Here is a 57,671-nt window from a genome sequence, read left to right as displayed (position 1 = left end):
GCACCCGCCAACTCCCGTGCGGCGGCGCGGGCGTCTCGCTCGTGCGGGCCGTCCGCCTTGTTGACGGCGAGCACGTCGGCCAGTTCCAGGACGCCCTTCTTGATGCCCTGGAGCTGGTCGCCCGTGCGGGCCAGCGTCAGCAGCAGGAAGGAGTCCACCATGTTCGCGACCGCGGTCTCCGACTGGCCGACGCCGACCGTCTCCACCAGGATCACGTCGTAGCCGGCCGCCTCCATCACCACGATCGACTCACGGGTGGCCTTGGCGACCCCGCCCAGCGTGCCGGCCGTGGGGGAGGGGCGGATGAAGGCCGCCGGGTCGACCGCCAGGCGCTCCATCCGCGTCTTGTCGCCCAGGATCGACCCGCCCGTCCGGCTGGACGAGGGGTCGACGGCCAGCACCGCGACCCGGTGCCCGAGCGCGGTCAGCATCGTGCCGAACGCGTCGATGAACGTCGACTTCCCGACCCCCGGCACCCCGCTCACGCCGATCCGCCGCGCCTTCCCGCTGTGCGGCAGCAGCTCGGTCAGCAACTGCTGTGCCAGCACCCGGTGCTGGGGCCGGGTGGACTCGACGAGCGTGATGGCGCGCGCGACGATCGCACGCTTCCCGTCGAGCACACCCTTCACATACGCGTCGAGATCGATCACAGCTCGTGCCCGAGATCGGCTCCCAGCCGCCGTACGAGGTCGTACGCGGCGTCCGGGATCACCGTCCCGGGCGGGAAGACGGCCGCCGCGCCCATCTCCAGCAGCGTCGGCACGTCCTGCGGCGGGATCACCCCGCCGACCACGATCATGATGTCCTCGCGGCCCTCCTCGGCCAGCGCCTCCTTGAGCGCCGGTACGAGTGTGAGGTGACCGGCGGCCAGCGACGACACCCCGACGATGTGCACGTCCGCCTCGACGGCCTGGCGGGCCACCTCGGCAGGTGTCTGGAACAGCGGGCCGACGTCGACGTCGAAGCCGAGGTCGGCGAAGGCGGTGGCGATCACCTTCTGGCCGCGGTCGTGGCCGTCCTGGCCCATCTTGGCGACCAGGATGCGCGGACGGCGGCCCTCGGCCTCCTCGAAGTCGGACACGAGGGTGCGGGTGCGGTCCACGGACGGGGACTCCCCGGCTTCGTTGCGGTACACGCCGGTGATCGTACGGATCTGGCTCGCGTGCCGGCCGTACACCTTCTCCAGGGCGTCCGAGATCTCCCCGACGGTGGCCTTCGCGCGGGCCGCGTTCACCGCCAGCTCCAGCAGGTTGCCCTCGCCCCCGGCGGCCCGGGTCAGCGCATCGAGCGCGTCCTGGCAGACCCGCTCGTCCCGCTCCGCCCGCAGCCGCCGCAACTTCTCGATCTGCTGGGCGCGCACGGAGGAGTTGTCGACCTTGAGGACGTCGATCTGCTCGTCGGTCTCGACGCGGTACTTGTTGACGCCGATGACGGGCTGGCGGCCGGAGTCGATGCGGGCCTGGGTGCGGGCCGCGGCCTCCTCGATGCGCAGCTTGGGGATGCCGGCGTCGATGGCCTTGGCCATACCCCCCGCGGCCTCGACCTCCTCGATGTGCTGCCAGGCCCGGCGTGCGAGGTCGTACGTCAGCTTCTCGACGTACGCGCTGCCGCCCCACGGGTCGATGACCCGGGTCGTGCCGGACTCCTGCTGGATCAGCAGCTGGGTGTTGCGCGCGATGCGGGCCGAGAAGTCGGTGGGCAGCGCGAGCGCCTCGTCCAGGGCGTTGGTGTGCAGCGACTGCGTGTGGCCCTGCGTCGCGGCCATCGCCTCGACGCACGTGCGCGTGACGTTGTTGAACACGTCCTGCGCGGTCAGCGACCAGCCCGAGGTCTGCGAATGGGTGCGCAGGGACAGCGACTTGGAGTTCTTCGGGTCGAACTGCTTCACCAGCTTCGCCCACAGCAGCCGTGCCGCCCGCAGCTTGGCGACCTCCATGAAGAAGTTCATGCCGATCGCCCAGAAGAACGACAGCCGGGGCGCGAACGCGTCCACGTCCAGGCCGGCCTCACGGCCCGCGCGGATGTACTCGACCCCGTCCGCGAGCGTGTACGCCAGCTCCAGGTCGGCCGTCGCACCCGCCTCCTGGATGTGATAGCCGGAGATGGAGATGGAGTTGTAGCGCGGCATCCGCTGCGAGGTGAAGGCGAAGATGTCGGAGATGATCCGCATCGACGGCTTCGGCGGATAGATGTAGGTGTTGCGGACCATGAACTCCTTGAGGATGTCGTTCTGGATGGTCCCGGCCAACTTCTCGGGCGGCACGCCCTGTTCCTCCGCCGCCACGATGTACAGCGCCAGCACCGGCAGCACGGCGCCGTTCATCGTCATCGACACGGTCATCCTGTCCAGCGGGATGCCGTCGAAGAGCTGACGCATGTCGTAGATCGAGTCGATGGCGACGCCCGCCATGCCGACATCGCCCGTCACGCGCGGGTGGTCGCTGTCGTAACCCCGGTGCGTGGGCAGGTCGAAGGCGACCGACAGGCCCTTCTGGCCGGCCGCCAGGTTGCGCCGGTAGAACGCGTTGGACTCCTCGGCGGTGGAGAAGCCCGCGTACTGGCGGATCGTCCAGGGCTGGTTGACGTACATCGTCGGGTACGGGCCGCGCAGATACGGCGCCATGCCCGGGTAGGTGCCCAGGAAGTCCAGGCCCTCCAGGTCACGGCCGGTGTACAGCGGCTTGACCGCGATGCCCTCGGGGGTCTCCCACAGCGGCTCGTCCCCGCCCGTGGCCTGCTTGACGGCCGTACGCCACTCGTCGGCGCCGCCGGCAGCGGTCGGGGTCCCCAGCTCGATCCCGGAGAAGTCGGGGATTCCCATCAGGACACTCCCATGCGGTCGAGGGTGGCGGACAGCACGGCGACGGCGTCACAGCCCGCGAAGACGTAACTGTCGACATCGGTGTACTGCCCGGGGCGGCCCGCGAGGAACACGTGCCTGGCGCCCGCCGACCTGAACTCGGCGGCCACTGCCTCGGCCTGCTCCGCGTAGAGCGCGTCACTGGAGCACAGGCACACCTCGGTGGCGCCGCTCTCGGCGAAGGTGCCCTCGGTGACGGGCTCGATGCCGCCCGCCTGGAACAGGTTCGACGCGAAGGTGAGCCGCGCGGTGTGGGCGGCGGCCGGGCCGAGCGCGGCCAGGTAGATCCGCGGCCGGGACCCGGTGGCGGCGAGGTGGGCGTCGGAACGGGCACGCAGCGCCTCGTACGCCTCGTCACGGCGGACGCGCGGAAGGCCGCCGGACCGGACCTCGGGAGCGGGCTCGCGCTCCACCGGCTTCTCGGCGAGGTTCGGGAACTCGCTGACGCCGGTGATCGGTTCGCGCCGCTTGACGAGCTTGCCGGTGCGCGCCGCCCAGGTCTCGGCCAGGTCCTGGCCGAGCCGTCCGGAGCGCAGGGCCTCGGCCTGGCCGCCCGCACCCTCGATGCGCTGGAAGAACTCCCAGCCCGCCTCGGCGAGTTCGTCCGTGAGCCGCTCCACGTACCAGGAGCCGCCCGCCGGGTCGATCACCCGGGCCAGGTGCGACTCCTCGATGAGGATGGTCGAGGTGTTGCGGGCGATGCGCCGCGCGAAGGCGTCCGGCAGGCCGAGCGCATGGTCGAAGGGCAGCACGGTCACGGAGTCGGCGCCGCCGACGCCGGCGGCCAGCGTGGCCACCGTCGTGCGCAGCATGTTCACCCAGGGGTCGCGGCGCGACATCATCACCGGCGAGGTGACGGCATGCTGCACCTGCGCGCTCGGCGCCCCGCACACCTCGCTCACCCGCGCCCACAGCCGGCGCGCGGCCCGCAGCTTGGCGATGGTCAGGAACTGGTCGGCGGTGGCCGCGTACCGGAACTCCAGCTGCGCACCGGCCTGTTCGACCGTCAGCCCGGCCTCGGTCAGCTCCCGCAGATAGGCGACACCGGTCGCCAGCGAGCAGCCCAGTTCCTGCGCGGCCGAGCCACCGGCCTCGTGGTACGGCAGCGCGTCCACGGTCAGCGCCCGCAGCCCCGGGTACTCCTCGGCGCACAGTCGCGCCAGCGTGGCGACGGCGGCGAACTCCGAGGACTTTCCGGTACGGGCCTCATGGCCGAGCGGGTCCGCGCCGAGGTTGCCGCGCGCCGCCTCCTTGGCGACGCCCCGCTCCTCGTACAGCCGCAGCAGCTCACGCGCGGCGGGCTCCACCTCGGTGCCCGCGTCGAGGACGACGGGGGCCAGGTCGAGGTAGACGCCCTCCAGGGCGCGGCCGAGTTCCGTCACCGGGATGCCGCCCTCGCCGAGGACCAGCCAGAGCGAGGTGACGCCGTTCTCCAGGTCCGCGAGCACCACGCTGTCCTTGAGCGCCGTGTGGCGCTGGCGCACATCCCAGCCGCCGGCCGTGTTGCCCTCGGCGCGGCCGCCACGGACGAAGGGGGCGAACCCGGGCAGACCCGTGTCGGGCGCGGCATCGCGCGCGGTGTACAGAGGGCGGGTGCGCAACCCGTCCTCCAGGGCAGTGGACAGGGCTTCTTCCGCGGCCGGGCCCGAGACGTCCTTGCCCGCCTTGCGCAGCACACCTTCCACCAGGTGTTGCCACTGCTCATGGGTTGCGTCAGGGAACTCGGCGGCCAGCGAGAGCCCGTCGTCAGGCAGGACCGTCATGCTCGGATGCTAGGTCAGATCATCAAAGGAGCAGCAGAGGGCACGGCTGTGACCTTGCCCTCTCCCACATTGTGACCTGGGTCTCCGCACCGAAACCGGCGGTCGGGGAACGTCCGTTCCGCGGCTTTCATCACAGGTAAAAGTTCGGTCAGGGCTGGGTCCCGGGAGCCGCCCGCCATTGGTCATGTCCTGGTCGAGCAGTACGGTCAGTGCGATATCGACGACGGCGAAGCGGAAGCCGGTGGGAATCCGGCACGGTCGCGCCACTGTATGCCGCCCCTTGGGAAGGGCGGCGAGTCAGACCCGTGGCCGTCGTCATGTGCACCACCGAGATGGGACGCGAACTCCCAGAGGAGGCCCTGCCATGGCGCAGCATGTCGCTCAGCCGACCGCCACCACCCCCGCTCTCCCCGCCAAACTGCCGATCGGCGCGATCGTCCCCTGGGCGGTCTTCTTCGGCATCCTGATGCTGGTCCTGCTGTACTTCGTCGGCGCCGAACAGGGCGCCACCTCCGTCGTCTCCGGCGAGGACGTCCACGAGTGGGTGCACGACGCCCGCCACCTCCTCGGCTTCCCCTGCCACTGACCCGAGGGACGCCGAACACTCATGAACTCCGCAACGGTAAGAAACCTGCTCGTACGGGGCATGCTCGCCGGCCTCGGCGCCGGTGTACTCGCCCTGGTCGTGGCCTACTTCCTCGGTGAGCCGAGCGTCGACAAGGCGATCGGATTCGAGGAGGCCCATGCCTCCGGGCACGAGCACGAGGTCGAACTCGTCTCCCGCAGCCTTCAGTCCACCGCGGGCCTCGCCACCGGTGTACTGATCTACGGGGTCGCCTTCGGCGGCATCGCCGCCCTCGCCTACTGCTTCGCCCTCGGCCGCGTCGGCCGCTTCAGCCCGCGGGCCACCGCGCTGCTGCTGTCCGGGGGCGCACTGCTCGCCGTCTACGTCGTGCCGTTCCTGAAGTACCCGGCCAACCCGCCCGCCGTCGGCGACCCCGACACCATCGGCAAGCGGACCACCCTGTACTTCCTGATGATGGTGCTCAGCGTCCTCCTCGCGGTGGCCGCGACCATCCTCGGCAAGCGCCTCGCCCCGAGGCTGGGCACCTGGTACGCCACCGTCGCCGCGGTGGCCGCGTTCGCCGTTGTGATCGGCCTGGCGTACGCGTTCCTGCCGGTCGTCAACGAGGTTCCCGCGGACTTCCCGGCCGCCGTGCTGTGGAGGTTCCGGATCTCGGCGCTGGCCATGCAGGCCACGCTCTGGGCAGGCTTCGGGCTGCTCTTCGGCGAGCTGGCCGAGCGACTGCTGAATCCCAGACCGGCCGCCGCGGCTTCGGCCCCGGCGGTGGCTGCCCCCAGCTGACCGGAATGCGATCACGTGAGAGGGCCCGCGGAACCTTCCGGGGGCCCTCTCACGTTCTGCGGACACCGAGTTGACGGGACGGGACATGGCACGGACGACCGGCCGATTACCCGACGACCCTGCGGGCGAGGAGCGGAGGAGCCGAGTGGCCAGACACCCACAGCCGCGCCGCATCACCCTCGGCGGCCACGAGGCGGTGGCGCTGACCGTGGAGGAGTACGAGCAACTGATGGCCAGCCGACGGCAGATCGGCGGCCAGAGCGCCCGGGTGCGCGTACTCGGCCAGCAGGTCAAGCGCACCGAGCAGCTGCTGCAGGACCTGGAGACGCTGGTCGCGGCGCCGCCCGCCCGCTGCCGGGAGCAGGCGGGGACGGCGTGCGCCGGCGATGCCGTGCCGCAGACGGACACCGACACGGGCTGTCTGCGCTGCGCCATCGCGGCACTGCTGCGTCGCCACCGTGACACGGCATCCTGAATCCCCCGGACGCTCGTCCCTAACCGGTGTGCGGCGCGGCAAGGGGCCGCCCCAGCCGCAGGTTCCAGCGCCCGGACCGTCCACTGAGCTCCGTCGCCGTCAGCGGGGCGACGTCAAGACGCCAGAAGGCCGCCACGGGCATGCCGAGCGCATGAACGACGGCGGCGCGAACGACCTCCGGCTCGACCACGGCGAGCGTACGGCCGTCCAGGTCCTGCGCGGCCGTCAGCCACCGGGCGACCCGGTCGCAGAAGTCCCGCACCGACTCACCCCCGTGCGGTGCGCAGCCCGGGTCCGTGAGCCAGCGGTTCACCGACTCCGGCTCGACGGCGGTCACCTCGTCGAGCGTGCGGCCCCGCCAGCGGTTCATCTCCAGCCCCGCCAGCTCCGGCACCGCAGATCCGCGCAGACCGAGCGCCTCGGCCGTCTCCCGGCAGCGCAGGCTCGGCGAAATGAGCACATCGGCGGCCGAGGGCAGGGTCCCGGCGGCCGCGCGGGCCTGGGCCGTGCCGCTGTCGTCGAGCGGGGTCCGGCCGTCGTCGAAGCGGGCTTGGCGCAGGCCCCCGTTCATCGCGGGTGAGATCAAGGTGACGCGGCTGGTCACGCGGTCGCTCCTCCTGCCGGGGTCATGACGTGCTCCTCGCTGCCCTGAGGCCCTCACCACGTGAGCGGTGAGGGCCCTTGGCCGGTCGGCCGGGTCAGGACACGGACAGCTCGCTCCGTACCGTACGGGCCGCTGCCACCAGGTTCTCCAGCGAGGCCCGGGTCTCCGGCCAGCCACGGGTCTTCAGACCGCAGTCGGGGTTGACCCACAGCCGTTCGGCGGGGATGGCCTTCAGGCCGGTGCGCAGCAGCTCGGCCGCCTCCTTCGCGCTCGGCACCCGCGGGGAGTGGATGTCGTAGACACCAGGCCCGGCCTCGCGCGGGTAGCCGTGGGCGGCGAGTTCACGGGCGACCTGCATGTGCGAGCGGGCGGCCTCCAGGCTGATGACGTCCGCGTCGAGGTCGTCGATGGCCTGGACGATGTCGCCGAACTCGGCGTAGCACATGTGCGTGTGGATCTGGGTGTCCGGCCGGACCCCGGCCGTGGTGAGCCGGAACGCCTCCGTGGCCCAGGCGAGATACGCGTCGCGGTCCGCGGCGCGCAGCGGCAGGGTCTCCCGCAGGGCGGGCTCGTCGACCTGGATGACGGACGTCCCGCCCGCCTCAAGGTCGTTCACCTCGTCGCGCAGGGCGAGGGCGACCTGTCGGGCCGTCTCGCCGAGCGGCTGGTCGTCGCGGACGAAGGACCAGGCGAGCATGGTGACCGGGCCGGTGAGCATGCCCTTGACCGGGCGGTCGGTGAGGGACTGGGCGTACGTCGTCCAGGGCACCGTCATCGGTTCGGGCCGCGAGATGTCGCCGGCCAGGATCGGCGGGCGGACGTGGCGGGTGCCGTAGGACTGCACCCAGCCGTGCTGTGTGGCGAGGTAGCCGGTGAGCTGCTCGGCGAAGTACTGGACCATGTCGTTGCGCTCCGGCTCACCGTGCACCAGGACGTCGATGCCGGTCTTCTCCTGGAAGGAGATGACCTCCTGGATCTCGGCCTTGACGCGCTCCTCGTAGCCCGCCGTGTCGATCCGGCCCGCGCGCAGGTCGGCGCGCGCGGTGCGCAGTTCGCCGGTCTGCGGGAAGGAGCCGATCGTGGTGGTCGGCAGCAACGGCAGCCTGAGGTGCGCGCGTTGGGCGGCGGTCCGCTCGGCGTACGGCTGCGAGCGGCGGGCGTCCGCCTCGGTGACGGCCCCCGCACGGGACCGGACGGTCGCGTCGCGGGTGATCGGGGAGCCCGCGCGGGAGGCCAGGTCGGCCCGGTTGGCGGCCAGCTCGGCGGTGATCGTGCCGGTGCCCTGGGCGAGCCCCTTGGCCAGGGTGACGATCTCGGCGGTCTTCTGCCTGGCGAAGGCCAGCCAGCGCAGGATCTGCGGCTCGATGTCCCGCTCGGCCGACGCGTCGAGCGGCACATGCAGCAGGGAGCAGGAGGCCGAGACGTCGACCTGGTCCGCCAGTCCCAACAGGGTGCCCAGCGTGGTGAGCGACGCCGACAGGTCGTTGACCCAGACATTGCGGCCGTTGACGACGCCGGCGACCAGCCGCTTGCCGGGCAGCCCGCCGGCGGCGGCGAGCGCGTCCAGGTTGGCGGCCGCGGACTCCGTGAAGTCCAGCGCCAGCCCTTCGACGGGTGCCTTGGCCAGCACCGGCAGCGCCTCGCCGAGCCGGTCGAAGTACGAGGCGAGAAGCAGCTTCGGACGGTCGGTGCGGCCGCCGAGGTCGCGGTAGGCACGCCCGGTGGCGTTCAGCTCGGCCGGGGTGCGGTCCTGGACGAGGGCGGGCTCGTCCAGCTGGACCCACTCGGCCCCGGCCGCGCGCAGGTCGGCCAGGATCTGCGCATACACGGGAAGCAGCCGGTCCAGGAGGGTGAGCGGCTCGAAGTCCGCGGCGACTCCGGGCGCCGGCTTGGCGAGCAGGAGGTACGTGATCGGGCCGACCAGGACCGGCCGGGCGGCGAGCCCCAGGGCCAGGGCCTCCTTCAGCTCGGCGACCTGCTTGGTCGAGTCCGCCGTGAAGACCGTGTCCGGCCCCAACTCGGGCACGAGATAGTGGTAGTTGGTGTCGAACCACTTGGTCATCTCCAGCGGCGCGACGTCCTGCGTGCCACGGGCCATGGCGAAGTAGCCGTCCAGGGCGTCGGATTCGACGGCGCCGCGATGGCGCTCGGGGATGGCGCCGAGTGCGACGGTGGTGTCCAGGACGTGGTCGTAGTACGAGAAGTCGCCGGTCGGCACCTCGTGGATGCCGGCGTCGGCGAGCTGCCGCCAGTTGGCCCGGCGCAGTTCGGCGGCGGTGGAGCGCAGCGCGTCGGCGGTGACGCGGCCCTTCCAGTAGCCCTCGATCGCCTTCTTCAGTTCCCGGTTCGGGCCCTGGCGGGGGTAGCCGTACACGGTGGCCCGTGCTGCCGCGGCTGCGGGCTTGGTGGTCACGGAGATCTCCTTCGCGAGATGAATCCCTGAGATCCCGGGGACGGGACGAGAGCGCGAAGGGGTGACGTACCGAAGGGCAGCGACCGTACGGCCGTCCGCTCGGTTGTGTACGCCGACCCGCCCTCGAGGTCACCGGGATGTCCGCGCACGAGTGCTTCGTACGGGGGCAGTTGGCAGGTCTTCGGACTCGCGGGCACGTCCTCACTCCGTGAGGACACCTACTGGCCGTCGCTTCCCAGGGCCGGTACGTCGGACCCAGTGCGTATGACGGCGGTCGTTCCCGCTCACCGCTGCGGGGCAGTCCCGGATTCCCACCGGGTTCCCTCTTGCGACGCATCCCGCCTGGCGGACGGGGCGAACCAGCTGCGTCGGCCAGCCTACAGCTCAGGCCCGGCCGTACACGTGGAACCCCTGCCCGGACTTGCGGCCCAGCAGCCCCGCCTCGACCATCCGCTGGAGCAGCGGGGGAGGGGCGTAGAGGGGCTCCTTGAACTCGTCGTAGAGGGACTCGGCGATCGAGGCGACGGTGTCCAGGCCGATCAGGTCCGCGAGCCTGAGCGGGCCCATGGGGTGGGCGCAGCCCAGTTCCATGCCGGTGTCGATGTCGGCGGCGGTGGCGAAGCCGGACTCCGCCATCCGGATCGCGGACAACAGGTACGGGACGAGGAGCGCGTTGACGACGAAGCCCGCCCGGTCCCGGGAGCGGATCACGGTCCTGCCGAGCGCGCCGGCGGCGAAGTCCTCGACGACGGCGATCGTCTCGGCCGAGGTGTGCAGGGAGGGCACGACCTCCACCAGCGGCAGCACGGGTACCGGGTTGAAGAAGTGCAGGCCCACGACCCGGTCCGCGCGGCCGGTCGCCATGCCGAGCCGCATGACCGGCAGCGAGGAGGTGTTGGTGGCCAGCACGGCCGCCGGATCCTCGACGATCTTGTCGAGCGCGGCGAACACCTCGGTCTTGGCGTCCGGGTTCTCCACCACCGCTTCGACCACGAGCTGCCGGTCGGCCAGGTCCTCCAGGCCGCCGGTGAACACCAGACGGGCGAGCGCGTCCCGCGCGGCGGCCTGCTCCAGCTTGCCGCGTCGCACACGGCGGTCCAGCGACGCCGTCACCCGTTCCCGGGCGGCGCGGGCCGCGACCGCGTCCACCTCGCACACCACGGTGTCGAGCCCGGCCAGCGCGCACACCTCGGCGAACGGCCGCACCAGATCGACCGTACGCGCGACGACGTGGAGGTCACCGCCGGCGACCTGCTGTCGGTGCGCCGGATCAGCGGCCCGCCGACCTCCGAGGGGGTGCGCACCAACATCGCTGTCGCCCTCAGGTACTTCGCGGCCTGGCTGCGCGGTCAGGGTGCGGGCCTACGACTGCCGACGGCTGCGTCAGTGGCTCGCCGGGGACGCCAGAGCGGACGGGGTCAGCCGGCGCCGGCTGCTCACCCTGCTCGCCGCCACGGCAGCCGCGACCGCACTCCCCGCGCCCGGCCCCGCCCGCGCCGCGGACACCCCGATCGTCAAGCCGCTGCCGCCCGAGTGGTTCATCCAGCGCGGCACCAACGCCGAGACCCGCTGGGAGGCCCTGCGCGGAACGGGCCACCACACGCCCAACGAGCTGTTCTTCGTCCGCAACCACACCACAACCCCCGTCCTGGACGCCGCCGACTGGCGACTGCGGCTGTGGGGCAGCGGGCTGCGCGGCGCCCCTGGCGAGGACAAGCCGGTGGAGTTCGGATACGACGATCTGCGCGCCCTGCCCGCCGTCACACGGACCGCGTTCGTCGAGTGCGCCGGAAACGGCCGTAGCCACTACACGACCCAGCAGGGCGAGACGGTCACCGGCACCGCCTGGACGCTGGGCGCGATCGGCGTCGCCCGCTGGCGCGGGGTGCGCCTGGCCGACGTCCTGCGCAGGGCGGGACTGTCCCCGTACGCCGTGGACGTGCAGCCGCGTGGCCTGGACGCCGAGTACGTCAGCGGCGGGGAGAGCCTCGGCCGGGTGCGGCGTCCACTGCCGCTGGCCAAGGCGCTGGACGACGTGCTGCTCGCGTACGAGATGAACGGCGAGCCGCTGCCGTACGACCATGGGTATCCGGTGCGGGTGCTGGTGCCCTCGTGGGTGGGGATCTCGTCGATCAAGTGGGTCGGCGACATCGAGGTGTCCGCGCGGCCGCTGTTCTCACCGTGGAACACCACCTTCTACCGGCTGTACGGCCCCTCCTACCCGCAGGAGGGCAGCGCCCCGCTGACCCGGCAGACGCTCAAGAGCGCCTTCGAGCTGGCGAGCGGCGCCACGTTCCCGGTGGGGGAGGGCCAGGTGCTGCACGGCCGGTCCTGGTCGGGCGGGGGAGGGATCGCCCGGGTCGACGTCAGCACCGACGGCGGAACGAGCTGGCACCGGGCCCGGCTGCACGACCGGCCCCGCGCCGACACCTGGACCCGTTGGTCCATCCCCTGGAAGCCCGAGACACCGGGTGCCACCCACCTCCTCGCCCGCGCCACCGACACCGCCGGTCGCCGCCAGCCGGATGTCGCCGTACCCAACACACAGGGCTATCTGTTCGACGCCGTGGTCCGGCATCCGGTGACCGTGACCTGACCGGGCCGCCTCACGAAGAGCCCTCATACGCACGGGCGTTGCGCACGAACAGCTCGTGCAGATCCCGGACGGCCCGGGGCACGGAACCGGAATGGCGGCGTTGCAGGACCAGCAGTACCTCGGTGGCGTCGCCCGCGAGCGGCCGGACGGTGATCGCGCCCCGCCGCTCCAACGGGTCGCCGATCACACTGAAGTCGGGCAGCACCGTCGCCCCCAGCCCCTCCGCGACCATCAGCTTGCCCATCTCCGCGCCGTCGGTGGAGTAGGAGAACGACGGCGTACGGCCGTCGAGCAGCCGGTGCAGGAAGCGGTGCATGACATAGCCGGACCGCATCACCACCAGCGGCTCCGTCAGGAGGCTGTCCGCGTCCACCGTCTCCAGGGCGGCCAGCGGACTGTCCGGCCGGACGCACACCACCGGCCGGCCGCGCAGCAGTTCGGTGGTCTCGAAGCCGGGCGGCAGGTCGTCGCCCCCGAGGTAGTTCACCAGCCCCAGATCGAACGCGCCCTCCAGCAGCCCACGATGGATCTCCGACTGCTGGGCGCCGACCAGCTCGACCTGGGTGAGCGGGTGCGTGCCCCGGAACTCCCGCACCGTCGGGATGACCAGCGGGACGGTGGCCGTGTTGACCGTGCCGAGCCGGACCATCCGGCTGATGCGGTGCTGGTCGCCGGCCGCGCCCCGCAGCCGGTCGACCGCGTCCAGCACGCTCATGATGTGCGGCAGCAGCTCCCGCCCCTCGTCACTGATCTTCGCCCCGGACCGCTTGCGCTCCAGCAGATCCACGCCGAGCTCGCGCTCCAGATTGCGCACGGTCTCGCTCAGCGCCGGCTGGGAAAGGTGCAGTTCCTCGGCGGCGCGCCGCAGCGACCCCGAACGCGTGACGGCGGCGATGTATTCGAGCTGTTCGATACGCACGACAAGGACCCTGCCGTCCGCCGCTCACCGTGTTCAAGGGAATCCCTGTCACAACCTCGTGAATACCTGCTCTCAGCATGTGGAATCAACACCGGACATTCTTGACCGTCCCGACTTCCCGCTGCTTTGATCGATGGCATGAAGCGACAGGACCTCACGCGGCGACGCCACGTCGACCTCGCGCGTGTCTCCAGTTCCTGCTGTCGCTGTCGGATCTGAGCGCACCCGAGGGAAACCCTCGCACTCGCGCCGTTCTCCCTTCGCGAATTCCACTGCCGGCCGTTTTCCACGGTGATTTCGGCTTTCCCGGGAACGTCGTCCCCGCACGTCCGAATCCCGATCACTGAACACGTTTCCCTGTCACGCACGCGCCCTTTCTGTGCGTGCGCAGTCCTGCCAGGAGTTCCCCATGCCCGTACCGCCCGGATCCGACCCCGTCCGCTTCGCCTACTGGGTGCCGAACGTCAGCGGCGGCCTCGTCACCAGCACCGTCGAGCAGCGCACCGACTGGGGCTACGACTACAACCGCGAACTGGCCGTCCTCGCCGAGAACAACGGCTTCGACTACGCCCTCAGCCAGGTCCGCTACATGGCCGGCTACGGCGCCGAGTTCCAGCACGAGTCGACCAGCTTCAGCCTCGCCCTGCTCCTCGCCACCCAGCGGCTCAAGGTCATCGCCGCCGTCCACCCCGGCCTGTGGCACCCCGGCGTCCTCGCCAAACTCGGCGCCACCGCCGACCACCTGTCGAACGGCCGCTTCGCCGTCAACGTCGTCAGCGGCTGGTTCAAGGGGGAGTTCACCGCACTCGGCGAGCCCTGGCTGGAGCACGACGAGCGCTACCGCCGCGCGGAGGAGTTCATCCAGGCCCTGCGGCAGATCTGGACCGAGGACCACACCGAACTCGCCGGTGACTTCTACCGGTTGCGCGACTTCTCCCTCAAGCCCAAGCCGCTGAACACCCCCGAGCGACCGCACCCGGAGATCTTCCAGGGCGGCAACTCCACCGCCGCCCGCGCCATGGCCGGCCGCGTCTCCGACTGGTACTTCAGCAACGGCAAGGACTTCGACGGCGTGACCGAGCAGATCGACGACGTCCGCTCCTCCGCCGCCCAAGCGGGCCGCAGCGCACCGAAGTTCGGCCTCAACGCCTTCCTCATCGCCCGCGACACCGAGGCCGAGGCCCGCGACACGCTCCGCGAGATCGTCGCCAAGGCCGACACACCGGCCGTCCACGGCTTCCGCGACGCCGTCCAGCAGGCCGGGCAGTCCACCGCCGACGGCAAGGGCATGTGGCAGGACTCCAGCTTCGACGACCTGGTCCAGTACAACGACGGCTTCCGCACCGGCCTGATCGGCACCCCGGAGCAGATCGCCGAGCGGATCGTCGCCTACAAGCGCCTCGGCGTCGACCTCTTCCTCCTCGGCTTCCTGCACTACCTGGAGGAGGTCGAGTACTTCGGCAAGCGGGTGCTGCCGCTCGTCCGCGAACTGGAGGCCCAGGCAGCCGAGTCCGAGCCGATCGCCGCCCGAGCCTGACTCAGGCCCAGCCACCCGCATCCGACACGCCCCGAAAGGTCCTCACCATGGCCACCGTCCTCTCCGTCTCCGGAAGTCCCTCCGCCACCTCCCGCACCGCCCGGCTGCTGCGCCACCTGGACGACCGGCTCGCCGCCCAGGGCCACGACGTGATCCCCTTCGACGTCCGCACGCTCCCGTCCGAGGCCCTGCTCCACGCGGACTTCGGCCACCCGGCGATCGTCGAGGCCACCGCCCTGGTCGAACGCGCCGACGGAATCGTGATCGGCACACCCGTCTACAAGGCCGCCTACTCCGGCCTGCTGAAGTCGCTGCTGGACCTGCTCCCGCAGTACGCGCTCGCGGGCAAGACCGTCCTGCCGCTGGCCACCGGCGGCACCACCGCCCACGTGCTGGCCATCGACTACGCCCTGCGCCCGGTGCTGAACTCCATGGGCCCCGCCCACATCACGCCGGGCTGGTTCACCCTCGACAAGGACATCAGCGTGGGCGACGACGGCACCCTCACCGTCGCACCGGCCGCCGCCGAGGCCCTGGCCCATGTCACCGACCAGTTCTCGATCGCCCTCGGGGGGCGCCCGACCCTGCTGGCGGCCACCGGATGAGCGCCGCGACGGTGATCGCCGACGACGCCGAGGCCCTCGCCGTCGCCACCGAACTGGCCGCCGAGTTCCGCAAGGACGCCGCCGAGCGGGACGCGCACCGCAGACTGCCGCACGCGGAACTCCAGCGGCTGTCCGCCTCCGGGCTGCTCGGGGTGACGGTACCGGCGCAGTTCGGCGGCGCGGACGTCCGTACGGAGACCCTCGCCGAGATCTTCCGGCTGCTGGCCTCGGCCGACGCCAGCCTCGCCCAGATTCCACAGAGCCACTTCGTGTACGTGGGCGTGCTGCGCCGACAAGGGACGTGGGAGCAGCGGGAGTTCTTCTTCGGCGAGGTGCTCGCGGGCAAGCGGTTCGGCAACGCCCAGTCGGAGGCCGGGACCAGCCACGTCCAGGACATCCGGACGCGGCTCGCGCGGCGCCCGGACGGGTCGTACGTCCTGAACGGCGTCAAGCACTACTCGACCGGCGCCCTGTTCGCCGACTGGATCCCCGTCCTCGCCCGCGCCGACGACGACAACCTGCATGTGGCGTACGTGCCGCGCGAAGCGCCCGGCGTCACGGTCGTGGACGACTGGGGCGGCATGGGGCAGCGCACCACCGCCAGCGGAACCGTCCGCCTGGAGTCGGTGCCCGTGCCCGCCGACCGGGTGGTGCCGCACCACCTCACCTTCCAGGGGCCTCAACTCCACGGCTCCGTCGCCCAGTTGCTGCACGCCGCCATCGACGCGGGGATCGCGGCCGGTGCGCTCGCCGAGGCCGTGGAGTTCGTCCGCACCAAGAGCCGGCCCTGGTTCGAGAGCGTCGGCGAGGGGCACGCCACGGCCGCCGAGGATCCCTTGCTGATCCAGCGGTTCGGCGAGCTCGCGATCCGGGTACGGGCCGCCGACGCCCTGCTCGCCGCCGCGGCGCGGTCCGTCGACGCCGCCCGCGCCGACCTGACCGACGACTCGGCTGCCGAGGCCTCGATCGCGGTCGCTGCCGCCAAGGTGACGGCGGCGGACGCGGCCGTGGAGGTCGGCAGCGCCCTCTTCGAGGTCGCGGGCACCCGGTCGGCGCTCGACTCCCTGGGCCTGCACCGCCATTGGCGCGACGCCCGCACCCACACCCTGCACGACCCGGCGCGCTGGAAGGTCCAGCACATCGGCCGCTACGTGCTGCGCGGCGTCAAGCCGCCCCGGCACGGACTGCTGTGACCGACGACCCCGAACGGAGACCCCCCATGTCCCTCACCTTCCACTGGTTCCTGCCCACCAACGGCGACAGCCGCCATGTCGTCGGCGGCGGTCACGGCACCCCCGCCACGGTGTCCGGCCGCGACCGGCCGCCGACGGTCGCCTACCTCAGCCAGATCGCCCGTGCCGCCGAGGACCTGGGCTTCGTCGGCGCGCTCACTCCGACGGGCGCCTGGTGCGAGGACGCGTGGCTGACCACGGCCATGGTCGCCCAGCACACCGAGCGGCTGAAGTTCCTGGTCGCCTTCCGGCCCGGCTTCGTCTCGCCGACGCTCGCCGCGCAGATGGCGTCCACCTTCCAGCGGCAGACCGGCGGACGGCTGCTGCTGAACGTGGTCACGGGCGGGGAGGGCCACGAGCAGCGCGCCTACGGCGACTTCCTCGACAAGGACGACCGTTACCGCCGTACCGGTGAATTCCTCCAGATCGTGCGGGGGCTGTGGGAGGGCAGGACCGTCGACCTGGTCGGCGAGCACCTGCAGGTCGAGGACGCGAAGCTGGCCCGGGTGCCCGACCCGGTCCCCGAGGTGTACTTCGGCGGCTCCTCGCCCATCGCCGGGGAGATCGCCGCCCGCCATGTCGACGTCTATCTCACCTGGGGCGAGCCGCCGGCCGCCGTGGCGGAGAAGATCGCCCGGATCCGGGCACTGGCCGAGAAGGAGGGCCGCAGCGTCCGCTTCGGCATCCGGCTGCACGTCATCACCCGGGACACGGCCGAGCATGCCTGGGCGGAGGCCCGCCGGCTGCTGGCCGGGTTCGACACGGAGACCGTACGGGCCGTACAGGAAGGGCTCGCCCGCAGCGAGTCCGAGGGGCAGCAGCGCATGCTCGCGCTGCACGGCGGCAGCTCCGACGACCTGGAGATCCACCCGAACCTGTGGGCCGGCATCGGGCTGGTGCGGGGCGGCGCGGGCACGGCGCTGGTCGGCAGTCACGACGAGGTCGCCGATCGGATCGCCGAGTACCACCGGCTGGGGATCGACGAGTTCGTGCTCTCCGGGTACCCGCACCTGGAGGAGGCGTACTGGTTCGGCGAGGGCGTGCTGCCGCGGTTGGAGGCGCGTGGGCTGTGGACGCATCCGTTCCGCGGCGCGGCGGCCGCACCGGCCGTGGCCCAGATTCCCTTCGCGGGGGCCGGCAGCCGGGGGTGACTTCACCTGCGCCCGCCCGTGTCCGGCCTCGCGAACAGGCCGGTCGGGAGCGGGAATCGGCCACACCGCACACGCATTCCCTAGATTTCCTATCGAATTACTAGGGAAGTGTTGACCCCCGTCGGTGGAGCGAGTGAGGATGACGCCATGACGATCGCCCCACCGGCCCCGGCCGCTCCGTTCGGTGACTCCGACCGGGGCGCACCCGTGACGTCGGCGGACGGGGCGACAGAGTGGGGAACTCCACGGGAGGACTGGCCGCACATCGCCCGTGAGCTCGCGGACGACCTCGCCACAGACGCGGTCGAGCGCGAGCAGGCCGGCAAGCTCCCGCTCGACGAGGTCGCGCGGCTGCGCGAGTCGGGGCTGCTGTCCCTGCTCGTCCCGGCCGAACGCGGCGGCGGCGGTGCCGACTGGCGCACCGCCCACACCGTCCTACGGACCGTCGCCGCGGCCGACGGAGCCGTCGGGCACTTGCTGGGCAGCCACTACTTCCTGTCCTACTGCGCCCGGTTCTTCGCCGGCCCCGACCGTGCCGCGCGCATCGAGCGCACCTTCGCGGCGGGGCAGTGGTACTGGGGCGGCGGCATCGCCTCCCAGGAACCGCCGCTCATCCTGACCCCCACCGCGAACGGCTATCTGCTGGACGGCCACCAGCGATACGGCTCCGGAGTCGGCGTCGCCGACCGGCTGCTGGTCCGCGCCGCCGTGCCCGGCACCGGCGAGCCCGTCGCCGTCCTCGTCGACACCGCCCAGCCGGGCGTGGTGAGCGGCGGTGGCGGCGACACCTTCGGGCAGCGGCTGGCCGCCGCGGGCGGCGTGTCGTTCGACTCCGTGCCGGTCACGCGCGACGACGTGCTCGGCTCCCTCTCCTCCGACGACGGCGCCCTGTCCCCCTTCACCGGCCTCGCCGCGCCGACCGCTCGGCTGGTCTCCGCCCAGTTCTGTCTCGGCGTCGCCGAGGGGCTGCTCGGTGAAGTCCGCGAGCACGGCCGGACGGTTGCGTCACCCTGGCACCCCTTCTCACCCCAGCCCTGGTCGGGCGGCCCGCCGCAGGATCCGTACGTGCTCACCGCCTACGGCGAACTCGCCGTCGCCGCCCGCGCCGCGTCCGCCCTCGCCGACCAGGCGGGGGACGCTCTCACCCGTGGTCTTGAGCGGGGGGAGGACCTCGACGACGAGGAGGGCGCGGAGATCGCCGTCCTCGCGAGCGCGGCCGAGGCCGCCGCGGCGCGGGCCGCGCAGGAGATCACCACCCGCGCGCTGGAGGCCGTCGGCGCGACCGCCGCCTTCGCCCGGCACGGCCTGGACCGCTTCTGGCGCGACACGCGCACGCACACCCTGCGGGAGCCGGTCGCCCACCGGCTGCGCGAGGTCGGGGACTACTTCCTCAACGGCGCGCATCCTCCGTTCAGCCTTCCCGCCTGACCGAGGGGTCGTCCGTGAGGACCGGGACTGCGGTGAGGGATAATCGCGGCATGCGGATCTCGGCCAGAGCGGACTATGCGGTGCGGGCGGCTTTGGAGCTGGCCGCGGCAGGCGAAGACACCTCACTGAAGGCCGAGGCCATCGCCGAGGCACAGGGCATTCCGCACAAGTTCCTGGAGGGCATCCTCGGCGACCTGCGCCGGGGCGGCCTCGTCGTCAGCCAGCGCGGCGGCAAGGGCGGCTATCGGCTCGCCCGACCGGCGGACACCATCGCCATCGCCGAGGTGATCCGGGTGGCGGACGGCCCCCTCGTCTCGGTGCGCGGCGTACGCCCGCCCGACCTCTCCTACATCGGCCCCGCCGAGTCCCTGCTGCCGCTGTGGATCGCCGTGCGCGCCAACGTTCGCAAGATCCTCGGCGAGGTCACCCTGGCCCACGTGGCCGCGGCCAAGCTGCCCGACGACGTACTGAGCCTCGCGGACGACCCCGACGCGTGGACGAACCCCTGACCGGCGCCCCGCCGGCCGGCGGCCCTCAGCCGGCCGGCTTCTCCCACACCGACACGTGCTTGCCGCTCTCACTGGTGAACGGCTCGCGCGTCCAGCTCTCCCACCTCTCGCGCAGCCGCAGACCGGCGAGCCGGGCCATCAGATCCAGCTCGGCCGGCCACACGTACCGGAACGGGATGGACCAGTGCTCGGCGCGGCCGTCGACGATGGTGACGTAGTGGGAGCTCATCGCCTGGGTGGCGACGTCGTAGGTGTCGAACGCCCACTGGGTGTCGCTGATGTGGAACGGTACGGCGCTCTGCCCGGGAGGCAGCCGGCGCAGATCGGGCACGCCCACCTCGACCACGAAGCAACCACCGGGCCGCAGATGGGCGGCGGCGTTGCGGAAGCAGTCGACCTGGGCGTCCTGGGTGGTCAGATTGTCGATCGTGTTGAACACCAGGTAGGCGAGCGAGAAGTCGCCCGCCACCCGCGTCGTCGCGAAGTCCCCGATCGTCACCTCGACGGCGTCACCGCCGGGCTTGGTACGCAGCCGGTCCACCATGGCGCGGGACATGTCGATGCCGTGCACCGGGACGCCCCGGCCGGACAGCGGCAGCGCGATCCGGCCGGTGCCGATGCCGAGTTCGAGCGCCGCGCCGTCGCCGGCGAGTTCGGCCAGCAGGTCGACCGCCGGGTCCACCACGTCAGGGCTGAACATGTCCGCGGCCGAATCGTCGTAGCCGGCAGCGATCTTCTCTCCGAAATAGCCGTCGTCATCGATCACGCCGGGACCGTACTGCGGCCGCCGCACCGAGGCACGTGAATTTCGCGGGCGGTCGATTCGGGTGGACCTGTACTCCGGCACCGGAGGCGCCCCGGCCGCCGCCGACGGCGCGTTCATCAACTACCCGGACACCGACCTGGCCGATCCCGCCCGGAACACCGGTGCTCCGTGGCAGACCCTGTACTTCGGCGACAACTACCGCCGCCTCCAGCGCGCGAAGGCGAAGTGGGACCCCCGCGACGTCTTCCACCATGCCCTGTCGGTACGCCCGGCCTGAACGGCGGTGGGCGTGGGAGCCCGGCACCGTCGCTCCCACGCCCCGCCGCGCCGTCCCCGGAGATCGGGCCGCCGAGGTGAGCGCCCGTGCCCTGATCGAGGCGGTGTGGTGAGCGGGTGGTGAACCGGCGGGCCTCCACCCCGCCGACCACGAGGTGCCGGACGCCGCTCAATCCGCGGACGCCGTCTTGACGTGGGCCGCGTACGGACCGACACTCTCATCAAGTTTCCTAGTGAATTGGTAGGGAAGCATGGGGCGTCTTGAGTCGGTCACCGGTCGAGTGAGCCGTACGCCCCTTCTCACGTCCCGCCGTCACATCGATCTGCTCCGCGTCTGCAGCGCGATCTGACCCCCTGAGCCGAGCCTTCACGTCGCTTCCGTACGCGTACGTCCACACGCCTGCCCCGGGGAGAGTCATGTCCGTCACACCGCTGGCCGCCCACCCGTCCGCACCGACCGCTCCCGCCTTCCGGGGCCGGATCGGCCGGGACGCGCGCAGCGGCCACTACGCCGTGCCGCGCCGCTACCGCCTCCACCTGACGACCGCATGTCCGGACGGCCTGCGCATCGCCGTCGCCCACAGCCTGCTGGGCCTCGACTCCATCTGCCCGACGACGTTCCTGCCCCCGATCCCCGACTGCCCCGACGGTGGGCACGCCGTGCTGCGCCCGCTGTACGACGCCAGCGCCCACCGGTACGCCGGACCGGCCCTCGCGCCGGTTCTCAGCGACGACTGGTCCGGGCGCATCGTGAGCACGCACGCACCCGACATCACCCGCGACCTGGCCCGGCGCTTCGGCGGCTGTCGGCTGGAGCTGTACCCGTGCGGCGCGGAGTCGGAGATCGAGGCCGTCGAGCGGATGTGCGCGCAGGACATCGAGGAGGCCGCGCAGGGCGCGGGGGCAGCCGGCGCCGAGCGGGCGGAGCGGGACGAGGCGCTCGGGACACTGCTGGATGCGCTGGGCGCCCTGGACCGGTGGCTGGACGGGCGCGAGTACCTGATTCGCGATCAAATCACCGCCGCCGACGTCGAGTTGTGGGTCACCCTCGTCCAACTCGACACCGTCCACCGGCACCACCTGGACGCCGCCGCGGTGCAACGCGTCGCCGCGCACGCCACCCTGTGGGCCTACGCCCGCCGGCTCGCCGCGCACCCGGCCTTCGGCGCGCATCTCGACCTGGACGCCATCTCCCGCCGCCACCACGCCCGTTGCCGGGGCCTGGAGGACGCCGGAGCGGCCGTCCAGATCCTGGACTGGGCGGCCCACGCGGCGGCCGGAACCGGGGCGCGAGCGCAGGTCGAGCGGCCATGAGCCGGTCCGCACCGTGGACCGGCGTTGACATTCGTTCGGGCAACTGTCTTACTTACGGCCCAGAACGGTCATGAGCGTCAGCGACAAGCCCTGGCTCGCTGACCGGCAACCCTCGCATCGCGGTGGGGTGCCCCAGGTGACGACCGGACCGGATGACTTCGGTAAGCGCGAAGGCCCCAAAGGGGCCGGAAGAGTGAGTGACACCATGGACGCAGCTCCCAGGACGGCCGTACGCCGCCCCCAGAGCCGCGCCCTGGCGTACGCGACCCTGTTCGTCGCCGACCGGGCCGTCGATCTGCTCCGCGTCAACAGCGCACTGTGTACCGCACCGGGCTGTGCCCGCAGCCGCGGCTGACTTCTCCCGTCCGCTGCCCCGCACTCCCTGACGAACACCGCCTCGGCGGTGTGCTGTCGTCCGCCCACCCCCCGGTGACCGTGCGTCCTCCCGCGTCCTGACGAGCCGCAGCCGCAGTGCGGCTTGTCGTCGCCGCGCCGTGCGCCGCGTTCCGGGGACATCCGACTCCTGCCGGAGCCCTCCATGAGTGAACCCCCAGGCGCCGTCGTCTCCCTCGCCGAGGCACCGCCGCCCGCCGACGCCCCGCCGAAACAGCTCGCGGCCCAGCACGTGCTGCCACTGAGGCGGCCAGGCCGCTGGATCGCCACCGCGGTGGTCCTGGTCCTGGCGGCCCAGTTCGTCCACGGCCTGGTGACCAACCCCTTCTACCAGTGGGACCGTTTCGGCTACTGGTTCCTGCGGCCCACCATCCTCGACGGACTCCTCATCACCCTCGAAGTCACCGCCTACAGCGCGGTGTTGGGCCTCCTCGGCGGCGTCCTGCTGGCACTGGCCCGGCTCTCGAAGAGCCCGGTGCTGCGCGCGATCAGCTGGGTCTACGTCTGGGCGTTCCGCTCCGTCCCGCTGATCGTGGTGCTGCTGTTCCTCTACAACTTCAGCGCCCTGTACAAGACGCTGAGCGTGGGCATCCCCTTCGGACCCGCCTTCTTCTCCTTCGACGAGTCGAAGCTCGCCACCGACATGGTCATCGCCGTCGTAGGCATCAGCCTGCACGAGTCCGCGTACGCCGCCGAGGTCGTCCGCGGCGGCGTCCTCTCCGTCGACCAGGGCCAGCACGAGGCGTCCGCCGCGCTCGGCCTGCCCAAGGGCTACCAGTTCCGCAGAATCGTGTTCCCGCAGGCGCTGCGCTCCATCGTGCCGAACTACGTCAACCAGCTCATCGGCCTGATCAAGGGCACCTCGCTGGTCTTCTACGTCTCCCTGCTCGACCTGTTCGGCTCCGCGCAGTCCATGGGGTCCACCTATCCCGGCGACATCGTGCCGCTGCTGATGGTCGCCACCGTCTGGTACCTGATCCTCACCAGCGTCGTCTCCGTCGTCCAGTTCTACGTCGAGCGGTACTACGCCCGGGGCGCCACGCGCTCCCTGCCGCCGACCCCGTTGCAGAGGCTGCGGACCGGTCTCACCGACCTCAGGGCCCACATCCGCAGGGAGGCCGCCGTATGACCGCCGAGACCCAGACCCTCCTCGACAACGCGCCCGCCACCGTGGAGGTGCACGACGTGCACAAGTGGTACGGCGCCCACCGGGTGCTGAACGGCGTCGACCTGACCGTGCGGCCGGGCGAGGTCACCGTGATCATCGGCCCCTCCGGCTCCGGCAAGTCCACCCTGCTCAGGGTCATCAACCACCTGGAGAAGCCCGAGATCGGCCACGTCAGCCTCAACGGCGAGCTCATCGGCGTACGCCGGCAGGGCGACCGGCTCAAGGAGCTGAGCGAGCGGGCCATCCTCACGCAGCGCGGCAGGATCGGCTTCGTCTTCCAGAACTTCAACCTCTTCCCGCATCTGACGGTCCTCGACAACGTGGCCGCCGCCCCGGTGGCGACCGGCAAGCTCGCCAAGGCCGAGGCCCTGGAGCTCGCCCGCGACCTCCTCGGCCGGGTCGGACTCGCCGACAAGGCCGCCGCCTACCCACGGCAGTTGTCGGGCGGCCAGCAGCAGCGCGTGGCCATCGCCCGCGCCCTCGCCCTGCGCCCCGGCGTCATCCTCTTCGACGAGCCGACCTCCGCGCTCGACCCTGAGCTCGTCGGCGAAGTCCTGTCCGTCATCAAGGACTTGGCGACCAGCGGCACCACCCTCGTCATCGTCACCCACGAGATCGGCTTCGCCCGCGAGATCGCCGACCGGGTCGTCTTCATCGACGGCGGCAGGATCGTCGAGCAGGGCCCGCCCTCCGAGGTCCTCGACAAGCCGCGCCACGAGCGGACCAGGGACTTTCTCAGCAAGGTCCTCTGAGCGCACCGCTCCCCACGAACTCCCCCCACGCGTCACCCTCACCACCCTCCCGAACACCAAGGACGGCCATGCCCACCCACATCTCCCGACGCAGCCTGATACGCGGCATCACCGCGGCGACCGCGGTCGCCACCCTCGCCACCGGGCTCGCCGCCTGCGGTGGGAGCAGCGACGCCGCCACCAGGACGAACGACAGCGGGGGCACCGTCACCGTCGGCCAACTGTCCAACGGTGCCGCCAAGGAGACCACCCTGAAGGTGTCCGAGGTGAAGTCCATCAGCGCGAAGCTGCCCGACGCCCTCAAGAAGAGCGGCAAGCTGGTCATCGGCTCCGGCACCCTGCCCTCCGGGGCCCCGCCGCTGGGCTTCGTGGGCAGCGACCAGAAGACCCTCACCGGCTCCGAGATCGACCTGGCCCGGCTGGTCGCGGCCGTCCTCGGCCTGGAGCCCGAGGTCAAGCGGTTCACCTGGGAGAACCTCTTCGTCGGCATCGACAGCGGCAAGGTGAACGTCGGCTTCTCGAACATCACCGACACCGAGGAGCGCAAGCAGAAGTACGAGTTCGCCTCCTACCGCAAGGACGACCTCGCCTTCGAGGCGCTCAAGGACTCGAAGTTCAGCTTCGACGGCGACTACAAGGCCCTCGCCGGCAAGACCGTGTCCGTCGGTGCGGGCACCAACCAGGAGCGGATCCTGCTGGAGTGGAAGGACAGGCTGGAGAAGGAGGGCAAGAAGCTGACGGTCAAGTACTTCCAGGACAACAACAGCACCTACCTGGCCCTCAACAGCGGCAAGATCGACGCCTACTTCGGCCCCAGCCCCAACCTCTCCTACCACGTCACCCAGACGAAGAGCACGCCCAGCCCGACCAGGATCGCGGGCCAGTTCTCCGGCGCCGGGGCGACGCTCCAGGGCCTGATCGCCGCGACCGCCAAGAAGGACAGCGGCCTCGCCGAGCCCCTCGCCGCCGCGATCAACCACCTGATCGAGAACGGCCAGTACGCGAAGTGGCTCGCCGCCTGGAACCTGTCCAACGAGGCCGTGTCCAAGTCGGAGGTCAACCCGCCCGGGCTGCCGCTGGACAATTCCTGACAGCTCGTCACATGACTGCCCGCCATGCACGCTGACCCGAGGAAGGAATCCGCCTCCGTGGCCGCGGGCCGACCCGGCCGCGGGGGCCGACCTGCGCACCTGCCTGGTGCGCACACCGGGAACAGCCCACCAGGCCGGGGCGTTGTGACTCACGACGAGATGTGCGAGGCGCCGAAGCGCGCGATGCGACGGACGGAGGTGGCGGACGTGACGCACCTGTTCCACGCCGTCCACCTCCACTCCCGGCCCCACATCGACCTCCAGCGCGTGTCCGCCGCGCTCTGTTGTTCCTGACGTTCCCTCACCCGCCGTGCCCCCTTGAGCGAGGGCCGGCGTTCTCGTACGGACTTCCAGGAAGGCACCGACCCGTGTCCTCAGCATCCTCTTCCTCCCTGCACCTCGCCGTCGCCCTGGACGGCACGGGCTGGCATCCCGCCTCCTGGCGTGAGCCGGTGGCCCGCCCCCGGGACCTGTTCACCGCCGCCTACTGGGCCGACCTGGTCACCGAGGCCGAGCGCGGGCTGCTCGACTTCGTGACCATCGAGGACGGCCTCGGCCCGCAGTCCTCCCACTTCCTGGACCCGGACGAGCGCACCGACCAGGTCCGCGGCCGCCTCGACGCCGTCCTCATCGCCTCCCGCGTGGCCCCGTTGACCAGCCACATAGGTCTGGTGCCGACGGTGGTGTCCACCCACACGGAGCCGTTCCACATCTCCAAGGCCATCGCCACCCTCGACTACGTCAGCTCCGGCCGCGCAGGACTGCGGGTACAGATCACCGCCCGCCCGAACGAGGCCGCGCACTTCGGCCGCCGCACCATCGCGCGCATCGAGGCCTACGACAGCCCGGCCGCCCGCGAGGTGGTGACCGACCTCTTCGACGAGGCCGCCGACTACGTCGAGGTGGTGCGGCGCCTCTGGGACAGCTGGGAGGACGGCGCCGAGATCCGGGACACCGCCACCGGGCGCTTCATCGACCGCGAGAAGCTGCACTACATCGACTTCGAGGGCAGCCACTTCAGCGTCAAGGGCCCCTCCATCACACCCCGCCCGCCGCAGGGCCAGCCGCTCGTCACCGCCCTCGCCCACGACACCGTCCCCTACCGGCTCGTGGCCCGCGCCGCCGACGTCGGCTATGTCACCCCGTACGACGCCGACGAGGCCCGCGCCGTCGTCGCGCAGATCCGCGCCGAGCAGAGCGCGGCAGGGAGGGCGGCCGAACCCCTGCACGTCTTCGGCGACCTGGTGGTCTTCCTGGACGACGACCCGGCCGCCGCGACCGCACGCCGGGAACGGCTCGACGCGCTCGCGGGACAGCCGTACACGAGTGACGCCCTGGTCTTCACCGGCACTCCCTCCCAACTGGCCGACCTGCTCCGGGAGTTGCACGGCGCCGGACTGTCCGGCTTCCGGCTGCGCCCCGCCGTTCTCGGCCACGACCTTCCGGCGATCACCCGGGGACTGGTCCCCGAACTCCAGCGTCGCGGCGTCTTCCGCCACGCCTACGAGGCCGACACCCTGCGCGGCCTACTGGGTCTCGACCGCCCCGCCAACCGCTACGCAGCCGCCTGAGCCGGAAGGACCGCACCGACATGACCAAGCCGSTGAAGCAGATCCACCTGGCCGCCCACTTCCCCGGCGTCAACAACACGACCGTGTGGAGCGACCCGCAGGCCGGCAGCCACATCGAGTTCAGCTCCTTCGCCCACTTCGCGCGGACCGCGGAACGGGCCAAGTTCGACTTCCTGTTCCTCGCCGAGGGGCTCAGGCTCCGCGAACAGGGCGGGAAGATCTACGACCTGGACGTCGTCGGCCGCCCCGACACCTTCACGATCCTTGCCGCGCTCGCCGCCGTCACCGAGCACCTCGGGCTGACCGGCACCATCAACTCCACCTTCAACGAGCCCTACGAGGTCGCCCGCCAGTTCGCCGGCCTCGACCACCTCTCCGGCGGCCGCGCCGCCTGGAACGTCGTCACCTCCTGGGACGCCTTCACCGGCGAGAACTTCCGCCGCGGCGGCTTCCTGCCGCAGGAGGAGCGCTACTCCCGGGCCAAGGAGTTCCTCGCCACGGCGAACGAGCTCTTCGACTCCTGGCACGGCGACGAGATCCTCGCCGACCAGGAGACCGGCACGTTCCTGCGGGACGCCAAGGCCGGCGCCTTCGTGCACACCGGGCAGCACTTCGACATCCACGGGCAGTTCAACGTCCCGCGTTCGCCCCAGGGCCGCCCCGTCATCTTCCAGGCCGGTGACTCCGAAGAGGGCCGCGAGTTCGCCGCCGCCGAGGCGGACGCCATCTTCAGCCGCTACGGCACCCTGGAGGGCGGCCGCTCCTTCTACACCGACGTGAAGTCCCGGCTGGCCAAGTACGGCCGCCGCCCCGACCAGTTGCTCATCCTGCCCGCCGCGACCTTCGCCCTCGCCGACWCSGACGCCGAGGCCGAGGAACTCGCCCGCGAGGTGCGCCGCCAGCAGGTCAGCGGAGCCACCGCACTCAAGCACCTGGAGTTCGTCTGGAACCGGGACCTCTCGGCGTACGACCCGGAAGGCCCCCTCCCCGACATCGACCCGGACGTCAGCGACAACCACATCTCCAAGGGCCGCGCCCAGGTCCGTATGTACCGGGACCCGCTGGCCACCGCACGCGAGTGGCGCGAGCTGGCCGAGGCAAACAAGTGGTCCATCCGCGACCTGGTCATCAACACCGGCAACCGGCAGAACTTCGTCGGCTCCCCGGCCACCCTCGCCAAGACCATCAACGACTTCGTGCAGGCCGACGCCGGCGACGGCTTCATCCTCGTCCCGCACATCACTCCGACCGGCCTCGACGAGTTCGCCGACAAGGTGGTGCCGCTGCTCCAGGAACAGGGCGTGTTCCGCACCGAGTACGAGGGCACGACCCTGCGCGACCACCTCGGGCTGGCCCACCCCGACGACGCCCGGGTCCGCGACGAGCGGGCGGCGTCGTGAAGTTCCTCGCCATCACCTTGATCGTGCACCGCCCGGACCCCGTCACCGGGGTCCTCAAGCCGACGCACGACCGGTTCCGCGAGGTCCTCGACAACGCCCTGCTCGCCGAGGAGCTGGGCTTCGACGGGTTCGGCGTGGGGGAGCGGCACGAGCGGCCGTTCATCTCCTCGTCCCCGACGGTCGTCCTCAGCCATGTCGCCGCCCTGACGAGGCGGATACGGCTCTTCACGGCCGTGACGACGCTCAGTCTGCTCGACCCGGTGCGCGCCTACGAGGACTACGCCACCCTCGACCACCTCTCCGAGGGGCGCCTCGACCTGATCATCGGCAAGGGCAACGGCGCCGCCCAGCGCGAGCTGTTCCAGGTCACGCCGGAGGACCAGTGGGACCGCAACGCCGAGAGCTACGAGGTCTTCCGGCGGATCTGGCGGCAGGACAAGGTGAGCGCGGCGACCCGCTTCCGCCCGCCGCTCACGGACGCCGAGGTGTGGCCGCGCCCCTACCAGCAGCCTGTCCGCGTCTGGCACGGCAGCGCCACCAGCAAGGAGTCGGTCGACCTGGCCGCCCGCTACGGCGACCCGCTGTTCTCCGCCAACGTCACCCATCCCATCGAGCCGTACGCCGAGTTGATCCGCCACTACCGCGAGCGCTGGGAGCACTACGGCCACGACCCGGCCGACCTTGCGATCGGGGCCGGCTCGGCGGGCATCCACGTGGCCCCGACGTCCCAGCAGGCGCTGGCCGCCTACCGACCGGTCTTCGAGGCCAACCTGGCCTTCTACCGCCAGGTGGGACTGCCCGTCGTGTTCGAGACCCTGGAGGACTTCGTCGAGCGCAGCTCCGCCCTGATCGGCAGCCCGCAGCAGGTCATCGACAAGGTGCACCGCTACCACGAGCAGTTCGGCCACACGGCCCTCCACCTGCACGCGGACGCGAGCGGCCTGACCGACACCCAGCACCGAGACTCACTGGAGCTGTTCCAGTCGGCGGTGGCACCCGTGCTGCGCAAGGACATCCCGGACCCGCCCTTCGCATGGGCCCCGGTGTCTCCGGCAGCACCGACCGAGCAGGAGCGAGTCCATGCCTGACATCCCCCTCGGCGTCCTGGACCTGGTACCGATCTCCTCCGGCTCGACGGCAGCGGACGCCCTGCGGAACTCCATCGATCTCGCCCGGCAGACCGAACGCTTCGGCTACGCCCGCTACTGGTTCGCCGAACACCATCTCAACCCGGGCGTGGCGGGCACGTCTCCCGCGGTCGTCCTGGCCCTGACCGCCGCGGCCACCTCCACCATCCGCCTCGGCTCCGGGGCCGTACAGCTCGGTCACCGGACCGCGCTGTCCACGGTCGAGGAGTTCGGCCTGATCGACGCCCTGCACCCCGGCCGCCTCGACCTGGGCCTCGGCCGCTCGGGCGGCCGCCCACCGGGGGAGAAGGCGACGACTGCGACGGCGACCCCGATCGTCGACGGCCGCGCCCCCAACGGACTGCTGATCCCGCCCCGCTTCTCCTTCGAGCACCTGCTCGGCTCACCCCGCGTCGCCCTGCAACGCAAGCTGCTCCTGCTGCCGGACGCCGAGCCACAGGACTACGCCGAGCAGATCGACGACATCCTCGCCCTGCTGGCCGGCACCTACCGCTCTCCCGAGGGCATCGAGGCGCACGTCGTGCCGGGCGAGGGCGCCGAGGTCGAGGTGTGGATCCTGGGCAGCAGCGGCGGCCAGAGCGCCGAGACTGCGGGCGCCCGGGGCCTGCGCTTCGCGGCGAACTACCACGTCAGCCCCGCCACGGTGCTGGAAGCGGTCGAGGGCTACCGGTCCTTCTTCCAGCCCTCCGAATCCCTCGACAAGCCGTACGTCACCGTCTCCGCCGACGTGGTCGTCGCCGAGGACGACGCGACAGCCCGTGAACTCGCCACCGGCTACGGCCTGTGGGTCCGCAGCATCCGCACCGCCGAGGGCGCCATCCCCTACCCCACACCGGAGGAGGCCCGCACCCACGCCTGGCACGACAAGGACCGAGCGCTGGTCCAGGACCGCCTCGACACCCAGTTCGTGGGATCACCGAGCCGGGTCGCCGACCAACTCGAACAGCTCCAGGAGGCCACGGGCGCCGACGAGTTGCTGATCACCACCATCACCCACGCCCACGAGGACCGGGTGCGCTCGTACGAACTCCTGGCGCAGGAGTGGCAACGCAGGTCCTAGCGGCGGAGAGCTGTGGGCGTCGGCGTGGGCGGGACGTCACCCTCCCCCGAAGGTGGCGTCCCGCCCACTTTCCCCGGCGCCGGACAGTGGACTGTTGCGCCCGTGCGCGTCAGCGGATTCGTGCCGTCACCAGCACATGACCGCTGTCTCCCCCGATCCCCAGTTGGCATAGAGGCGCACCCGGACGAAGTAGCGACGGCCCTTGACGAGGCGGGCCTTGAGCGTGGCGTTGTGCGGGGTGCCGCCGTCGTCCTGGGCGGTGAGGTAGCGGGGTTCCCCGTCTCGTTCCTCGAAGACCACGACCACGGTGTCGCTGTCGCCGAAGGTGCCCAGCGTGTACTCGCGCGTCTCCGGCGGCTCGACGACGAAGTCGGCCTGCTCGGCCGGGCCGAGCCGCAGCGGCACGGAACGGAAGGGCACCAGCTCGCGCGGCCCCGGCGTCTCGGCCGGCGGATACCAGCGGCGCACGAACTCCTGGTCCGCCCCGGACAGCACGCCCGGCGGGTTCAGGCCCGCGCGGAACTGCTCCGGCTCCAGGATCAGCCCGGCCGTGAAGGGGTACTCCATGATCGACTGCGGGTCCCAGGCGGAACCGTTGACCTCGTTCGCGTCGAGCTTGCGCAGGATGTTGAAGAACGTCTTGTCCCGGCTCCAGAAGTTCGGCGGGCCGGCCAGATCGGCGTACACGGCCTCGTCGTCCCAGTGGATCCCGGCGAACGGGCTCTGGTGCTCGTGGAGCATGCCGAGCGCGTGCCCGATCTCGTGCAGCGCCGTCCCGCGCTCCCCGGCCACGGTCAGGTCCCAGCCGAAGTTCATGGTGCGCTCGTTCAGGCCGAGCTGGAGCGCGTCCTTGCCCACCGTCGACCAGGAGCCGTCGCCGAGCTGGAACCCGATCCGCAGTTCGGCCTCCGACCGGTCGTCCACCTCCACGAACGACAGCCCGATGCCGAGCCCCTGCCACTCCTGGAAGCACTCGCGTACGACGTCCCGCTGCTCCTTGCTGCCGACCCACGAGACGTGCCGGGTCTCGCCGGTCTCCGGGTCCGGGATCGCGGATCCGTCGGAGTCCCGGTCGAAGAAGTGGTAGTGCAGCACCGTGCCGTTGACCCACATCCGGTGTCCGCCGATGAGCGCACTGAGCCGCTCGGCGGCCAGCCCCGGTGCGAAGGCGGGCGCCGACTGCTGCGCGAGGGAGCAGTAGCGAGCGGTCATGCGGACAGCCTGCCGTGGGCCTGCCGTCGGCGCCTGAGTCGGGGGCTACTCAAGTACCCGTGTATCAGAGGTGAGTCACCGCGCTCCTATTGCCGTGACGACCTACGTACGCGACGCGAAGACCCTGGAACTGCCCTGGCCGTTCACCGGCCGGGAGGACGAACTGGAACTGGTCCGCGGGGCCTTGACCGCCGGCCGGCACGGCATCGTGGTCACCGGCCCGGCAGGCAGCGGCAAGACCCGGCTCGTCACCGAGGCGGCCCGCGGCACCGAGTTCGCCCGGGTGGCCGGCACCCCCGAGACCCGCCGTATCCGCTTCGCCGCGTTCGCGCACCTCGTCCCCGAGACGGCCTCCCTGCACGGCGCGTTCCAGCATCTGTCGGCCGTACGGCTGCTCCTGGTCGACGACGCCCACCTCCTCGACGACGCCTCGGCCGCCCTCGTCCACCAGCTCGCCGTGCACGGCCGCACCCGCCTCCTGGTCGTCACCACCGACAGCGCCCCGGCCCCCGGCGCGATCTCCCGGCTGTGGACCGGCGAACTCCTGCCCCGCCTCACCCTGGAGCCGCTGCCCCGCGAGGACACGGCCCGGCTGCTGGCCGCCGAAGCGGCGGGCGCCGGCCTCGAACCGCTCACCGTCAACCGGCTGCACCGCCTGTGCCAGGGCGACCTGCGGCTGATGCGCGACCTGGCGGGCGCGGCGCGTGAGAGCGGCCTGCTCACCCGCGTCCCGGAGACGGACGAGTGGGCGTGGCGCGGCCCGGTCCCGATGACCACGACCGTGCGCGAGCGCACCGCCCACGTCCTGGACCGCACCAGCACCGAACAGCGCGAGATCCTCGAACGCCTCGCCTTCGCCGAGCCGTTGCCGCTGGACCTGGAGGCGGACCGGCTCGATCTGCGCGCCCTGGAACACCTGGAGGCCGACGCGCTGGTCCACGTCGACGACCAGGGCGCCGTCCGCCTCGCCCGCCCCCTGCACGGCCCGGTGCTGCGGGCCGCGGCCGGCCGGCTGCGGGCGAGGCGGCTGTCCCGTACGCCCGAACAGTGCGGCCCCGCCCTCGACGCCGAGCGGGCCGCGCTGAGCCGCCGTATCGAGCGGGCGGACGTACGGGCCGCGTCGGCGCCCGTGGGGGAGTGGCTGGTCGCGGAGGGCGCGCCGGTGCCGGCCGGATACGCGGCCGTACGCGCCCGGTTCACGCGACTGCGCGGTGAGCTGCGGGAGGCGGCCGCGTGGGCGCGGGAGGGGCTGCGGGGCGTCGGTGACGATCCGGCCTGCCGTCGCGAACTCGCCCTCGCCGCAGCGCAGTCGGGCGACGCGACGGCCGCGCACGAGATCCTGGGTGGCCGCCCTCACGGGGGTGGGGCGGTCACCCGGCCGACGGCGGCCCGCGGCGCCGACGGGTCGGCCGAGGCGATCGGCGGCGACGCGTACGACGCCGTCCGCCTCGGCGACCCCGAGCGCGCCGCGGGCCGCCTGAGCGGCGTCTTCGCCGAGCACGCCGACGCGCTCGCCCGCTCCGACGGCCCCGCGCTGGACCAGGTGGCCGAACAGCTCCGGGAGCGCGGCTTCCTGCTCTATGCGGCCGAGGCGCACGCCCAGGCCGTACGGGCCCACCGCGACCCGCGTGCCGTGCGCACCTCACGCACGCGTGCCGTCGCCCTGGCCCGCCGCTGCCAGGGCGCCCGCACCCCGGCCCTGTCCGGGCTGGTCCTCGGCGAACTGACCGCCCGGCAACGGCAGATCGTCACCCTGGCCGCAACGGGCCTGAGCAACCGCCAGATCGCCGAGAAACTCACCCTGTCCGTCCGCACGGTGGGCAACCACCTCTACAGCGCGTACGCCCGCCTGGGCGCCAGCGACCGCGGCGCACTGCCGTGGCTGGTGGAACTGCCGGACGCGCAGCCGGCGTAAGCAAGTCGACCGCGTGCCGCCGATGAAAGCCTCAGGCAGCCCCGAACGCCGAGAACGCCCAACCGGTCGCCCGATGCAGCGCATCCCCCGGCAGCGCCGCCCGCGCGTCCCGCAGCGCCTCCGCCAGGGAGAGCCCCTCACTGAGCCCCTTGTGCAGCGCGAGCATCAGCGGCACCACCGCGGCGTCGTTGACGGGCGCCGTGCAGGCCACCACCCCGGCCGTGCCCAGCGGCAGCAACGCGGTGACCAGGCCCAGCAGTTCGTCGGCGCCGACGGAGGCGAACCGGGCGGTGTCGCAGCAGGACAGGATGATCCGGTACGGGCTGCGGTCCAGTCGCTCGAAGTCGTGCACGATCAGCGGCCCGTCGGCCATCCGCAACGACGAGAACAGGGGGCCGTCCGCGCGGAACGTGCCATGGGCGGCGATATGAGCCAGCGCGGCTCCGTCGAGCTCCTCCAGCACGCGCGGCACCCGCGCGTCGGCGTGCTCCAGGACGACGGCGCCGCCGTACCGGCCGGCCAGATGCGGCACCTCCGCGCCACCGGTCGCGAGGCCGGGCCCGCGCACCAGCACCTGACGGCCGCCCGGCGGCGGCTCGGTCTCCCGGGCGCGCAGCCAGCCGCTCGCCGACGGCGACACGCTGAGCACCCGCTCCCGCAGCGACGGCAACAGCGCCCACGGCACCCGGTGCAGCCGGGCCGGCGGCACGACCACCACGGGGCCGTCACCGAGATGCGCCGCCGCCGGACCGAGCAGCAGCTCCTCCAGCCGCCGTCCCGCGGCCTCCACCACCGGCAGCCGCCCCTCCGCGCCCGGATGGGCCAGCCGCCGCAGCCCGGCCTGCACATGCTCGGCCTCGGTCTCCGCCTCGGCCAGCAGCCCGGCCTCGTACCGACGCACCCGCCCCTGCCCGCACAGCAGCACCTGAACCCGCCCGTCCAGCACGGCGAGTTCGACCAGTCGTACGTCGTCGCCCAGCCGGTCCAGCAGCCGGCCCGGGGCGAAGCGGTCGCCGTCGCCGGGCGTGTCGCCGCGCAGGTGCAGCGTCCGGGACCGGATCTCCCGCTCCAGGCGCCGCTGTTCGCGCTCCAGCGCCGGAACCGGACGGGCGTCGCGGCGCGCCTCCTCGGCACGCGCCGCGATCTCCCGGAACGCGGTCAGGTCGCTCAGCAGCTCCGGGTCGGCCGGCGGCCGGGTCGGCGGCGTCGACAGCGCCGTGGCCCGCCAGCGCTCGCTCCACACCAGCAGCCGGCGCGGACTGCCGGAGTCGAGGCTGGCCTGCTGGGCCAGCGCGGCGAGTTCGGCGCCCTGCGCGGTGGCGCGGGCCCTGAGCTCCGAGGCGCCCAGCGTCATCCGGTGGGCGTCGAGCACGTCCAGTCCGCGTCGGCACGCTTCCAGGACGCCGCGCCCGGACCCGGCCGCCTGGGCCCGCAGCGCCTGCGCCGCCCAGCCCGTCATCCGCGCCAGTGGCGGCCCGCTGCGCCTGCTGCGGGCGGCGACGCCCAGATGCCGCTCGGCGTCGGCCCGCCAGCCCAGCCCGAGCGCGATCCGGCCCGCGAGCAGCGAGGCCTCCGGCGCGGCCGGCGCGCCGAAGGAGGCCAGCCGGTCCGCGACCGCCGCCGTGTCGGCCACCAGCCGCCCCGAACTGCGCCCGGCGGTCACCCGCGCCTCGATCAGCACCAGCCGCGCATGCGTCTCCCACCAGCTGCGCCGCTGCCCCGCGAACAGCCGTACGGCCATGTCGGCGCGAGCTATCGCGGTGTGCGCGTCGCCCGCCAGCCGGGCGGCCCGCGCGGCGACCAGCAGCAGCTCCGCCTTGCGGGTGGACTGGCCGCCGATGCCGTCGAGCACGGCGATCGCCGCATCGGCCTCGGCCAGCGCCTCCGGAGCCAGCCCGGCCGCCATCAGCACCTCGCAGCGGCGGATGTTCAGCATGAACGTCGGCGTGCCGAGCTTGGAGTAGCGCTCCTCGGCCTCGTCGAGCAGCCGCAGCGCCGCCGGGATGTCGCCCGACCGGAACGCCGCGAGGCCCCGGCTCTCCACCGCGTCGGCCTTGTCGTGCTCCTGGCCCGTGGTGTCCCACAGCGCCTCGGCCGCGGTGAAGTCGGCGTCCGCCCGGTCCACGGCGCCGAGCGCCAGATGCACGGTCGCGCGCAGCGTCAGCGCCCGGGCCGTCCAGATGACGTCGTCCACCTGCCGCAGCACGGGAATCGCCCGGCGCACGTCCTCCAGCGCTTCCCGATGGTGGCCGAGCACCCAGCGGGCGTAGGCGCGGCGGAACAGCACCCGGGCGCGGGTGTGTCCGCTGCCGCGCTCGATCCCGCGCTCCAGCGCGGCCAGCCCCTGCTGAGTGCGCCCTGCGTGCACCAACGCGACCCCGAGCGCCGCCAGGACGTCCGCCTCCCGGTCGGCGGAATCCGCGCGTGCCGCGAGATCCCGGGCGCGCCGCAGGTGTTGGAGGGCGATGCGCATGTCGCCCCAGTCCCGCTGCCAGATGCCGATCACCTGGTGGGCGACGGAGGCGTGCAAGGGCGAGGGATCGGCGTCGAGCAGCCCCTCCGCCCTCGCCAGCGCGTCGTTCGGGGCGGCGAACACCATCGGCAGCAGTTCGAGAACCGATTCGCTTCCCGCGGTCACTCCACGGATGGTAGTTGCCCCGGAACCGTGCCACACGGGTTTGGCGCTGTATCAATCAGCGACCCGGTGGCTCAAATTGACGACCGTCGCCTCAGTGGGAGGACACGCCATGGCACCACAGCGATTCCACGAGCAGTTCGAGCAGATCCAGCGCTCCATGCCCGACGTCCCCCTCGCGATGGGACCGGACGACTCCGCCGAGTTCATCTACGAGAAGGGCTACGTGCTGGTCCGTGACGGCGAGGACGCCCGCGTCGTCGAGGACACCGTGCGCGCCCACTTCACCGCCGAGCCCGACCTGGTGCAGGACCACGTGCGCCGCGCGGGCCCGCAGACCAACCGTTCGGGCATCACCCGCATCCAGGTCGGCGACCCCGGCGAGGGCGACCGCAGCGGCGACCGTCCCGTCGCGCACGCCCTGCGCGCCCTGCGGGAGTCGGAGGGCCGGGCCGGCCGCCGGCTGGTGAGCCGCAACCACCTGGTGTCGATCGCCGTCAACTCCTGTCCCGGCGACGAACCCGGGCCCGTCACGCAGGCCGAGGGACTCAACCCCGCGCTCGCCGAAGGCACTTACGACGCGGACAGCGCCATCGGCGTCCTGGTCGTCGACACCGGGCTCATGGGCGACTTCCGGTCCTCCCCGCTGCTGGCCCACACCGACGGCGACGCGCAGATCAAGGAGTGCGACGACGACGGCGTCCTCCAGCAGTACGTCGGCCACGGCACGTTCATCGCCGGTCTCGTCGCCGCCGTCGCGCCCAACACGGACGTCGTCGTGCGCAACTCCCTCAACGACGCGGGCGCCATCCTGGAGTCCGAGTTCGGCGAGAAGCTCTTCGAGGCCGTCGACGCGGGCGGCTGGCCCGACATCCTCAGCCTCTCCGCCGGCACCTCCAACGGCCGCACCGACGGCCTGCTCGGCGTCGAGGCCTTCATGCGGGAACTGCGCGAACAGCGCACGCTGCTCGTCGCGGCGGCCGGCAACAACGGCAGCGCCACGCCGTTCTGGCCCGCCGCCTACGCCGACCTGCCCGACTACCAGGACGTCGTGCTGTCGGTCGGCGCCCTGCGTGGCGACGGCGAGTTCGGCGCCTGCTTCAGCAACCACGGCCCCTGGGTGAAGGTGTACGCGCCCGGCGAGCGCCTCACGAGCGTCCTCACCGGCTTCGACGCGCCCGTGCCGTACATCTACCAGCACTCCACCTACGACGCCTGCCGGTACGGCTTCGGCTACGCCTGCACCTGTGTGTCCCCGCGCCACACCGGCGTGTTGAGCGAGGCGGGCACCAGCAGCGGCACCAAGCCCGACCAGGTGATGTTCGAGGGGCTCGCGCACTGGAGCGGCACCTCGTTCGCAACCCCCCTCGTCGCGGGCCTGATCGCCTCCCACATGAGCGGGCAGCAGGAGTCCGACCCGCGAGTCGCGCGGTACAAGATGCTCGCCGCGAACTCCGGCTACGCGGAGGTGCGGGGGGCGCACGTACCGGCGCTGCGCCCCTCGACCTGGCGTCCTGTGCCCGTTCTGCCGCCGGCTCCTCGCTCATGAGGGTCGGAACCCTCCCCTCCGCGGCGTACGATGACTTGCCGTACACGAGGGGTGGGGCTGTGGACCGTGCAGATGTCGGCGCCTTGGTCCAGTCCGCCGTCGACGGTGACGCGGCGGCCTGGAAGGCGCTGGTGGAAGGGCTGAGCCCACTGGTGTGGTCGGTAGTGCGCGCCCACCGGCTGAGTGACGCCGACGCCCATGAGGTGTACCAGACCGTCTGGTTCCGTTTCGCCCAGCACCTGGGGCGCATCCGTGAACCCGACAAGGCCGGGTCATGGCTCGCGAGCACCGCGCGGCACGAGTGCCTGAAGGTGCTCAAGAGCTTACGGCGACTGACCGTGACGAGCGATCCGCAGCTGCTCGACCGGGTCAGCGAGGACCGTACGCCCGAACAGTCGGTCCTGGACTCGGAGGAGGCCGCCGCCGAGTCCGAACGCATCCGCTGGATGTGGCAGGAGTTCGAGGAACTCGGCGACCGCTGCCGCCAGTTGCTGCGGGTGCTGATGGCCTCGCCGCCGCCCAGCTACCAGGAGGTGTCCGCCGCACTGGGCATCGCCGTGGGCAGCATCGGTCCGCTGCGGCAGCGCTGTCTGCGCCGGCTCAGGGCCCGACTCGACGCGCGGGGGGCGCAGTGAACGACGACATGCACGACGACGTGACGGGCGAAGGGGCCCCCGGCGCCGACGGTTTCGACATCGAGCTGCTGGAGGAGGAACTCCGCCAGGCCGCCGCCATCCTGGACCCCGTACCGGCCCAGCTGCGCCAGCTCGCCGTCGAGGCGTTCGCGCTGCACGACCTCGACGCCCGGATCGCCGAGTTGACCTTCGACTCGGTGGAAGACGCCATTGCGGTCAGGGGGGCGACGGATGTGCCGCGGATGCTGACCTTCCGCGCGGGCGAGGTGACCGTCGACGTGGAGGTGACGGCACAGGGCCTGATGGGGCAGGTGCTGCCGCCGCAGCAGGCGCGGATCGAGGTGCTCGGCGGCCCGCAGACGGCCACGCCGGTTGTCGCCGACGACATGGGCCGCTTCACCAGCGACGCCCCGCCCTCCGGCCCGTTCGCCCTGCGACTGCGGACCGGCGGGGAGGTCGTGGTCACGGAGTGGCTGCGGGCCTGAGGCACGGCCTCAGCGCGAGGCGGCGTCCACCAGCGCCGCCAACGCCCGCGTGAGCCGGGTGAGTCCGGGACCGGCCGGACCGCCCGGCTCCGCCATGTACGTGTCCCTGCGGATCTCGACCATCAGCGCGGCGACCCGGGCCTCGACGCCGTAGAACTCCAGCGGTACGTACGTGCCGCTGAAGGGACTGTCCAGCCCCGCCTCCCCGCACGGCGCGAACGCCTCCCGCGCCGCGGCGAGCAGCTCGGGCGGCGTGTGGAAGGAGTCGGTGCCCAGACAGACCGGCGGCCGCGGGCCCTCGCCGTGCAGCTCGTAGGGGAGCCGGGCGGTCGGGTAGGAGTGGACGTCGATGATCACCGCCCGTCCCGTGGCGGCGAGCCGGTCGGCCACGGCGTGCGTCATGGCCTTCGCGTACGGCCGGAAGTACCGCTCGACGAGCGGCTCCGGGTCGGTGTCGGCGGGCCGCAGCTCCGCGAGGTGCGTCGTCCGGGTGTAGACGGCCCCCATGCCCACGGCGAGCATCTCCTCCCGCTCGTCCGGGAACCGCTCCGGGTCGACGACCAGCCGGGAGAGCTGGTTCACGAACCGCCAGGGGGTGACGCCGGCCGACGATGCCGCCGCCTCGGCGAGCTCCGCGGTGTGCGCGTCGACGATGTGGTCCAGCTCCCGCTCCAGCGCGCGGTCGTCCAGCGTGATCCCCGCCCGCACCTCGGGCGGTATCTCTCGCGCCGAGTGCGGCACATGCAGGATCACCGGCGATCCCTCGGCACCGGGCAACAGGTCGAAAGAGGGCATCCGGCTGCTCCCGTGGCGTTGTCAGTGGTGTCGTGCACCATCAGAGCATGGACATCAGCAACCAGCAGGTGAGCGCACACCCGTTCCTCAAGGCGCTCTACGGGGACGACTACTACCCCGAAGAGGCGGTGGACCGGGGCAAGGAGATCCTGCTGCGCCTGTGCGCGCGCATCGAGGCCGAGCGGCCCGCGGACGTGGCCGCGCTGTACGTGCTGACCCACGCGGCCACCGACGAGTTCAACGACCTGCAGGACGACGACTTTGACATCGAGACCGTCGCCCGCGAGGAGATAGCCGAGGCGTTCTGGTTCGTCTCCCAGGCCTACGGCTTCGCGGACGCCGACATGGAAGAGCTGATCGCCACCCGGGACTGGTGACACCGATGACCGTCCACGAGCTCTCCCGGGCCGACGCCCGACGGATCGCGGTGCGCGCACAGCTGCTGGAGGGCGCTCACCGGCCGGACGGGCTGCTGGATGTCGTACGGCGGCTGACCCTGCTCCAGATCGACCCCACCGCCGCCGTCGCGCCCAGTGCCGACCTCGTGGCGTGGAGCCGGCTCGGCTCCTCGGGGTACTCACCGGCCGACCTGACCGACGCCCTGGCGGACCGGACACTGCTGGAGCTGCGGGCCATGATCCGGCCTGCCGAGGATCTCGCGCTGTACCGCGCCGAGATGGCCGAGTGGCCGCAGCGGGGTACGCCGTCGTCCTGGCGGGACTACCACGGCATGTGGGTGGCCGCCAACGACGCCTGCCGCCGGGACATCCTCGACCGGCTCGGTGCGGCGGGGCCGCTGCCGTCCCGTGAACTGCCCGACACCTGCGCGCTGCCGTGGCGGTCGAGCGGGTGGAGCAACAACCGCAACGTGACCAAGCTGCTGGAGCTCATGGTGCAGCGCGGCGAGGTCGCCGTGGCGGGGCGCGGCGGCGGCGACCGGCTGTGGGACCTGGCCGATCGGGTCTACCCCGACACGCCCGCGGTCCCCGTGGCGCAGGCGCTGCGCATCCGGGACGAGCGCCGGCTGCGGGCCCTGGGCATCGCCCGCGCGCGGGGTCCGGAGTGCCAGGTCGAGCCGGCGGACGTGGGGGAGGCGGGTGAGCCGGCCGTCGTCGAGGGTGTGCGGGGCAGATGGCGGGTGGACCCGGCCCAGCTGGGGCAGCCCTTCACCGGGCGTGCCGCCCTGCTCTCGCCCTTCGACCGGCTGATCCACGACCGCAGGCGGACCACCGAGCTGTTCGGCTTCGACTACCAGCTGGAGATGTACAAGCCTGCCGCCAAGCGCCGCTGGGGGTACTTCGCGCTGCCGATCCTGTACGGCGACCGCCTGGTGGGCAAGCTCGACGCCACGGCGGATCGCAAGGCCGGGGTGCTGCGGGTCGACGCGATCCACGAAGACGAACCGTTCGGCACGACGGTGACCGCGGAGGTCGGCCGCGAGGTCGAGGACCTGGCGCACCGGCTCGGGTTGGAACTGGTCCTGCCCCGGTAGGCGCGTTCCCGGGAATGCCGCGTTCGCAGGTGCCGCCACGTGGCGCCGGGCGTCCGCGCCGCCGCACAGGCCGGCCCGCACACGGCTCCGCCCCGACCGGTTGCGTACCGGTCGGGGCGGGTGCTCACACGGTGGCCCGGTCAGGGCTCGCGCGTCAGCTCAGGGACGCGAGCGCCTCGTTCCAGGTGGCCGACGGGCGCATCACCGCGGCGGCCTTGGCCGGGTCGGGCTGGTAGTAGCCGCCGATCTCGGCCGGCTTGCCCTGGACGGCGTTCAGCTCGTCGACGATCTTCTGCTCGTTCGTCGCGAGCGTCTCGGCGAACGGGGCGAAGGCCTTCGCCAGCTCGGCGTCGTCGGTCTGCTTGGCCAGCTCCTGCGCCCAGTACAGGGACAGGAAGAAGTGGCTGCCGCGGTTGTCGATGCCGCCGACGCGACGGGTCGGGGACTTGTCCTCGTTGAGGAAGGTCGCCGTGGCGCGGTCCAGCGTGTCCGCGAGGACCTTCGCGCGGGTGTTGCCGGTGGCGGTCGCGTACTGCTCCAGGGAGGGCACCAGAGCGAAGAACTCACCGAGGGAGTCCCAGCGCAGGTAGTTCTCCTTGACCAGCTGCTGGACGTGCTTCGGCGCGGAACCGCCGGCGCCCGTCTCGAACAGGCCGCCGCCCGCCATCAGCGGGACGACCGACAGCATCTTGGCGCTGGTGCCCAGCTCCAGGATCGGGAAGAGGTCGGTCAGGTAGTCACGCAGCACGTTGCCGGTCACCGAGATGGTGTTCTCGCCGCGGCGGATGCGCTCCACCGACAGCTTGGTGGCGTCGACCGGGGCGAGGATACGGATGTCCAGGCCCTCGGTGTCGTGCTCCGGCAGGTAGGCGTTGATCTTGGCGATCAGGTTGGCGTCGTGCGCGCGGGTCTCGTCCAGCCAGAAGACGGCCGGGTCGCCGGTGGCGCGGGCGCGGGTGACGGCCAGCTTCACCCAGTCCTTGATCGGCGCGTCCTTGGTCTGGCAGGCGCGGAAGATGTCGCCCTCGGCGACCGGCTGCTCGATGACCACGTTGCCGGCCCCGTCGACCAGGCGGACCGTGCCGGCCGCCTTGATCTCGAAGGTCTTGTCGTGGGAGCCGTACTCCTCGGCCTTCTGCGCCATGAGGCCGACGTTCGGGACAGAGCCCATCGTCGACGGGTCGTAGGCGCCGTTGGCGCGGCAGTCCTCGATCACGGCCTGGTAGACGCCCGCGTAGGAGGAGTCCGGCAGCACCGCGAGGGTGTCGGCCTCCTGGCCGTCCGGGCCCCACATGTGGCCGGAGGTGCGGATCATGGCCGGCATCGAGGCGTCGACGATCACGTCGGACGGCACGTGCAGGTTGGTGATGCCCTTGTCGGAGTCGACCATGGCCAGCGCCGGGCCCTCGGCGAGCTCCGCGTCGAAGGACGCCTTGATCTCGGCGCCGTTCGCCAGCGCCTCCAGGCCCTTGAGGATGCCGCCCAGACCGTCGTTCGGGGACAGGCCGGCGGCGGCGAGGGCCGCGCCGTACTGCTCGAAGGTCTTCGGGAAGAAGGCGCGCACCACGTGGCCGAAGACGATCGGGTCGGAGACCTTCATCATCGTGGCCTTGAGGTGCACGGAGAACAGCACGTCCTCGGCCTTGGCCTTGGCGATCTGCGCGGTGAGGAACTCGCGCAGGTTGGCCACGTGCATCACGGAGGCGTCGACGACCTCACCGGCGAGGACCGGTACGGACTCGCGCAGCACGGTGGTGGAGCCGTCCTCGGCGACCAGCTCGATCTTCAGCGAGTCGGCCTCGGAGATCACGACGGACTTCTCGGTGGAGCGGAAGTCGTTCTCGCCCATGGTCGCCACGTTCGTCTTGGACTCGGAGGTCCAGGCGCCCATGCGGTGCGGGTGGGTCTTGGCGTAGTTCTTGACCGAGGCGGGGGCGCGGCGGTCGGAGTTACCCTCACGCAGGACCGGGTTCACGGCGGAACCCTTGATCTTGTCGTAGCGGGCCTGGATGTCCCGCTCCTCGTCGGTCTTCGGGTCGTCCGGGTAGTTCGGCAGCGCGTAGCCCTGGCCCTGGAGCTCGGCGACGGCGGCCTTGAGCTGCGGGATCGACGCCGAGACGTTCGGCAGCTTGATGATGTTGGCCTCGGGCGTCTTCGCGAGCTCACCGAGCTCGGCCAGGGCGTCCGGGATGCGCTGGTCCTCGGTCAGGTACTCCGGGAACACCGCGATGATGCGGCCCGCCAGCGAGATGTCCCGCGTCTCCACGGCGACACCCGCCTGCGAGGCGTACGCCTGGACCACCGGCAGGAAGGAATACGTTGCCAGGGCCGGGGCCTCGTCAGTGTGCGTATAGATGATGGTCGAGTCAGTCACCGGGTGCTCCGCTCCACGTCTGCAACATTGCTCGACATCAAGATATCTCGTGATCGACCCGTACTCGACAGGGGTCCGCACACCGGCGCGGGACGCGTGCCGAGATCTCGAATCCGCGCAAACGGATCCACCACCTCCGTGCAACCGGATCAGTTGATCCCACAGTCATGAAGGGAGATCACCGATCCGGCGGCCGGTCCTGACCACCCGGCCGCCTCAGCGAAGGCGGACCATGAGATATCGCACCAGAGTGACGGCCCCCGCGGCCGCCCTGATCGGCACCGCGGCGGCCCTGACCGTCGCCCCCTCCGCCCAGGCGGCACCGACGCACACGGGGACGTCGGCCGCGAAGACCTCCGGCACCCCGGGCCCCGAGACCCTCGGCGACACCGTCTACCCGGCCCTCGGCAATGACGGCTACCGCGTCTCGGCCTACCACCTCGACTTCTCCTACGCCGCCACGACGCGGCTGGTCGACGCCACCGCGACCCTGAAGATCCGCACCACCCAGGCCCTGAGCCGCTTCTCCCTCGACTCCCTCGGCCTCGACATCCGCTCCGTCCGCGTCAACGGCCGGGGGGCGACCTTCGAGCAGGTCGACGAGAAGCTGCGCATCACGCCCGCACGGACCCTGCCGGCCAAGTGCCAGGTCACCGTCTGCGTCGAGTACTCGGCGGACCCGCGCCACACCCTGCCCCACACCGGCTGGGTCGACACGCTGGACGGGTTCGCGGTGGCCTGCCAGGCGGACTCGGCGCACACCGTCTTCCCCTGCAACGACCACCCGTCCGACAAGGCCGACTTCTCGTTCCGCCTCACCGTCCCCAGCGGCCTGCGCGGCGTGGCCACCGGCCTGCTCGTCCGCACCGAGAGCCTCTCCGACGGCCGTACGGCGTACACGTACCGCTCCCGCGAGCCCATGGCCACCGAGCTGGTGCAGATAACGGTCGGCGACTACGTGATCAAGGACCGGCAGGGCCCGCACGGCCTCCCGCTGCGGGACGTCGTCCCGACCGCGCGTGCCGCGGCACTGGAACCGGCACTCGCGCTGACGCCGAAGCTGGTGGAGTGGTTGGAGGCCCGCCTCGGGGCGTACCCCTTCGAGACGTACGGTCTGCTGCCCTGCAACTCCGACGTCCCGGAGCCCTTCGGCTTCACCGGTCTGGAGACCCAGACCCTCACCATCTACCGGCCGAACTATCTGCTCCAGGAGGAGAAGAAGATCGGCTCGCACATGATGCACGAGCTGGTCCACTCCTACTTCGGCAACAGCGTCAGCCCCGCCACCTGGGCCGACCTGTGGATCAACGAGGGCCACGCCGACTTCTACGGACTGCTCTACCGCTATGAGCGCGGCTGGCCGGACTCCCTGGGCCTGACGACCCTGGAAGCCCGGATGAAGAACACCTACGCGCAGGGCGACCAGTGGCGCCACGACTGGGGGCCGGTCGCCGCGCCCAACGCGGCGAACCTGTTCGAGGGCCAGCGCTACCTGGGCGGCGTGCTGGTCCTGTACGCGCTGCGCAACCTCGTCGGCGAGGACGCCTTCACCGCCCTTGAGCGGGCCTTCCTCGCCCGGTACCGCAACTCCTCGGCGTCGACGGAGGACTACATCGCCGTCGCCTCGGAGATCTCCGGCCAGGATCTGACCGGTTTCCTGCGGGACTGGCTGTACGGCACGAAGACACCGCGGATGCCCGGACATCCGGACTGGACGGTCACCCCGGTGAACCCGTCCCGCGCCGCGCCGCACAGCCGTAAGGGCAGCCGGTCCCACGACAACTCGGCCACCCTGTAGGGACGTTCGGGTAGATCAGTCGAGGCGGACGGGGGTCACCTCGTCCGCCTCCTCGGGCATGCGCTGCTGCGGAATGGCGACCGTGCCCTGCTGGATCGCGACCGTGCGCGTGGGCGCCGGGATGCTGATGCCCTCCTTGCGGTAGCGCCGGTGCAGGCGCTTGATGAACTCGTGCTTGATCCGGTACTGGTCGCTGAACTCGCCGACGCCCAGGATGACGGTGAACCCGATGCGCGAGTCGCCGAAGGTGTGGAAACGGATGATCGGCTCGTGGTCCGGCAGGGCGCCCTCGACCTGCGTCATCACCTCGGCGATGACCTCGTTGGTCACCCGCTCGACGTGGTCGAGGTCGCTGTCGTAGGCGACGCCGACCTGGAGCAGGATCGTCAACTCCTGCTCGGGACGCATGAAGTTCGTCATGTTCGTCTTGGCGAGCTCCCCGTTGGGGATGACGATCAGGTTGTTGGAGAGCGCCCGCACGGTCGTCTGACGCCAGTTGATGTCCTCGACGTAGCCCTCCTCGCCGCTGGCCAGCCGGATGTAGTCACCGGGCTGGACCGTCTTGGAGGCGAGGATGTGGATGCCCGCGAAGAGGTTGGCGAGCGTGTCCTGCAGGGCGAGCGCGACCGCCAGACCGCCGACGCCGAGGGCGGTGAGCAGGGGCGCTATGGAGATGCCCAGCGTCTGCAGCACCACCAGGAAGCCGATGGCCAGGATCAGGATCCGGGTGATGTTGACGAAGATCGTGGCGGAGCCGGCGACGCCGGGGCGGGACTGTGTGACCGTCCGCATCACGCCGGCGATCCCACGGGCCGTCGCCAGCGTCACGACGAAGATGAGCAGCACGGTCAGGGTCTGGTTGACGTTGTGCTGGACCGTCTTCGTCAGCGGCAGCGCCGCGCCCGCGGAGGCCGCGCCCCCGAGGAACGCCGCCCACGGCACCACGGTCCGCAGCGTGTCCACGATGAGGTCGTCGCCGCTCCAGCGGGTGCGGTCGGCGTGCTTGCCCAGCCAGCGCAGCAGCATCCGCAGCAGGAACGCGGCGAGCAGTCCTGCCGCCACCGCGATCCCTGCGATGACCAGGTCGTCCACAGTGAGCGCTCGCTTCACCGGTCACCCCCGAGGAGAGAAGCTGCGGCGAATCCCTTCGCCGACGGCCGGATGTGAAGTCTCGTCACGTTGTCACCTGCTCGATTTCCGCGATGTGCCGTCGCGCCGGTCACCCCGTCCCCCGTGACCGGCACGAGGGCTCATCCTGCCGTATCGGGTACACGTGTTCGTGCCGGGAGCGTCGACGGGACGGCCTCATCGGTCGCTTTTCGGGCCTTCTTCGGGCATTCTCCCTCGGACTTCTCGCTGCGTCTGGGCCGAACGGCCGCGCTCCGGGGCTCGCTTGATGCGTGCGCGCCGCACGGGGGTCGCTTGCCTGCGCGCGCTCCGGCGGATGACGCGGGCGAGGCGTCAGAATTCCGTGAAGGCGGCGAGGCGTCAGGGTTCCGTGAGAGCGAGGCTTCAGAGGTCCGTGAACGACCCGTGCCGCCCCGCACCCGAGGCGAAGCGCGCCGCCCCCTCCAGGCTCTCCGCCAGCACACCCATGCCGTACCGGAGTTCACCCCGCATGGCCGCGGGCTCGTCCAGCCCGTCCTGGTCGAGCACCGAGGCCCGGTCGCCGCGCAGGCACGCCTGCGGGAACCGCGCGATCGTGGCGGCCAGCTCCTCGGCCTCGGCGCGGGCACGCCCGGTCGGCACCAGGCGGTTGGCGAGCCCGATGTCGTAGGCCTCGCGTGCCGGGACCGGCCGTCCGGTCAGGATCATGTCCATCGCGCGGCTCGTGCCGATCAGCCGGGGCAGCCGTACCGTGCCGCCGTCGATCAGAGGCACGCCCCAGCGGCGGCAGAACACGCCGAAGACGGCGTCCTCCTCGGCCACCCGCAGATCGCACCACAGCGCCAGTTCAAGGCCGCCGGCCACGGCGTGACCGGACACGGCGGCGATCACCGGCTTGGACAGCCGCAGCCGCGTCGGCCCCATCGGCCCGTCGCCCTCCTCGGCGACCCGGTTGCTCCGCTCGGTGCCGAGCGCCTTGAGGTCGGCGCCCGCGCAGAAGGTGCCGCCCTCGCCCCACAGCACCGCCACTCGCGCATCGGCATCGGCCTCGAACTCCCGGAACGCGGCGACGAGCTCGGCGGCGGTCGGGCCGTCGACCGCGTTGCGGACCTCGGGGCGGGAGAGGACGACGGTGGTGACGTGTCCCTGGCGCTCGCTGCGGACCGGCATGGCGGGGTCCTTTCCGTGGGTCGGACCCCGTACGTTACTGACCGGTCACATGACCTTCCACCGGTACGGAGCGGTCACATGACCTTCCACCGGAACCGAGCCGTCGCATGACCTTCCACCGGAACCGAGCCGTCGGATGACCTTCCCGCGAACCGAGCGCTCAGATGACCTTGAGGCGCACCAGCGCCCCCAGCGTCAACGCCCCCGGCAGCAGCGGCAGCCACACCGTGATGATCCGGTACGCCAGCACCACAGCCGTGGCGACCGCCACCGGACCGCCCGCCGCCACCAGGGCCACTATCAGCGCCGCCTCCACCGAGCCGAGCCCGCCGGGCGTCGGCACGAGGGCGACGGCGACGGTCGCCGCCAGATACGCGAGCGCCATGTGCGCCGGCGGTACGTCCAGCCCCAGGGCCAGACCGACCAGCACCAGTCCCGCCGCCTGAAGCGCCGGGAAGGCGATCGAGCCGCCCCACAGCGCCAGCGCCCGGGAGGGACGGGTGTGCACCGAGCGCGCCTCGCCCAGCGCGGTGCGCAGGAAGGACATCACGGCGGTGCGCAGCCTGCGTACGAGCGCGAAGACAAGGACGACCACGACAGCGGCGGCCCCGATGATCAGCAGCAGCGGACCCCATGCCCCCTGCGGAAGGAGCGGGCCGAGTCGCAGCGCGTGCGGGAAGGCGATGAGCAGCGCGGCCAGCAGGCCGACCCGCGCCACGCTCTCCGCCATCAGATACAGGGCCAGCGCGGCCGAGGAACGCGCGAGCGGCAGCCCGCACACCGTCATGAAGCGCAGGTTGACCGCGCTCGCGCCGAGCCCGGTGGGCAGCAGATGGTTGGCCGAGCCCGCAGCGAACTGCGTGACGAGCAGCCGCAGCTTGGGCAGCCGGTCGACCACGGCACCCTGCCGGGTCACCGCCGCCGCCACCCACGTCAGACAGGTGGCACCGGCCGCGGCGAGCAGCCAGGGCCACTTGGCCGTCGCCAGATGGCCGATGCCCTCGGCGAGCACGGCCCGGTGCTGCACCGCCACCAGGATGACGAGGGCGAGCGGAAGCAGGACCAGTGTCTGGCGGATCGGGATGCGCCGGAGCAGGCGTCCGGCGTGGAGTCGTACGGCGGTCACACTGGGAGAGGTTTTCCGTGTCGCGACAACGGCGGGTTGCGGATGCGGAGACGGCGTCTTACGGACCGGCTGCGGACGGACACCGATCTTCGCGAAGTCGCCGATATTGACCTCAAGGTCGCTTGAGGTCCTACGTTCCCTCCCATGAGTATGGAGACCACAGCCTGGACCCAGCTGCACAGCGTCATGACCGCCGAGCGGGAGCGCCGCCCGTTCGCCCGCGCCACGCTGCGCCGCATCGCCGCGTTCGCCCGCCCGCACCGCCGCAGGATCGCGCTCTTCGTCGTGCTGGGGGTGCTGAGCGCGCTGCTCGCCGTCGCGACCCCCGTCCTCGCCGGACGCGTCGTCGACGCGATCGTGACGGGCGGCGACGAGGGCACCGTCGTCCGCCTCGCCCTGCTGATCGCCCTGATCGCGGTCGCGGAGGCGGGGCTCGGGATCCTCGCGCGGCGCCTGTCGGCGGCTCTCGGCGAGGGTCTCATCCTCGATCTGCGGACGGCTGTGTTCGATCATGTGCAGCGCATGCCGGTCGCGTTCTTCACACGCACTCGTACGGGCGCGCTGGTCTCCCGTCTCAACAACGACGTCATCGGCGCGCAACGCGCCTTCAGCAACACCCTGTCCGGAGTGGTCAGCAACCTCGTCACGCTGCTGCTCACCCTCGCCGTCATGCTCACCCTGTCCTGGCAGATCACCCTGCTCGCCCTCGTGCTGCTCCCGGTGTTCGTGATCCCGGCCCGGCGCATGGGGCACCGCATGGCCGGGATGCAGCGGGAGGCGGCCACGCTCAACGCGGCGATGGGCACCCGCATGACCGAGCGCTTCTCGGCCCCCGGCGCCACGCTGGTCAAGCTCTTCGGGCGTCCGGAGGAGGAGTCGGAGGAGTTCGCGTCCCGGGCCCGCCGGGTCGCGGACATCGGCGTCCGGACGGCCACCGCCCAGTCGGTGTTCATCACCGCGCTCACCCTGGTCTCCGCCCTCGCCCTGGCCCTGGTCTACGGCCTCGGCGGCTGGTTCGCCCTGCGCGGCACCCTGGAGCCGGGCGCCGTCGTCGCGCTGGCGCTGCTCCTGACCCGTATGTACGCGCCGCTCACCGCGCTCGCCGGCGCCCGCGTCGAGGTCATGAGCGCCCTGGTCAGCTTCGAGCGTGTCTTCGAGGTGCTCGACCTCAAGCCGCTGATCGAGGAGAAGCCGGACGCCAGCGAGGTCCCCGAGGGCCCGGTGTCGGTGGAGTTCGACAACGTCCGCTTCGGCTACCCCTCCGCCGACAAGGTCTCCCTGGCCTCCCTGGAGGAGGTGGCCACCCTCGACACACGCGGCGGCGCCGAGGTCCTGCACGGCATCTCCTTCCGCGCCGAACCCGGGCAGACCGTCGCCCTGGTCGGCTCGTCCGGCGCGGGCAAGTCGACGGTCGCCCAGCTGCTGCCGCGGCTGTACGACGTCGACGAGGGCGCCGTGCGTGTGGGCGGTGTCGACGTCCGTGACCTGAGCGCCGGTTCCCTGCGCGGCACCCTCGGCATGGTCACCCAGGACGGCCACCTCTTCCACGACACCGTTCGCGCCAACCTGCTGCTCGCCCGGCCCTCGGCGAGCGACGCCGAACTCTGGGACGCCCTGCGCCGCTCACGCCTCGACGAACTCGTACGGTCCCTGCCCGACGGCCTCGACACCGTCGTCGGCGAGCGCGGCTACCGGCTCTCCGGCGGGGAACGCCAACGCATGACCATCGCCCGGCTGCTGCTGGCCCGCCAGCGCGTCGTCATCCTCGACGAGGCCACCGCCCACCTCGACAACACCTCTGAGGCGGCCGTCCAGGAGGCGCTCACCGAAGCACTGGAGGGCAGGACGGCGGTCGTGATCGCGCACCGGCTCTCGACAGTGCGGGCGGCGGACCTGATCCTGGTGGTCGAGGCCGGCCAGATCGTCGAACGCGGCACGCACGAGGAGTTGCTGGCGGCCGACGGGCGCTACGCCGAGTTGCACCGAACACAGTTCAAGCAACTGGATTCGGCCAAGGTCGACGGCCGTACCCATCAGGAACACACAAACAACGACAGCATCATTGCTTCCCCTGTGGTCACAGCCTAGTGTGCGTTGGGTTTCCCAACAGCACCGCACACGATCTGACGCCCCTCAAGCCGTGGCGCGCACTGTCGTGCCGAGGAAGGCCACCGTCGATGCCGTTTTCTCCCGCGTCCCCCGCCGGCCCGTCCCGTTCGCAGGGCGTGCCGGTCAGCCGCCGCCGTCTGCTGGAGGGGGGAGCCGCCGTGCTCGGTGCGCTCGCCGTCTCCGGATCGTCCGCCATGGTGCACGCGGCCGACGGGACCGGGACGGCGGCGGGCACCGCGGAGTGGAACGGTCACATCGACGTCTTCCGCATCGGCACCCAGCCACCGCACACCACGCTCATGCCGTACGCGGACGTCAGCCAGGCGCTGGACGCCGACCGCACCCGCTCGCCGTACCGGTTCAGCCTGGACGGCAAGTGGAAGTTCGCCCACGTCGAGCGGCCCGACGACCGGGACGTCGACTTCCATCGCACCGACCTCGACGACAGCGACTGGGACACCATCCCCGTCCCCTCCGTCTGGCAGATGCACGGCTACGACCGCCCGATCTTCGTCAACATCACCTACCCCTGGTGGGGACCGAACGGCCTCGGCGAGGAGGCCCAGCCCCCGGCCGCGCCCACCCGCTTCAACCCGGTCGGGCAGTACCGCCGTACCTTCACGGTGCCGCGCGGCTGGGCGGGGCGACGCACCTTCCTGCACTTCGAGGGCGTCAAGTCCGCGCACTATGTGTGGATCAACGGGGAGTTGGTGGGATACGCCGAGGACTCCTTCACTCCGGCCGAGTACGACATCACCCCGCACCTCAAGCCCGGCACCAACCAGATCGCCGTCGAGGTGTACCGCTTCTCCGACGGTGACTGGCTGGAGGACCAGGACATGATCCGGCTGAGCGGGATCTTCCGCTCGGTCTACCTCTACTCCACGCCGGCCGTCCACCTGCGCGACTTCAAGCTGGACACCCCGCTCAGCGCCGACTACACAGCCGCCGAGTTGTCCGTCACGGCGAGCGTGCGCTCGTACGGGGGTCCGGGGGCGGGCGGCTACTCGGTCGAGACGCAGCTGTACGACGCCGGCGGTCACGCGGTTTGGCCCAGGCCGCTTCAGCAGGCGGTCGACCTCGGCTCCGCGCCCGCCGGTGAGGATGTGACCGTAACTGCGAGCAGAGCCGTGCCCGCGCCCAAGCTGTGGTCCGCGGAGCACCCGAACCTCTACACCGCCGTGCTGCGGCTGCGCGACCCGGCCGGAGAGGTGATCGAGACCCTGTCGCACCGCGTCGGCCTGCGCGAGTTCGCGCTCAAGGACGGGCTGATGCGGATCAACGGCCGGCCCGTCTCCTTCCGCGGCGCCAACCGGCACGAGATGCACCCCGACAGCGGCATGGCGCTCACCCGCGCGCACATGGTCCGGGACATCGAGATCATCAAGCGGATGAACATGAACTCCGTCCGCACCTCGCACTACCCCAACAACCCGATCTGGTACGAACTCGCGGACGAGTACGGCCTCTATCTCGTCGACGAGACCAATCTCGAAACCCACGGCATCCGTGGCGAGTACCCCGGCAACCACGCCGACTGGACCAAGGCCTGCGTGGCCCGCGCCCAGAGCATGGTCCACCGCGACAAGAACCACCCCTCGGTGGTCATCTGGTCACTCGGCAACGAGGCGGGCAGCGGCAGCACCTTCGTCGCGATGCACGACTGGATCAAGTCCTACGACCCGACGCGCGTGATCCAGTACGAGGGCGACGACCGGCCGGCCATCAGCGACATCCGCTCCGAGATGTACGACAGCCCCTCCCGCGTCGAGCAGCGCGCGAAGGACACCGCCGACACCCGGCCGTACGTCATGATCGAGTACGCGCACGCGATGGGGAACTCCAACGGCAACTTCAAGGAGTACTGGGACATCGTCCGCCGCTACGACATCCTCCAGGGCGGCTGGATCTGGGACTTCGTCGACCAGTCACTGAACTGGCCCGTGCCCACCCGTAAATTCCTCACCGAGGCCGGGCCGGGCGGCGGCCTGCGCGGCGAGATCCTCACCGCGAGCGGCACCTTCGACCGCGCCAAGGGCGTCTCCGGCGCCACCGTCTTCCCCCGCGACGAGCGCCTCGACCTCACGGGCTCGCTCACCCTGGAAGCCTGGGTCACCCAGCACTACACCGGCTACGACCAGCCGATCCTCGCCAAGGGCGACACCCAGTACGCCCTCAAGCAGACGAACGGGAACCTTGAGTTCTTCATCTACGGCGGCGGCCAGTGGATCACCGCGAGCTGGGCGCTCCCGGCCGACTGGACCGGCGCCGAGCACCACATCGCCGGTGTCTTCGACGCGGACGCGGGAAAGCTGACGCTCTACGTCGACGGCGAGGTGAGGGCCACCCGGACGACCACGCGCAAGCCGGCCTCCAACACCGCGCCCCTCGCGCTCGCCACCGATGTCGACAACCCCACCCGGGAGTTCAGCGGCACGATCCGCCGGGCACGCGTGTACGCGCGTGCGCTGAGCGCCGCCGAACTCGGCTCCGACGGGCGCGGACCGGGTGACGACGGCGTACGGTTCTGGTTCGACGCGGCCACGGTCGCCGTCACCGAGAAGCGGCCCCGCCAGAAGACCTTCTTCCCCTACGGCGGCGACTGGGGCGACAACCCCAACGACGGCACCTCCAACGCCGACGGCATCGTCACCGCCGACCGCCGCCACACCGGCAAGGCGGCCGAGATCAAGCGGATCTACCAGGCGGTCCACGCGACACCTGCATCGGGCGACTCCCTGGCCCCCGGCTCGGCGATCACCCTGACCAACGAGTACCTGTTCACCAACCTCCGTGAGTTCGACGGCAGTTGGGCTCTCATGGCGGACGGCGAGATCGTGCGCAGGGGAAGGCTCAGCCGCGCCCAGCTGGACATCCCGCCGCTCGGCACCAAGGACATCACCGTGCCGGTGACACTGCCCGACGACCCGGCCCCCGGCACCGAGTACCACCTCCAACTCTCCTTCACCACCAAGGAATCCACTCCTTGGGCGAAGGCCGGCTTCGAGGTGGCCAAGCACCAACTGTCCCTCGACGTGGACGTACCGGCCGTGACGCCGGTCCCGCTGGCGAGCGTGCCCGGGCTGACGTACGAGGACGACGACAAGGCCTTGACGGTGCAGGGCAAGACCTTCTCCGTCACCGTCGACAAGAGCACGGGGACCATCACGGCGTACGAGGCCCACGGCACCCGGCTCATCGACTCCGGTCCCGTGCCCAACTTCTGGCGCGCGCCGACCGAGAACGACCGCGGCAACGGCCAGCACACCCGCAACCAGATCTGGCGCGACGCAGGCAAGAACCGCAAGGTGACGGATCTGAAGGTGCGCCCCCTGCAGGACAAGGCGGTGGAGATCAAGGTCACCGGCACCCTGCCGACGACGACCGAGTCGACGTACACCACGACCTACACCGTGTTCGGCAATGGCGAGATCAAGGTCGACAACACCCTGCACCCGGGCGCCGCGTCGCTGCCGTACATCCCGGAGGTCGGCACGCTGCTGTGCCTGCCCGGGCGTTTCGATCGGCTGCGCTACTACGGCCGCGGGCCGGAGGAGAACTACGTCGACCGCAACGACGGCACCGACGTGGGCGTGTACTCCGGCAAGGTGTCCGAGCAGTGGACGCCGTACATCCGCCCGCAGGAGAACGGCAACAAGACCGACGTCCGCTGGATCGCCCTGACCGACGCCGACGGCACCGGCCTCCTCGTCTCCGGGGAGCCCCTGCTGGAGGTCAACGCCTCGCATTTCACCCCGGAGGACCTCTCGTCCGGGGTCCGCCACGACTATCAGCTGACCCCGCGCGACGAGGTGGTCCTGCGGGTGAACCACCGCCAGATGGGCCTGGGCGGCGACAACAGCTGGGGCGCCCACACCCACGACCAGTACAAGCTGTTCGCGAACCGCGACTACTCCTACTCCTACCGACTGCGCGCGCTGACCGACGCGGACGAGGCGACGGCGGCGTCCCGGAGGCCGACGGCGGTGGAGTGACCGGACGCGACCGGCGTCCTGTTCAGCTCGGGTGCTTCACACTCACCCGCACGATCATGGTGCCCCTGTTGTCCTGGGCGCAGGCTCGGTTGAAGAGACCACGCACCACCGCGCCTGCCGGCGGCGCCGTGCCGGCCAGTGCCCACAGCAGCCGTTCGGACGCCATGTACTCCAGGGAGCCGACCAGTTCGCCGGTGGTCGGCAGGGACTCCCCGTCGTCCAGGGCGGCGATGCCGAAGTCGGTGAGGACGGCGCTGCCGTCGGGGCGCAGCAGGATCATTGCGTATCCGTGGTCACCGTCTCCCGATTGTCTTCGTGAGTGGCGGTGGACAAGCTCGTCACGCTGACTCGTACGGCCCGTCAGCGGCACGTCCACATGTCCAGTGCCATCGCGCCCCGATGTCTCGGGGTGACCGTGCCACGCCCTCACCCTCGGAGAACATCATCGTGCGCATACCACGTGGTCGAAGATCCGGCTCATCCCGTCAGCCATGGCGTTCCCTGATAAGTTCCCGCACTCTCACCCTCGTCGCGGTGCTGGCCGTGGCCGCCGCCCTACTCCCTCTGGTCGGCCTTGGCCAGGGTGACGCCGAGGCCGACAGTTCAGGGGTGCCCGGCCCTGCCGGTGCGGGGTTCGCCCCGCACCACGGGGTGGCGCCCGCCGCCGCGATGGAACCCGCCGCACCTGTGCTGTCACGGGACAGGTGGACGGCGACCGCCAGCGACGAGGAGAGCACCGCTGAGAGCGGACGCGCCGCCAACGTGCTGGACGGGGACACCGCCACCATCTGGCACAGCAAGTGGTCGGGAACCCCCGCTCCGTTGCCGCACAGCATCACCATCGACATGCACAGCACCGCCGTGGTGTCGGCGATCGTCTACCGGCCGCGGGCCGGCAGCCCCAACGGCCGTATCGGCAGGTACGAGATCCGGTTGAGCGACGACGGCCGGACGTGGGGCGCACCGGTGGCCACCGGCACGCTCGCGGACGACGCCACGGTCAAGACGCTGTCCTTCGCGGCGCAGGGCACCCGGTATGTGCGGCTGACGGCTCTGAGCGAAGCGGGCGGACGGGGTCCGTGGACGTCCGCGTCGGAACTCGACCTGCTCGGCGATCCCGGTACCACCGCCGGTGTCTTCGACCTGTCGCGCGAGGGTTGGAGCGCCACGGTCAGCGACGAGGAGAGCGCCGCGGAGAGCGGACGCGCCGCCCACGTGCTGGACGGCGATGCCTCCACCATCTGGCACAGCAAGTGGTCGGGAACGCCTGCTCCGTTGCCGCACAGCATCACCATCGACATGAAGACGTCCCACACGGTCTCCCAGCTCACCTATCAGCCGCGTCAGGTGGGCGTGAACGGCCGGATCGGCGCCTTCACCGTCACCACCAGCACGGATGGTGCCTCCTTCGGTGCGCCGGTGGCCTCCGGCACCTGGGCCGACAGCGACACGATCAAGGGCGCCTCGTTCATCCGGCCGGTGACGGCCCGGTATGTGCGGTTGACCGCCACCACGGAGGCGGGTGGCCGCGGCCCCTGGTCCTCGGCGGCCGAAGTCCGGCTGGCCGGCCCGGCGGATCCCGCCCTCGCGGGTGCGTGGGGCCCGGTGAAGGGCTTCCCCCTGGTTCCGGTGGCCACCGCCGTCCTGCCGAACAACAAACTGCTCGCCTGGTCGGCCTACGGCGTCGACCGGTTCGGCGGCAGCAATGGCTACACCCAGACCGCAATCATGGACCTGACGACCGGCCAGGTCACACAGCGGCGCATCGACAACACCGGACACGACATGTTCTGCCCGGGGATCGCCATCCTGTCCGACGGCCGCGTCCTGGTCACCGGCGGCAGCAACGCGGAGCGCGCCAGCATCTACAACCCGGCGACGGACGCCTGGACGTCGACTGCGGACATGCACATACCCCGCGGCTACCAGGCGATGACCCTGCTCTCCAACGGCGAGGCCTTCGTCCTGGGCGGTTCCTGGAGCGGCGGCGCGGGCGGCAAGAACGCCGAGGTGTGGTCTCCTGCCACGGGAACGTGGCGCTCCCTGCCCGGCGTTCCCGTCACCTCGACCATGACGGCCGACCCGGCGGGTCCCTACCGGGCGGACAACCACCAGTGGCTGCACGCCACTTCGGGCGGCCGGGTGCTGCAGCTCGGCCCGAGCAAGCAGATGAACTGGATCACCACGACCGGCACCGGGACCATCGCCCCGGCCGGGACCCGTGCCGACAGCCAGGACGCCATGAACGGCAACGCGGTCGCCTACGACATCGGCAAACTGCTAACCCTGGGCGGCGCCACCGCCTACGAGAACTCCAAGGCCACGAACCGTGCCTATACCGTCGACGCGAGCGGCAGCGGACAGCCGGTGAGCGCCCGCGCGGGGGACATGCGCTTCGCGCGCGCCTTCAGCAATAGCGTGGTCATGCCGGACGGGAAGGTCGCGGTGTTCGGCGGACAGTCGTATCCGGTTCCTTTCAGCGACGCGACGTCCGTCATGACCCCGGAAATCTGGGATCCGGCCACCGGGAAGTTCACGCCCGCGGCGTCGATGGCCCTCCCGCGCAACTACCACAGCGTCGCCAATCTCCTTCCGGACGGCCGGATCTTCTCCGGCGGCGGGGGCCTGTGCGGGGACTGCGCCACGAACCACCTGGACGGCGCGATCTTCACCCCGCCCTACCTGCTCAACGCGGCCGGTAGACGATCGCCGACACCACGGCGGTGCTGTGCATGTCGATGGTGATGCTGTGCGGCAACGGAGCGGGGGTTCCCGACCACTTGCTGTGCCAGATGGTGGCGGTGTCCCCGTCCAGCACGTTGGCGGCGCGTCCGCTCTCAGCGGTGCTCTCCTCGTCGCTGGCGGTCGCCGTCCACC

At 71.6% G+C, this 57,671-nt stretch carries 49 protein-coding genes, 2 pseudogenes and 3 riboswitches (1 of these 54 cut by a window edge); of the genes and pseudogenes, 34 read left to right on the top strand and 17 right to left on the bottom strand.

All coding sequences use genetic code 11. The features are described 5' to 3' along the window. The 3 genes in view from meaB to EAO75_RS32165 are tightly spaced (each overlapping or abutting the next) and all read right to left on the bottom strand, a layout consistent with a single transcriptional unit that may run on beyond the window. On the bottom strand, positions 1-650 hold the 5' portion of the coding sequence (meaB, locus tag EAO75_RS32175; RefSeq protein WP_147998666.1) for a methylmalonyl Co-A mutase-associated GTPase MeaB. 391 nt of this gene lie to the left of the window's left edge; the window shows 650 of its 1,041 coding nt (coding positions 1-650); its start codon is at positions 648-650; its stop codon lies off the left edge, out of view. Then, a complete protein-coding gene (scpA, locus tag EAO75_RS32170) occupies positions 647-2,821 on the bottom strand; it encodes a methylmalonyl-CoA mutase (protein ID WP_147998665.1) in 2,175 nt (724 codons plus the stop codon). Before scpA ends, meaB begins: the two co-directional genes overlap by 4 nt. Next, on the bottom strand, positions 2,821-4,623 hold the full coding sequence (locus EAO75_RS32165) for a methylmalonyl-CoA mutase subunit beta (RefSeq protein ID WP_147998664.1): 1,803 nt from the start codon (positions 4,621-4,623) through the stop codon (positions 2,821-2,823). Before EAO75_RS32165 ends, scpA begins: the two co-directional genes overlap by 1 nt. 186 nt (positions 4,624-4,809) lie before the next feature. Continuing rightward, a riboswitch (cobalamin riboswitch) is annotated at positions 4,810-4,952 on the top strand. Between the two features lie 35 nt (positions 4,953-4,987). On the opposite strand from EAO75_RS32165, the gene EAO75_RS32160 reads away from it, so the two are divergent. From EAO75_RS32160 to EAO75_RS32150, 3 genes are all read left to right on the top strand, one after another. Continuing rightward, entirely contained in the window at positions 4,988-5,209 is a 222-nt protein-coding gene (locus EAO75_RS32160; RefSeq protein WP_147998663.1) for a CbtB-domain containing protein, read from the top strand. A gap of 21 nt (positions 5,210-5,230) precedes the next feature. Beyond that, a complete protein-coding gene (locus EAO75_RS32155) occupies positions 5,231-5,989 on the top strand; it encodes a CbtA family protein (protein ID WP_147998662.1) in 759 nt (252 codons plus the stop codon). A 145-nt stretch (positions 5,990-6,134) separates the two neighbouring features. Further along, the gene (locus tag EAO75_RS32150) at positions 6,135-6,464 is read left to right on the top strand and encodes a hypothetical protein (RefSeq protein WP_147998661.1); all 330 of its coding nucleotides are present in this window, start codon (positions 6,135-6,137) and stop codon (positions 6,462-6,464) included. A gap of 19 nt (positions 6,465-6,483) precedes the next feature. On the opposite strand, the gene EAO75_RS32145 is transcribed toward EAO75_RS32150, so the two are convergent. From EAO75_RS32145 to EAO75_RS32135, 3 genes are all read right to left on the bottom strand, one after another. Then, complete coding sequence (locus EAO75_RS32145) at positions 6,484-7,068, bottom strand: histidine phosphatase family protein (RefSeq protein ID WP_147998660.1); 585 nt, start codon at positions 7,066-7,068, stop codon at positions 6,484-6,486. 94 nt (positions 7,069-7,162) lie between these two features. Continuing rightward, entirely contained in the window at positions 7,163-9,481 is a 2,319-nt protein-coding gene (metE, locus tag EAO75_RS32140; RefSeq protein WP_147998659.1) for a 5-methyltetrahydropteroyltriglutamate--homocysteine S-methyltransferase, read from the bottom strand. Between the two features lie 154 nt (positions 9,482-9,635). Beyond that, positions 9,636-9,860: riboswitch (cobalamin riboswitch) on the bottom strand. Between the two features lie 5 nt (positions 9,861-9,865). Next, a complete protein-coding gene (locus EAO75_RS32135; protein ID WP_261989501.1) occupies positions 9,866-10,687 on the bottom strand; it encodes a 3-hydroxybutyryl-CoA dehydrogenase in 822 nt (273 codons plus the stop codon). On the opposite strand from EAO75_RS32135, the pseudogene EAO75_RS32130 reads away from it, so the two are divergent. After that, a pseudogene (locus EAO75_RS32130) lies at positions 10,613-10,840 on the top strand (malate synthase A); the annotation flags it as partial. The gene EAO75_RS32135 and the pseudogene EAO75_RS32130 overlap by 75 nt on opposite strands. Further along, positions 10,836-12,077, top strand: a complete 1,242-nt coding sequence (locus tag EAO75_RS32125) for a sulfite oxidase (RefSeq protein WP_147998657.1) — start codon at positions 10,836-10,838, stop codon at positions 12,075-12,077. The pseudogene EAO75_RS32130 and the gene EAO75_RS32125, both read left to right, overlap by 5 nt. Before the next feature lie 10 nt (positions 12,078-12,087). Here the strand turns inward: EAO75_RS32125 and EAO75_RS32120 are convergent, their stop codons facing one another. Continuing rightward, positions 12,088-12,996: a LysR family transcriptional regulator gene (locus tag EAO75_RS32120; protein ID WP_147998656.1), complete on the bottom strand. Its 909-nt coding sequence runs from the start codon at positions 12,994-12,996 to the stop codon at positions 12,088-12,090. 138 nt (positions 12,997-13,134) lie between these two features. On the opposite strand from EAO75_RS32120, the gene EAO75_RS48705 reads away from it, so the two are divergent. The 7 genes from EAO75_RS48705 (at position 13,135) to EAO75_RS32090 (ending at position 19,458) form a co-directional block, all read left to right on the top strand. Then, positions 13,135-13,215: a putative leader peptide gene (locus EAO75_RS48705; RefSeq protein ID WP_351187348.1), complete on the top strand. Its 81-nt coding sequence runs from the start codon at positions 13,135-13,137 to the stop codon at positions 13,213-13,215. Positions 13,216-13,405: 190 nt separating this feature from the next. Further along, positions 13,406-14,533, top strand: a complete 1,128-nt coding sequence (gene sfnG / locus EAO75_RS32115; RefSeq protein ID WP_147998655.1) for a dimethylsulfone monooxygenase SfnG — start codon at positions 13,406-13,408, stop codon at positions 14,531-14,533. A gap of 47 nt (positions 14,534-14,580) precedes the next feature. Beyond that, positions 14,581-15,138, top strand: coding sequence for an NADPH-dependent FMN reductase (gene ssuE / locus EAO75_RS32110; RefSeq protein WP_147998654.1), 558 nt, complete (start codon positions 14,581-14,583; stop codon positions 15,136-15,138). Beyond that, entirely contained in the window at positions 15,135-16,331 is a 1,197-nt protein-coding gene (locus EAO75_RS32105; protein WP_147998653.1) for an SfnB family sulfur acquisition oxidoreductase, read from the top strand. Before ssuE ends, EAO75_RS32105 begins: the two co-directional genes overlap by 4 nt. A 26-nt stretch (positions 16,332-16,357) precedes the next feature. Beyond that, positions 16,358-17,521, top strand: coding sequence for an LLM class flavin-dependent oxidoreductase (locus EAO75_RS32100; RefSeq protein WP_147998652.1), 1,164 nt, complete (start codon positions 16,358-16,360; stop codon positions 17,519-17,521). A 147-nt stretch (positions 17,522-17,668) separates the two neighbouring features. Then, on the top strand, positions 17,669-18,949 hold the full coding sequence (locus EAO75_RS32095; protein WP_147998651.1) for an acyl-CoA dehydrogenase family protein: 1,281 nt from the start codon (positions 17,669-17,671) through the stop codon (positions 18,947-18,949). Positions 18,950-18,999: 50 nt separating this feature from the next. After that, entirely contained in the window at positions 19,000-19,458 is a 459-nt protein-coding gene (locus tag EAO75_RS32090; protein WP_147998650.1) for an RrF2 family transcriptional regulator, read from the top strand. Between the two features lie 25 nt (positions 19,459-19,483). Here EAO75_RS32090 and EAO75_RS32085 read toward each other — a convergent pair whose 3' ends face one another. Further along, complete coding sequence (locus EAO75_RS32085) at positions 19,484-20,224, bottom strand: class I SAM-dependent DNA methyltransferase (protein WP_147998649.1); 741 nt, start codon at positions 20,222-20,224, stop codon at positions 19,484-19,486. 70 nt (positions 20,225-20,294) lie between these two features. On the opposite strand from EAO75_RS32085, the pseudogene EAO75_RS32080 reads away from it, so the two are divergent. The 12 genes and pseudogenes from EAO75_RS32080 to EAO75_RS32040 form a co-directional block, all read left to right on the top strand. Further along, positions 20,295-20,501 (top strand): annotated as a pseudogene (locus tag EAO75_RS32080) (BBE domain-containing protein); the annotation flags it as partial. Positions 20,502-20,751: 250 nt separating this feature from the next. Beyond that, positions 20,752-20,850 carry a putative leader peptide gene (locus tag EAO75_RS48330; RefSeq protein WP_315987497.1) on the top strand — a complete coding sequence of 33 codons (99 nt, stop codon included), beginning with the start codon at positions 20,752-20,754 and terminating at the stop codon, positions 20,848-20,850. 67 nt (positions 20,851-20,917) lie between these two features. Continuing rightward, the gene (locus tag EAO75_RS32075) at positions 20,918-21,814 is read left to right on the top strand and encodes a glutathione S-transferase C-terminal domain-containing protein (protein WP_147998647.1); all 897 of its coding nucleotides are present in this window, start codon (positions 20,918-20,920) and stop codon (positions 21,812-21,814) included. Positions 21,815-21,880: 66 nt separating this feature from the next. Then, positions 21,881-21,988: riboswitch (SAM riboswitch) on the top strand. 19 nt (positions 21,989-22,007) lie between these two features. Next, on the top strand, positions 22,008-22,169 hold the full coding sequence (locus EAO75_RS46130; RefSeq protein WP_222724004.1) for a hypothetical protein: 162 nt from the start codon (positions 22,008-22,010) through the stop codon (positions 22,167-22,169). 183 nt (positions 22,170-22,352) lie between these two features. After that, positions 22,353-23,336 carry an amino acid ABC transporter permease gene (locus EAO75_RS32070; RefSeq protein ID WP_147998646.1) on the top strand — a complete coding sequence of 328 codons (984 nt, stop codon included), beginning with the start codon at positions 22,353-22,355 and terminating at the stop codon, positions 23,334-23,336. Further along, positions 23,333-24,127, top strand: coding sequence for an amino acid ABC transporter ATP-binding protein (locus EAO75_RS32065; protein WP_147998645.1), 795 nt, complete (start codon positions 23,333-23,335; stop codon positions 24,125-24,127). Before EAO75_RS32070 ends, EAO75_RS32065 begins: the two co-directional genes overlap by 4 nt. Before the next feature lie 68 nt (positions 24,128-24,195). After that, positions 24,196-25,218 (top strand): ABC transporter substrate-binding protein, encoded by a 1,023-nt coding sequence (locus EAO75_RS32060; protein WP_147998644.1) that lies wholly within the window; start codon positions 24,196-24,198, stop codon positions 25,216-25,218. A 24-nt stretch (positions 25,219-25,242) separates the two neighbouring features. Beyond that, positions 25,243-25,512: a putative leader peptide gene (locus EAO75_RS48700; protein WP_410092498.1), complete on the top strand. Its 270-nt coding sequence runs from the start codon at positions 25,243-25,245 to the stop codon at positions 25,510-25,512. 74 nt (positions 25,513-25,586) lie between these two features. Beyond that, the gene (locus EAO75_RS32055) at positions 25,587-26,789 is read left to right on the top strand and encodes an LLM class flavin-dependent oxidoreductase (RefSeq protein ID WP_147998643.1); all 1,203 of its coding nucleotides are present in this window, start codon (positions 25,587-25,589) and stop codon (positions 26,787-26,789) included. A gap of 20 nt (positions 26,790-26,809) precedes the next feature. Further along, complete coding sequence (locus EAO75_RS32050; protein WP_147998642.1) at positions 26,810-28,189, top strand: NtaA/DmoA family FMN-dependent monooxygenase; 1,380 nt, start codon at positions 26,810-26,812, stop codon at positions 28,187-28,189. Continuing rightward, on the top strand, positions 28,186-29,277 hold the full coding sequence (locus tag EAO75_RS32045) for an LLM class flavin-dependent oxidoreductase (protein ID WP_147998641.1): 1,092 nt from the start codon (positions 28,186-28,188) through the stop codon (positions 29,275-29,277). Before EAO75_RS32050 ends, EAO75_RS32045 begins: the two co-directional genes overlap by 4 nt. Next, positions 29,270-30,397, top strand: coding sequence for an LLM class flavin-dependent oxidoreductase (locus EAO75_RS32040; protein ID WP_147998640.1), 1,128 nt, complete (start codon positions 29,270-29,272; stop codon positions 30,395-30,397). The genes EAO75_RS32045 and EAO75_RS32040 overlap by 8 nt, the downstream gene beginning before the upstream one ends. 126 nt (positions 30,398-30,523) lie before the next feature. Here EAO75_RS32040 and EAO75_RS32035 read toward each other — a convergent pair whose 3' ends face one another. Then, positions 30,524-31,609, bottom strand: a complete 1,086-nt coding sequence (locus EAO75_RS32035) for a M12 family metallopeptidase (RefSeq protein ID WP_147998639.1) — start codon at positions 31,607-31,609, stop codon at positions 30,524-30,526. A gap of 94 nt (positions 31,610-31,703) precedes the next feature. Between EAO75_RS32035 and EAO75_RS32030 the strand changes: the two genes are divergently transcribed. Beyond that, positions 31,704-33,524 carry a LuxR C-terminal-related transcriptional regulator gene (locus tag EAO75_RS32030; RefSeq protein ID WP_187284658.1) on the top strand — a complete coding sequence of 607 codons (1,821 nt, stop codon included), beginning with the start codon at positions 31,704-31,706 and terminating at the stop codon, positions 33,522-33,524. Positions 33,525-33,555: 31 nt separating this feature from the next. Here EAO75_RS32030 and EAO75_RS32025 read toward each other — a convergent pair whose 3' ends face one another. Further along, on the bottom strand, positions 33,556-36,123 hold the full coding sequence (locus EAO75_RS32025; protein WP_147998702.1) for a CHAT domain-containing protein: 2,568 nt from the start codon (positions 36,121-36,123) through the stop codon (positions 33,556-33,558). 148 nt (positions 36,124-36,271) lie between these two features. On the opposite strand from EAO75_RS32025, the gene EAO75_RS32020 reads away from it, so the two are divergent. From EAO75_RS32020 to EAO75_RS32010, 3 genes are read left to right on the top strand one after another with little or no spacing between them, the layout of a single operon-like run. Beyond that, a complete protein-coding gene (locus EAO75_RS32020) occupies positions 36,272-37,708 on the top strand; it encodes a S8/S53 family peptidase (RefSeq protein WP_147998638.1) in 1,437 nt (478 codons plus the stop codon). Positions 37,709-37,767: 59 nt separating this feature from the next. Further along, positions 37,768-38,343, top strand: a complete 576-nt coding sequence (locus EAO75_RS32015) for an RNA polymerase sigma factor (RefSeq protein WP_147998637.1) — start codon at positions 37,768-37,770, stop codon at positions 38,341-38,343. A gap of 8 nt (positions 38,344-38,351) precedes the next feature. Then, the gene (locus tag EAO75_RS32010; RefSeq protein WP_147998701.1) at positions 38,352-38,828 is read left to right on the top strand and encodes a hypothetical protein; all 477 of its coding nucleotides are present in this window, start codon (positions 38,352-38,354) and stop codon (positions 38,826-38,828) included. Between the two features lie 9 nt (positions 38,829-38,837). On the opposite strand, the gene EAO75_RS32005 is transcribed toward EAO75_RS32010, so the two are convergent. Beyond that, positions 38,838-39,623: an N-formylglutamate amidohydrolase gene (locus EAO75_RS32005; protein WP_147998636.1), complete on the bottom strand. Its 786-nt coding sequence runs from the start codon at positions 39,621-39,623 to the stop codon at positions 38,838-38,840. A 47-nt stretch (positions 39,624-39,670) separates the two neighbouring features. On the opposite strand from EAO75_RS32005, the gene EAO75_RS32000 reads away from it, so the two are divergent. Together EAO75_RS32000 and EAO75_RS31995 are read left to right on the top strand one after the other, a co-directional pair. Continuing rightward, positions 39,671-40,000: a DUF5713 family protein gene (locus EAO75_RS32000; RefSeq protein WP_147998635.1), complete on the top strand. Its 330-nt coding sequence runs from the start codon at positions 39,671-39,673 to the stop codon at positions 39,998-40,000. Positions 40,001-40,005: 5 nt separating this feature from the next. After that, entirely contained in the window at positions 40,006-41,115 is a 1,110-nt protein-coding gene (locus EAO75_RS31995; RefSeq protein WP_147998634.1) for a DNA glycosylase AlkZ-like family protein, read from the top strand. Positions 41,116-41,269: 154 nt separating this feature from the next. Here the strand turns inward: EAO75_RS31995 and EAO75_RS31990 are convergent, their stop codons facing one another. Then, positions 41,270-43,489, bottom strand: a complete 2,220-nt coding sequence (locus tag EAO75_RS31990) for an NADP-dependent isocitrate dehydrogenase (protein ID WP_147998633.1) — start codon at positions 43,487-43,489, stop codon at positions 41,270-41,272. 232 nt (positions 43,490-43,721) lie between these two features. Here EAO75_RS31990 and EAO75_RS31985 point away from each other — a divergent pair, with 232 nt between their 5' ends. Continuing rightward, on the top strand, positions 43,722-45,287 hold the full coding sequence (locus EAO75_RS31985; protein WP_147998632.1) for a M1 family metallopeptidase: 1,566 nt from the start codon (positions 43,722-43,724) through the stop codon (positions 45,285-45,287). Positions 45,288-45,302: 15 nt separating this feature from the next. Here the strand turns inward: EAO75_RS31985 and EAO75_RS31980 are convergent, their stop codons facing one another. From EAO75_RS31980 to EAO75_RS31970, 3 genes are all read right to left on the bottom strand, one after another. Then, entirely contained in the window at positions 45,303-46,397 is a 1,095-nt protein-coding gene (locus tag EAO75_RS31980; protein WP_147998631.1) for a mechanosensitive ion channel family protein, read from the bottom strand. Positions 46,398-46,799: 402 nt separating this feature from the next. Beyond that, positions 46,800-47,564 carry a crotonase/enoyl-CoA hydratase family protein gene (locus tag EAO75_RS31975; protein ID WP_147998630.1) on the bottom strand — a complete coding sequence of 255 codons (765 nt, stop codon included), beginning with the start codon at positions 47,562-47,564 and terminating at the stop codon, positions 46,800-46,802. A gap of 160 nt (positions 47,565-47,724) precedes the next feature. Next, positions 47,725-48,690: a YbhN family protein gene (locus EAO75_RS31970; RefSeq protein ID WP_187284657.1), complete on the bottom strand. Its 966-nt coding sequence runs from the start codon at positions 48,688-48,690 to the stop codon at positions 47,725-47,727. Positions 48,691-48,834: 144 nt separating this feature from the next. Between EAO75_RS31970 and EAO75_RS31965 the strand changes: the two genes are divergently transcribed. Together EAO75_RS31965 and EAO75_RS31960 are read left to right on the top strand one after the other, a co-directional pair. Next, a complete protein-coding gene (locus EAO75_RS31965; protein WP_261989500.1) occupies positions 48,835-50,778 on the top strand; it encodes an ABC transporter ATP-binding protein in 1,944 nt (647 codons plus the stop codon). An 89-nt stretch (positions 50,779-50,867) separates the two neighbouring features. Beyond that, the gene (locus EAO75_RS31960) at positions 50,868-54,794 is read left to right on the top strand and encodes a glycoside hydrolase family 2 TIM barrel-domain containing protein (protein ID WP_147998629.1); all 3,927 of its coding nucleotides are present in this window, start codon (positions 50,868-50,870) and stop codon (positions 54,792-54,794) included. 22 nt (positions 54,795-54,816) lie between these two features. On the opposite strand, the gene EAO75_RS31955 is transcribed toward EAO75_RS31960, so the two are convergent. Next, positions 54,817-55,074 (bottom strand): hypothetical protein, encoded by a 258-nt coding sequence (locus EAO75_RS31955; RefSeq protein WP_187284656.1) that lies wholly within the window; start codon positions 55,072-55,074, stop codon positions 54,817-54,819. 254 nt (positions 55,075-55,328) lie between these two features. Here EAO75_RS31955 and EAO75_RS31950 point away from each other — a divergent pair, with 254 nt between their 5' ends. Continuing rightward, positions 55,329-57,539, top strand: coding sequence for a discoidin domain-containing protein (locus EAO75_RS31950; RefSeq protein ID WP_261989499.1), 2,211 nt, complete (start codon positions 55,329-55,331; stop codon positions 57,537-57,539). Here EAO75_RS31950 and EAO75_RS31945 read toward each other — a convergent pair. Next, the coding region (locus EAO75_RS31945; RefSeq protein WP_261989498.1) for a discoidin domain-containing protein at positions 57,481-57,671 on the bottom strand (191 nt) is incomplete at its 5' end. The two genes, EAO75_RS31950 and EAO75_RS31945, sit on opposite strands and share 59 nt — an antisense overlap.

Origin of the sequence: Streptomyces sp. UW30, from assembly GCF_008042075.1 — a bacterium.
Classification (GTDB): Bacteria; Actinomycetota; Actinomycetes; order Streptomycetales; family Streptomycetaceae; genus Streptomyces.
Note: the sequence above shows the minus strand (reverse complement) of the source record. Positions and strands in the feature narration are given on the sequence as shown.

Bases quoted from the DNA above. Each gene is read 5' to 3' on its own strand.
- scpA (WP_147998665.1), bottom strand. From the start codon at position 2,821: ATGGGAATCCCCGACTTCTCCGGGATCGAGCTGGGGACCCCGACCGCT.
- EAO75_RS32165 (WP_147998664.1), bottom strand. From the start codon at position 4,623: ATGACGGTCCTGCCTGACGACGGGCTCTCGCTGGCCGCCGAGTTCCCT.
- EAO75_RS32160 (WP_147998663.1), top strand. From the start codon at position 4,988: ATGGCGCAGCATGTCGCTCAGCCGACCGCCACCACCCCCGCTCTCCCC.
- EAO75_RS32155 (WP_147998662.1), top strand. From the start codon at position 5,231: ATGAACTCCGCAACGGTAAGAAACCTGCTCGTACGGGGCATGCTCGCC.
- EAO75_RS48705 (WP_351187348.1), top strand. From the start codon at position 13,135: ATGAAGCGACAGGACCTCACGCGGCGACGCCACGTCGACCTCGCGCGT.
- sfnG (WP_147998655.1), top strand. From the start codon at position 13,406: ATGCCCGTACCGCCCGGATCCGACCCCGTCCGCTTCGCCTACTGGGTG.
- ssuE (WP_147998654.1), top strand. From the start codon at position 14,581: ATGGCCACCGTCCTCTCCGTCTCCGGAAGTCCCTCCGCCACCTCCCGC.
- EAO75_RS32105 (WP_147998653.1), top strand. From the start codon at position 15,135: ATGAGCGCCGCGACGGTGATCGCCGACGACGCCGAGGCCCTCGCCGTC.
- EAO75_RS32100 (WP_147998652.1), top strand. From the start codon at position 16,358: ATGTCCCTCACCTTCCACTGGTTCCTGCCCACCAACGGCGACAGCCGC.
- EAO75_RS32095 (WP_147998651.1), top strand. From the start codon at position 17,669: ATGACGATCGCCCCACCGGCCCCGGCCGCTCCGTTCGGTGACTCCGAC.
- EAO75_RS32090 (WP_147998650.1), top strand. From the start codon at position 19,000: ATGCGGATCTCGGCCAGAGCGGACTATGCGGTGCGGGCGGCTTTGGAG.
- EAO75_RS48330 (WP_315987497.1), top strand. From the start codon at position 20,752: ATGGGGCGTCTTGAGTCGGTCACCGGTCGAGTGAGCCGTACGCCCCTT.
- EAO75_RS32075 (WP_147998647.1), top strand. From the start codon at position 20,918: ATGTCCGTCACACCGCTGGCCGCCCACCCGTCCGCACCGACCGCTCCC.
- EAO75_RS32070 (WP_147998646.1), top strand. From the start codon at position 22,353: ATGAGTGAACCCCCAGGCGCCGTCGTCTCCCTCGCCGAGGCACCGCCG.
- EAO75_RS32065 (WP_147998645.1), top strand. From the start codon at position 23,333: ATGACCGCCGAGACCCAGACCCTCCTCGACAACGCGCCCGCCACCGTG.
- EAO75_RS32060 (WP_147998644.1), top strand. From the start codon at position 24,196: ATGCCCACCCACATCTCCCGACGCAGCCTGATACGCGGCATCACCGCG.
- EAO75_RS48700 (WP_410092498.1), top strand. From the start codon at position 25,243: ATGCACGCTGACCCGAGGAAGGAATCCGCCTCCGTGGCCGCGGGCCGA.
- EAO75_RS32040 (WP_147998640.1), top strand. From the start codon at position 29,270: ATGCCTGACATCCCCCTCGGCGTCCTGGACCTGGTACCGATCTCCTCC.
- EAO75_RS32035 (WP_147998639.1), bottom strand. From the start codon at position 31,609: ATGACCGCTCGCTACTGCTCCCTCGCGCAGCAGTCGGCGCCCGCCTTC.
- EAO75_RS32025 (WP_147998702.1), bottom strand. From the start codon at position 36,123: ATGGTGTTCGCCGCCCCGAACGACGCGCTGGCGAGGGCGGAGGGGCTG.
- EAO75_RS32020 (WP_147998638.1), top strand. From the start codon at position 36,272: ATGGCACCACAGCGATTCCACGAGCAGTTCGAGCAGATCCAGCGCTCC.
- EAO75_RS32010 (WP_147998701.1), top strand. From the start codon at position 38,352: ATGCACGACGACGTGACGGGCGAAGGGGCCCCCGGCGCCGACGGTTTC.
- EAO75_RS32005 (WP_147998636.1), bottom strand. From the start codon at position 39,623: ATGCCCTCTTTCGACCTGTTGCCCGGTGCCGAGGGATCGCCGGTGATC.
- EAO75_RS32000 (WP_147998635.1), top strand. From the start codon at position 39,671: ATGGACATCAGCAACCAGCAGGTGAGCGCACACCCGTTCCTCAAGGCG.
- EAO75_RS31995 (WP_147998634.1), top strand. From the start codon at position 40,006: ATGACCGTCCACGAGCTCTCCCGGGCCGACGCCCGACGGATCGCGGTG.
- EAO75_RS31985 (WP_147998632.1), top strand. From the start codon at position 43,722: ATGAGATATCGCACCAGAGTGACGGCCCCCGCGGCCGCCCTGATCGGC.
- EAO75_RS31975 (WP_147998630.1), bottom strand. From the start codon at position 47,564: ATGCCGGTCCGCAGCGAGCGCCAGGGACACGTCACCACCGTCGTCCTC.
- EAO75_RS31965 (WP_261989500.1), top strand. From the start codon at position 48,835: ATGAGTATGGAGACCACAGCCTGGACCCAGCTGCACAGCGTCATGACC.
- EAO75_RS31960 (WP_147998629.1), top strand. From the start codon at position 50,868: ATGCCGTTTTCTCCCGCGTCCCCCGCCGGCCCGTCCCGTTCGCAGGGC.
- EAO75_RS31955 (WP_187284656.1), bottom strand. From the start codon at position 55,074: ATGATCCTGCTGCGCCCCGACGGCAGCGCCGTCCTCACCGACTTCGGC.